This is a genomic window from Helicobacter ailurogastricus, from assembly GCF_001282945.1.
GTDB lineage: Bacteria > Campylobacterota > Campylobacteria > Campylobacterales > Helicobacteraceae > Helicobacter > Helicobacter ailurogastricus.
This window is the reverse complement of record NZ_CDMG01000004.1, coordinates 173,736-230,081: the sequence shown is the minus strand read 5'-3', so window position 1 is coordinate 230,081 and position 56,346 is coordinate 173,736. Positions and strand designations below refer to the sequence as shown.

Below are 56,346 nucleotides of genomic sequence, written 5' to 3'. Positions count from 1 at the left end.
AGATGATCAATGAGGGGCAAAACATCCCCATTGTTTGCTGGGCGATGAGTGCTAAGGTAGAAGAGGAAAAGCAATGGGATCTTTACGACTTGGCCGATCGCCTGCGTTTTAATGGCTGGCAAGTGCCCGCCTACCCTCTGCCCGCCAACTTTAAAGAGGTGTCGGTGATGCGTGTGGTCGTTAGAGCCGATCAGAGCATGGAACAAATGTCGCTCTTTTTAAAAGACTTAAAGCAGGCCATTAAAGAGCTAGACACAGCGCACATCGCACGCCCCAAGCGGTCAACACAAGGGGGTGCGGCTGTGCCGGTGGGGTATGTGCATTAGTGCTGGAGCGCCATCACAAGCAGGAGGTGGGCACTTTTGGGGGGTTGTTGCTAGGCGCGCGTTGCAATGCCAAACATTTAAAACACATCTCTTAAGAGGGCTTGCGCGGATCAAGAGGGCTTAAGCCCTTAAAGCCTACACCTCTAAAAGGCGCTTGATGATGTGCTCGTAGGTGTAGTCTTGAATAGTTTGGTGCAGCTCTTTTGCGGTGGCGTTGTAGTGGGCAGGATCGCCTAGCAGGGCATCGATTTTTTCTGCCATCTCTTGGGGGGTCTGCACGATCAATGGGGTGCACAAGTCTTGCACATTGCCCACATCGGTGCAAAGAAAAGGCACGCCACATTGCATGCTCTCTAAAATCACCATTGGGAAGCACTCTTCATGGCTGGCGTGTAAAAACAGCGTGGCGTTTTTAAACAGCTCCAACACACCAGCGCGCTCCACTTGGTAGAGAAAATGCACCTCTTTAGCCCCGTGTGTGCGCTCTAGCTGGTCTTTGAGTTGCTTTAAATCGCTGAGGGTGTTTTCCTGCTCTAAAGAGCCGACAAAGACGAGGGGGATGGTGGTTTGGCTCAAATAATAAGCCCTTAACACGAAGTCCTGCCCCTTTTCTTTGTAGTAGTTGGAGACATTGAGTAAGTAAGGAGAGCTTAAAAGACTAGCGATTGTGGATTGTGGATTTTAGCACGCTTTCAAGAGTTTTGGGCGGGCAAATGTCCTTTTCAAACACCCCATTGGGCAACATCGCGACCCGCTTGCAATAGGGTTTTAGGTAGTCGTGGGCGTGGCTGCGCTTGTGTAAGAAAAACACGCAATCGTAATATTTAAGGCTTTGTCTTAGCTTGGCTCTAAGCCATGGGATGTAAGTTGCTTTCTTGTAGCGCGCCGGGCTAAAGTACAAACGCCTGATCCAATCCTTGAGCGCAAAGATGGGCGACTTGGGGTAATTGTGCATCAGTGCCCGCTCGCCATGCGATCTTAAGACCTTCTTTTTGGCTTGGCATTGGGGAAGCAGGTCAAAAATATAATCGCTTGTCCAAGTTAAAATGGCTGAGGTGATGAACAAATCGCAATTAAAGTTTTTTACAAAGTCTTGATATTCTTGCACTTCACCCTGCCACACATAGTAGGGCTCGCCCGGGACAATCGCAAACTCGATGACAAAGAGATTCGAGGCGATTTCTAGGGCTGTGCGCTCTAGTGCTCCGCTTTTGACCTTGTGTGTCGCCCCGCTTCGATTGATGGGCTTGTTCGCATAAGTGTTGCTGGTGATGCAATAGACTTTATGCCCTGCTTTAGCTAAAGCGTAGGTGAGCCCATAATCTGCGGTGGCAAGCCCTGTTTGCAGAGGGTGGTATTGCTCGGTGCTGCATAGAATCAACATGCGTTGCCTTTGTGGTGGTTTCAAGCTGTATTGTAGGGCAAAATGGATAAAACAAATGATCGAAGGTCTGTTGCAGTAAGGAGTCTCTGCAAGAGTTACGCGATCCAAGCAAGAGGCGAGCCCACGCTTTAAAATTGGACATCAGGGGCCTTGCTTTTTTGCAGTGATCTTTCATACACGCCTTTTTAAGGCACACAGCAAGCCTCCACACTAAAGCCCCACGGCCTAGCATAGGGATAAGGGATAGGTCTGCAGGCTTCGTGTGCTAGCAGCTCTACCCATTAAAGGCAATCCTATTGCAGCGGCCCTCTATCTTGAGCACGTTTTAATTGTTTGCGATGCTCTCCACTCAAGAGATCGCCCATGCCACTTGAATGCTAGCTTCCGCCTTTAAGCCACCACCTTGCCCACCAACATCCCCTCTTGGCAGGTGGTACAAAGGGCTTTATAATGCCCCGGGGGGGTGTGCTCTAAAGAACTTTCATTGATTAAAATTTCTCCGTCAATTTCTAGGCCCCAGCGCTTGTCGCGCGCGCGCAAAAAGAGATTGTCCTCGCTTGCCCCTTCTACGATGACTTCTAAAGTCTGCCCCACTAAAGCCTGCATAGACATTTGCACTTGTTTTTGTACTAAGGCATTGATGCGATCGATGCGGGCATTGACAAGTTTAGGAGCAATTTGGGGCATGCCATAAGCCCTTGTGCCCTCCTCAGCACTAAAGGCAAAGAGATTTAAGCGGTCAAATGTAAAGCCCTCTAAAAACTCTTGCAACTCGTCTATATCCCTCTCTTGCTCGTGGGGGTGGCCTAAAAGCAAAGTGGAGCGCAAAAAGCTATTTGGCACAGCGCGCATGGCCTCTAAAAGTTCTAGGTGCTTTGCTTTTGTGGAGTTGCGGCGCATGGTTTTGAGCATGGAATCAGAGATGTGCTGGATGGGCATGTCAAAGTAATTGGCAAAAATGGGCGAGTTGGCGATGGCTTCAATGAGTTTTAAAGTGGTGCTTGTGGGGTAGAGATAAAAGATGCGCGCGCTCTTAATTGCGCCCTGTTTGTCAATGGCTTTAATGAGCTGGGTAAGCCCCTCTTTAACACCTTGATCTTGTAAGTAAGAGCTAGAATCTTGGGCGATAAAACTTATATCGACATAGCCCCTTTTGGCAAGCTCCTCCACTTCGCTTAAAATGCTTTCTATGCTCTTGCTTTGCAAACGCCCTTTAAAACTAGGAATCGCACAGAAACTACAATTTTGGTTACACCCCTCAGAGAGCTTGACATAGGCATGCACGGACGAGCCGATGATGGTGCGGGCATGTTGGCTGGCTAAAAAGACTTGTTTAGAAAACTGGCTTTGCTTCTTGGCTAAGAGCATGTCTATTTTGTCGTAATCGCCCACGCCCGTAAAAATGTCAATTTCGGGCAATTCTTTGGCCAGCTCCTCTTGATAACGGGCGCTCAAACACCCGCTTGCCACGACTAAAGCCCCCTTTTTGCGCCCTCCAATGGCTTCTAGCAAGACTCTAATGCTCTCCTCTTTGGCTGACTGGATAAACCCGCAAGTATTGACAATGATCGCATCGGCTGCACTCAAATCGCTAGTGAGCTCATAGTGTGCGAGTTTGCCAAGCATCACCTCGCTATCGACTAAGTTTTTAGAGCAACCCAAAGAGATTAAATGCAATTTAGGCAATGTAATCTCCCTGCGTATCCACCTCCCAAAAGAAGTCGATCCACGAAGTCGCCTCTTTTAGGGTGTAGTCTGCTTGAAAGTGTGCGCCCTTGTGGGCGAATAGAACCGCGCTTTTAAAGTGGGCGTTGGGGTAGCGTTGCTTTAAAATCTCCATCACGCCCAAAAAGCTACGGCCACTATCCACGATCTCATCCACCACTAAAATCTCTTTGTGTGCGGGTTTGAGTTGGGGGATATTCTCAATGTGTAACTCCCCTTGCTTGCGATCGGTGCTATAAGAGCTGGCGTTGATGGCATAAACCTCTTTCATGTCCCAATAAAGCCCTAAAAAATGCGCTAGGGTCATGCCTCCGCGCAGGATTGAAACAATCGCTTGGGGCTTGAAGTTGGCTTCAACCATTTTGGCCAAATCCACAACATCCTGTCTAAACTCGTTGTAGCCGTAGTAAAGCCGCATTAAATCTCCTTGTAGTGGTGTTGCATGAAAGCTTTTATTGCCACGCCCTCAAAGCTAGGGCGTAAGCCCAAATCCACAAGGCTTTGTTCTAGGGCATTTAGCACCCACGCGCTTTGATAGACCTCAATAAGCCCCATGTGGTTGATGCGCAAAAGATAATCTTTTAACGCGTCCTGCCCGCCTGCCACAAGCACGCCATATTTCGTATTTAAGTGCTTTCTAATGTCTTTAGCCCGCTCGTGGTGGATCACAGACATACACAGCGCGGGGGTTTTAGGGTAGATTGCAAGCCCTAGGGCCTCAAGGGCTTTATTTGTGCTCTCTGCGCGTTTTTTAGTGGCTAAGTAGAGGTTGTCTAGCCCGCCTAAATTTTGCACGCACTCAAAGTAAGTTTTTAGCCCCAAAATGTGCGATATGCCGGCAGTAAAGGCGGTGGTGTTCTTTTGTTGGTTTTTGAGCTCCAGCTTGAGGTTAAAGTAATAGCCCCGATCCTCTAATTGTGAGAGCGCAAAATCGCTTAAGCCCACAAAGCTTAAGCCCACGGGCAACATGAACGCCTTTTGGCTCCCCCCAATCAGCACATCCACATGGCTTGTTTGCAAAGGCTCGACCCCCAAGGCCGTGATGGCATCGATGATTGTAACGATCTTTGGATTGTGTTGTTTAGCTGTCTTGGTGATGTTTTCAAAGTCTAGGCGCAACCCTCCTGAAGAGTCGCACACTTGCAAGGCGATCGCCTGAATGCTCGGGTTTGCTTGCAAGGCCTCGAGCACTTGTTTAGGGCTAATGGGGGTGTCCCACGCGCTTTTGATCTCCACCACGCTTAGGCCGTGCGCTTGAGCGATTTTGCCAAAGCGTTCGCCAAACTTGCCATTATTTAGCACCAACAAAGCGGGCTCTGTGCTGGGGCGCACAAATTGCAACAGGGCCGCCTCCATCGCCCCCGTGCCGCTGCTAACTAAGGCCAAGACCTCGACCAAACCGATCATGTCCTTTAGTTGTTGGCGCACAGAGCCAAAAATCGCCTCAAACTCTGGCGTGCGGTGGTGGGGGATGGGCTGGCTTAGGGTGTTGGCAATAGCGGGGTGAAGGGGTGTGGGCCCGGGCGTGAAGAGCAAAGTTTGTGTGGATTTCACTAGTCCTCTTTTCATGGCGTGTAAGCCTTGAGTATAACATAAACCCGCGACTTTTGGTGTATAATTGATCTAAAGGATTTGTATGCGTTTGTGGTCCGCCTTGGCGTTTATCACTCTTTTTGTTCCCCCGCTCTTTGCCCACCAGTTCTCTTTGCAGGCAATCGATGACACCGTGCGCGAAATGGCAATTTACCAAGTGAGCGCGCGCGAGGACATCGCCCTCTTTAACGACAAACTCAACCACACCATTGCCCGCATGCAAAGCCGCACAGACCAAGCCGCAGAGGTTGCCCACGCAAGAGAGTTGCTCAAAGAAAGCACGGTGTTGTTCCAAATCCTGCAAGATTATTACACCAAAGAAACAACCTTATTTAGCTACTATTTAGAAAGCCTGTTTCAGGGCTATAGCACGATTTTACGAGGCGCGTTAAAAGACCCCCAGTTAGCCCCCCTAGTCCCTTTGTTACACGAGATTGTCGATCAACTCCAGACGATGGTAAAACTGGAGGAAAAAATCACTGCCCTAATCAACAATTAACCCCCTTGACATGCTCCCCATAGCTAAAGCTAGGGGCTTTACGGCGCGAGTGATAAAATCTAAAAAGTCGTTTTAATGCCTTTGGGGGGGTTGGTTTTGTTGCAACATTTGGAGCAAGTTTGCCACGCCTCCTTTGGAGCTTAATTTTTTGGCTAGCTGGCTGGCCTGATCGAATCGTTTTAAAATCCGATTGATCTCTGCCACTTCTAACCCCGAGCCCAAAGCGATGCGCTTTTTACGGCTGCCATTGAGCAAAGAGGGGTTGTCGCGCTCTTTGGCAGTCATGGAATTAACCATCGCCTTGATCCTTTTGATCTCGGCTGAGTTTTCTAAATCTGTGCCTTTAAGAGCTCCCGCCACGCCACTAAGCCCGGGGATCATCGACACCAAAGAGCTGATCGAGCCTAGTTTTTTCACTTTTTCTAACTGCTCCAAAAAGTCGGTGAAGCCAAATTGTCCCTTTTTGAGCTTTTTAGAAATGTTTTTTGCCTCTTTGGGGTCGATCACGCTGCTGGTTTTCTCCACCAAGCTTACAATGTCGCCCGCCCCCATGAGGCGATTAGCGATTCGCTCAGGCACGAAAATATCTAAATCGGGGATTTTCTCGCCATGCCCGATGAAGCGCAAGGGGATTTGTAGCTGGTGGGCGATGCCTAACGCCACGCCCCCCTTGCTGTCGCTGTCAAACTTGCTTAACACCACGCCGCTAATGCCTATCTCGGTGTGGAAGGTCTGCGCCGAGCGCACCCCGTCTTGTCCGCTTAGTGCGTCTGCCACATAAAAAGTTTCTAAGGGCTTTAGCAAGTCTTTTAGGGCTTTAAGCTCGTCCATTAAGGGCTTGTCGATCGCCAAACGCCCTGCACTATCCACAAGCACCACATCAAACTGCCCCTCTTTGGCACGCTCTAATGCCCCCTTGGCAATGTCTAGCACGCTCCCCGCTTTGTGAAAGACTTCTACCCCGATTTGCGCCCCCAAGACTTGTAATTGCTCGATCGCGGCTAACCTCTCCAAATCGCACGCCACCAACAACACCTTTTTATTGCGGGTTTTTAAATAATTTGCCAGCTTGGCACAGGTGGTGGTCTTGCCCCCCCCTTGCAAGCCACACATCAACACAATCGTGGGCGGGGTGGGGGCATAGACAAAACCACTAGCCGCCCCCGGCACGCTTAAAATCTCTAATAAACTCTCTTGCAAAGCGTCTAAGAATTGCTGTTTGCCGATCCCCTTAGCCTTGGTCTTTGCCTCGATGTTTTTAACTAATTCTCTGGCGACTTTATGGTGGACATCATTACGCAATAACGCCTTTTTCAGCTCATCTAGGGCTTTTTCAAGGGCTTTTAAATCGTCTTGAAAACGGATTTTGCCTAAAGCGTTTTTAAAAGATTGGGTTAGGGTGTCAAACATGTTTATCCTTCTAGCATTAAAAGTTCTTTTTGCACTTGGGCTTGTTTCTCTAATAAGGTCTTGTTGCGCTCTTGCAAGCTTTCTAGCAAAGCTTTGGGGGCTTTAGCCAAAAATTGCGGATTGTCTAAATTCAACTTCGTTTGCTCTTTTTGCAATTTCTCTAATTGCGCCTTGAGCCGTTTGACAAGCCCACTCACATCCACCCCCTCTAAGCTCACGTGCACCACGCCCAGCTCCCCTCGATCGCTAATGGCTTTAGGCGGTTTGCTTTGCGTTGTGGAAATGTTAGGGATTTTGCTAAGTTTAGAGATGCATTGCAAATCCTCCACCTCTAGGGGGGTGGGGCTTTCAATGGTGGCGGATTCAAGGGGGGCGTTTAGCAAGATTTTAAGCCGCCTTAAAGCCGTGATGCTCTCTTTCATTAGATTAAAGCGCGCTTCTAATGTGGCGTTTTGCGTGGTGTCTTTGGGGTAGGGGCTTAACATGATAGACGGGCTGTTTTCTAGCGCGCTTTTACCTAGGCTTTGGTGCAAATACTCGCTGATAAAGGGCATGAAGGGGTGCAAGAGTTTTAAACCCCCTTGAAACACAGAGGCAAGCTCGCCAAAGACTAGGGGGGCTTCTTGGCTGTTTTTGTAGGCCTTAGAAAACTCCAGCACCCAGTCGCAAAACTCCCCCCAAAAGAAGCGGTAAAGCGTGGTGGCCGCATCGTTGAAGCGGTAAAGCTCTAGGGCATGGCGGACTTCTTTAGTTGTGGCGTTTAGGCGGGATTTGGCATAAGCCCCTAAGCTCGTACTAAAGCCTGTGGTTTTTTGCGCTGTCTGTGCGCTTAAGAAAAGGGCGGCGTTGTAGAGTTTGTGGCTAAAGTGCTTGGCTTGCTCGAGCACTTTAGGGTTGAGGCACAAATCCCGCCCCTGCACGCACAACATCGCTAGCGCAAAACGCACCGAATCGCTCCCATAGGTTTTAATGAGCTCTAAGGGGTCGATCACATTGCCCTTAGATTTACTCATTTTTTCGCCCTTTTCATCCCGCACCAAAGCGTGTAGGTAAATGTGCTTAAAGGGCAACGCGCCTAGCAAACTCTCCCCACTCAAAAGCATGCGTGCCACCCAAAAAAACAGAATATCAAAGCCCGTAACCAGCACACTATTTGGGTAAAAATCTTTAAGATCGTTAGCCCCAAACTTCACGCCCTCAAAACCCTCTAGCCCCTCTTGCCCAAAGCCTAGCGTGCTAAACGCCCACAGCCCCGAGCTAAACCAAGTGTCGAGCACATCGGGGTCTTGCTCTAGGCTGGTGTCGCCACAAGTGGGGCAGTGCGTGGGTGCGTCTTGGGGCACGAATTGGTGTTTGTTAGCGCACGTGAAAACGGGGATTCTATGTCCCCACCAAAGTTGCCGACTGATGCACCACGGGCGCAACTCTTGCATCCACGCATTGTAGTTATTGCGCCAGTGCGGGGGGAAAAATTGTGCTAGCCCTTGCGCCATTTTCTCTATGGAGCCTTTGGCGACTTCTTGTTTGACAAACCACTGCTTAGAGATGTAGGGCTCAATGGGATTATGACAGCGGTAACACACGCCCACTTGGTGCGGGTGCTCTTTGATTTCTTGAATGTAGCCTCCCTCTTGCAGTGCCTTTACAATCTTGGGGCGGGCTTCTAGTCTGTCTAACCCCGCAAATTCCCCAGCATGGGTATTTAAGACCCCTTGTTCGTTAAAAATCACTAAGGGGGTTAGGTTATGCCTTTTTCCCACGCCATAGTCGTTGAGATCGTGCGCGGGGGTAACCTTCACGCACCCACTCCCAAAGCTCGGATCCACATAGCTATCGGCGATGATGGGGATAGGGCGCTGTGTCAAGGGCAATAAGGCGTTTTGCCCGATGAGGTGTTTATATCTTTCATCTTCAGGATGCACCATTAACGCCACATCGCCAAAGAAGGTCTCGGGGCGGGTGGTCGCCACCACCACCTCCCCGCCCGCCTCTAAAGGGTAGCGCAAATAATACAGCTTGCCTAACTCCTCCTCATACTCCACCTCAATGTCTGCTAAGGCCCCGTCCTTGCAACACCAATTGATCATATAGGTGTCTTGCACGATGAGCCCTTGATCAAACCACGCTTTAAAGGCGATTTTTACCGCTTTTTCTAGCCCAGCGTCCATGCTAAAGCGCAGGCGACTCCACGCGCAAGAGACTCCCAGCTCTTGCATTTGCTCTAAAATCTGCCCCCCGCAAGCCTCTTTCCACTCCCAAACTTTTTGGATAAACGCCTCTCTACCGATTTGCTCCTTTTTCACCCCCTGCGCTAAAAGTTGCTTTTCCACGACATTTTGCGTGGCAATGCCGGCGTGATCCAAGCCCGGTTGGTATAAAACCCGATACCCGTCCATGCGCTTAAAACGCACCAAAATGTCTTGTAAGCTGAGTGTGAGCGCGTGCCCCATGTGCAAGCGCCCCGTTACATTGGGCGGGGGCATCATGATCGAAAAAGGGGGCTTAGAATGGTCGCCATCCACTTCAAAATGACCCCGACTTTGCCAAATTTTATAATAATGCTTTTCTAGAGCGCTATCAAAGGGGGGGAAGTTCATGAAAATCCTTGGGAGTTTTTGGCTTTATTTTAGCTTGAAGTGGCTTAACATTGGGTCAGCAAACCCTTAGCGATGTTTTCATAACAAAAATCCTGCGCCCTTGTTCGCAAAGCCTTAGAAACCTCAGCGTAGTGCGTGGGGTCGTTTAGCAAGGTGTCGATTTTATCTGCCATCTCTTGGGGCGTGTGGGCGATTAAATGGGGAGCAATCTTTGCGACATTGCCTACATCGGTGCAAACAAAGGGCGTGGCAAATTGCAAGCATTCTAAAATCACCATAGGGAAGGCCTCAAAGTGGCTTGCATGCAAGAAAATACACGCCTCTTTAAAGGCTTGTAAAATCTGCTCTCTAGGGATTTTATAAAGAAACTCCACTTCTTTTTTGCCATGCTCTTTGTCTAGTTGCGCCTTTAAGGCCTTTAGCTTTTCTAGGGTCTGCCCCTCCTCCAGCGCACCGATCAACTTTAGGGGCAGGGAGGTCTGGCTCAAATAATAAGCCTTTAACACGAAGTCCTGCCCCTTGCTTACAAAGTAATTAGACACATTCAAAAGAAAAGTGGGTTTAAAATTTTTGGGCGGGCAGATGTCCTTAGCAAAAACCCCATTGGGTAAAATCCCCACTTGTGTGCAAAAGGGCTTTAAGGGGGCGTAGCCGTGCGTGTTTTCATGCAGAAAGAAAACCTTATCGTAGTGCTTTAAAGATCGTTGCAATTCTTGGTTGAGCCAGAGCATATAGGGTTTTTGCAGCCGCCCGGTGCACAATGACCTTAAAAGGTCTTTGAAGCGGCTTTTAAGGGAGTATTTAAAACCAATCAATTCTTTTTCCCCATGCGAGCGCAGGAATTTAACTTTGGCTTTGGCTTGGGGCAAGACTTGGTAGAGAAGATCGCAATTCCACTTGCCAATGATTCCTGAGTTTAGCAACAACGCGCAATCAAAATTTAACACAAACTCCACATAATCCTTGACCTCTGCGCCTATGGGCTGTTGGCTTTTAGACCAATCCCAGCCCACATCAAAACGCAAGACCCACAAACGCGGCGCAAGAAGTGCCGCCTCCTTACACACCCTCCCGCTCTCAAGGCGCACAATCTCCCCCTCTTGTGTGGCCTGTGGGTGTTGGCCCGTGCAGACAAAGACCTCGTGCCCGGCCTGTGCTAAAGCAAGGCTTAGGCCGTAATCGGCCAGCGCCACGCCCGTTTGGCACGGGGGATATTGCTCTGTGGTGTAAAGGATACGCACGCTAAACCTTTAAAAAATGGGCATTATAAAAGTTTTAAACTTAAGTTAGTTAGACTAGAGGCTCATCCCCCCTTAAGGCTTTTTAAGTGGAGCTAGACATCTACATTGTTTCGTTAAAAAATTCGGCAAGGCGTGGGCTGTGCGAGGCCATTGTCAATGATCCTCCGCCCGCTCCCAAGAATCTAAGCCCGCACTTTGCGATCTTTGATGCCATCGACAAACACAGCGCCTATTTTGCGACAGACCTACCCCACAGCACTTTAATCCAACACTCTTATGCTAAAGAGTGGCTAAACGAGAGCGATTGGTACCAAGACATTTGGGGGCGGGAGTTATTCCCTGAAGAGTTGGGCTGTTACGCTAGCCATTACATGCTTTGGCTCGAATGCATTAAACAAAACAAACCCCTAGTGGTGCTAGAAGACGACTTTGACTTGCAATCTAATTTTTATGAAAGCCTGCTTGATTGCCTAGAAAGCCCCTTTGACTTTGTGCGCCTGTATGGCAACTTTTGGAAAGCCCAGCCAGAAAAAGCCAAAATCGCCAACTTAGACGGGGCACAAATTGTCCCCACAAACCCCAAAACAGAAACCCTTCTTAAGGGGCATTTCATGCTCTCTAGCTACGAAGTTGATAGCACTTCTGCCTACTACCTCACCCCAAGGGCAGCTAAGGCCTTTGCCAGCTTTAGCCTGCACTTTGTCGAGCCTGTGGATCAATTCTTAAATCGAGTGCATTTGCACCAAATCCCTAGTCTCACTTACATCCCCCTGAGTGTGCGTTTTAACCCCCACCATTTAACCTCTAGCGTCTTCACTCCTGAAAACTCTAGCTTGCGAGAGAGCACCTATAAAAAAGCTAGGCTTAGACGCTTAAGCCGGCTATTTGTCAGCAAAGCCCACGATTGGCGTAGGCAACGCTATTACCGACACTTTTTAAAGCGTTTCCAAGCCCTAGACTCCCTATAAGGACATCTAAGACTCTAGCGTTCGATCACTTCGTATTTGAGCCCTTGTTTGGCCAATTCCTCTAAGAAAGGGTCTGGGTCGAGTTGTTCTAAATTAAACACACCCTTAGAGTTCTCCCCGCCCCAAATGCCCTTACAAATCATCATCGCCCCCACCACAGCGGGTACGCCAGTGGTGTAGCTGATGGCCTGCGCGCCGACTTCTTCATAGCATTTTTGGTGGTCGCAAACATTGTAGATGTAGAGCCGTTTTTCTTTCTTGTTTTTGGTCCCGTGGATGTAGCACCCAATGTTGGTCTTGCCTGTGGTCTTGCCCGCCAAAGAAGCAGGATCGGGCAAGAGTTGTTTTAAAATTTGAATCGGCACAACCTTACCCGTTTTGCCATCGGCCAAGGGTACTTGCACGGGCTCAATGCCTAGCATGCCCACATTAGCCAAACAGCGCATATGATTGAGGTAGTCGTCTGAAAAGGTCATAAAAAAGCGGATGCGCTTCAAGCCCTTGATGTTTTTAACCAAAGACTCCAACTCCTCGTGGTAGAGCAAGTAAGAAGCCCGCTCGCCAATCTCAGGGTACGCCCAAGTTTGCTTGATCTCTAAGGGGGCGGTTTCCACCCACGCCCCATTTTCGTAATAACGCCCCTTGGCGCTCACTTCTCTTAAGTTGATTTCTGGGTTAAAGTTGGTGGCAAAGGGGTAGGGGTGTGTACCTGCGTTGCAGTCTAAAATGTCAATGTTGTAGATTTCGTCAAAGTGGTGCTTTTGGGCGTAGGCGCAAAAGACATTGGTAACGCCCGGATCAAAGCCGCTGCCCAAGAGCGCAAAAATCTGCGCGTCTTTGTAGGCCTTATCAAACGCCCATTGCTCCTTGTATTCAAACTTTGCGAGGTTGGGGTGTTCGTAATTGGCGGTGTCTAAATAGTTGGTCTTGGTTTGCAAACAAGCTTGCATGATGGTCAAATCTTGGTAGGGCAGGGCAATGTTTAACACGACCTTGGGTTGGTGTTTTTCAATCAACGCCACCACTTCTTGTACACTGTCAGCATCCACCTGCTCGCAAACGATCTCGCCCAGCCCCCTAGCTTTGATGCTGTCGGCAATGGCTTGGCATTTAGATAGAGTGCGGCTAGCCAAAACTACCTTTTTAAACAAGTGGCGGTTTTGGGCGAGCTTGTGCGCCACCACTCTGCCCACTCCCCCGGCTCCAATTTGTAAGACTGCGGACATCCTACCCCTTTGTCAAATATTTTTAGGTTTGCGAATGTGCTATTATACAGGTTATATTTTACCCTTTAATTAAACCAAGTAGGAAGTGCAATGACCCGGACGGTTAGCCTAGACATTTATGCGACTTTAGTTTGTATGGTGGGGGTGCTGCTCTTGGGGCGGTTTGTGATCCGCCATGTGAAGTTTCTTAAAGACTACGATATCCCCGAACCTGTCGTGGGGGGCGTGATCGTGGCCTTTGCGATCATGATCGCTCATCATTTCTACAACTTCAAGCTCGTCCTAGACTCCAGCCTCAAAGAGCCCTTAATGCTGACTTTCTTCATCACCATAGGTTTGAGTGCCGACTTTGCATCCTTGAAAAAAGGGGGCAAAATGCTTGGGGTGTTTTTAATCGCCGTGGGGGCCTTTGTCATTTTGCAAGATTTAGTGGGCGTTGGTGTGGCTAGTTTAATTGGGGTGAATCCTTTAATGGGGCTGCTTGGGGGGTCCATTTCGCTCACAGGCGGGCATGGCACGAGTGCGGCGTGGTCTTCGACATTCTCGCAGGCCCCTTACAACTTCTCTCAAAGTTTAGAAGTCTCCATCGTGTGCGCCACCTTTGGGCTAGTGAGCGGGGGGATCATCGGCGGGCCTGTGGCGCATTATCTCATTAAAAAATACCACCTAGAGCCCAGCCACCAAGAAAAAGAACAAAGAGAGCATGGACCCATGCTTGTCTTTGAAACCCCTAAACAAGAACGCTTGATCACAGCAAATAGTTTTATTGAGAGTTTAGCATTAGTCAGCATCGCGCTTTTAGTGGGGACTTTCATCGCTAACCACGCTAGATCCGTGCATTTAGGCAGCTTTGCTTTGCCAACCTTGCCAACTTTTGTGTGGTGCTTGTTTGTGGGCGTGTTGTTAAGGAATGTCTTGACTTATGCCAGAATCCATAGGGTCTTTGATCGAGAAGTGGGTGTGATTGGCAATGTCAGCCTAAGTCTATTCTTGGCCTTTGCCTTGATGAGCATCAACTTAATGGAGCTTGTGAATTTGGCTTTACCCATCGCGATTATCCTCACCGTGCAAGTTGTGGTGATGATCCTTTATAGCGTGTTTGTTACTTTTAGGGTTTGTGGCAAGAGCTACGATGCAGCGGTGCTAAGTGCCGGACATTGTGGCTTTGGGCTAGGTGCAACCCCTACGGCGATGGTGAATATGCAAACCATCACCAACCACTATGGCCCTAGCCATGTCGCTTTCATTGTCGTGCCCTTAGTGGGGGCTTTCTTTGTGGATATCATCAACGCCCTGACCATTAAAGGGTTTTTGGCTCTCCCTTTCCATTATTGATGCTCTTTGAGATTTTAATGCGCTCTTGCATCCACCACGCGTGGCAGAGCCAAACCTTAGCCCTGCCTAACCCCAGCGTGGCGTGCATGGTCTTAAGCGGCAACAACGAAGTTTTAGCTTTGCAAGCGCACGCCAAAGCCCACACCCCGCACGCTGAAGTGCTCGCCTTAAGACAAGCCTTTAATGCCCTAAGCCCCACACCCTACCCTGCTCGCCTAGACCCCCTAGACAAAGAGGCTAACTACAACTTTTTAGCCAAAAACCACGCCGGGCTTTTTAAAGATTGCACCCTCTTAGTCACCCTTGAGCCGTGCAACCACTTTGGCAAGACCCCGCCTTGCGCCTCCCTTTTAGAGCAAGTGCGGCCTAAAAAGGTCATCATCGGGGCACTAGAGCCAAGCTTGAAAGCTAAGGGGGGATGCGATCGTTTAAAAAAAGCGGGCATAGAAGTTTTGAGCGGGGTTCTTGAAAAAGCTTGCAAGGATTTACTCATCCCCTTTACATGCCTAGAGAGCAAGGGGGTGTTTAACCTCTTTAAAATCGCCACGAGGCTAGATGGCTCTTATCAGGGCGCAATTTCAGGGCAAGAGAGTCAAATTTTTACCCACAACCAGCGCACCGTGGCTAAAAATCTCATCATCTCGGGCCAAAGTGTGCGCCTAGATCGCCCCACTTTAAACACCCGCTTTGCCACCCCGCCCTATGAGGGCTTGTGCAATGTCGTCATCTTAACAAGAAGTACTCACAGCTTTGATCGGACAATCCCCCTTTTCAACGCTAAGGGGCGCGAGGTGCGTATTTGCCATCAAGTGGAGCAATTGCCTCTAGATCAAGACTTTAATGTGATCGAGGGGGGGTGGGTGTTGTTAGAGAGCCTGCAAGAGCAAATAGACATGCTTTTAATCCACCGCAACAGCTCGCTTGGCGGGAGCGAAGCATTAAGCCTTGGCCCACGCCCCGCCCTCAATAGACGCTTCACGCCCCTACACACGCAACGACTGGGGCAAGACATTTTGGCGTGGTTTGCATGAGATTTTACCAACCCCTAAAAGGCTACGCCTACAACAGCGCAAGCTTGTTTTTAGCCCATTTTGCGATGCCCTTTATCAAAAAGGGCGATAGGCTCTTAGATGTGGGGGCGGGCTGTGGGGTGGTGGGGCTTTTATGCGCTAGGCAGTTTGCAAATCCGCTAGATTTGATAGAAATTGACAGCGAAATGGCGACTTTTGCTAAATTAAATTGCCAAAATGTCCCTAATGCTAGAGTGCATCACAGCGACTTTTTAACTTGCCCTCTAGAGCCTAATTTCTATGGTGTGGTGCTTTCAAACCCCCCCTACTACCCCAAAGACAGCCTAAAAAGCCCCCACACCCAAAAGGCACAAGCCACTAACCAAAGTTATTTGCCCTTGTTAGAATTTTGCGCCAAAGTTGCGCGGCTTTTAAAGCCACAGGGCTATTTTGTGCTCTGCTACCACGCCAGCCTAGCCGATAGCCTACTTACCGCCTTGCAAAGGGCAAAGTTAAAACCCACGCTTTTGCGCTTCGTGCATCCTTTTTACAGCCACAAGGCAAGCCTTGTTATATGCGCCGCCCGTAAAGCGAGCAAAAGCCCTCTAATGATAGCCCCGCCCTTAATCACCCACAACTCCAAGGACCAGCAAGACAACACCCCTGAAGTGGCCTTAATTTATGAGAAATTTAAAACCCACAGCATCAAGGCCTCCCTTGCCTAATTGCGCCCATTGCAAATTGCCCTGCAAGGGCGAAACCATCACCCTAGAGCAAGAAAACACCTCCCCGCTTGTCTTCTGTTGCGCGGGGTGCAAACAGGTTTATACGCTTTTGCACTCTCTACAACTAGAGAGCTTCTACGACAAGCTGGGCGCAAACCGCCTAGCACCCATTAGTCCCTTTAAACCACACGAACAAGAGCATTTCAGCTCCCCTGCCTTTTTAGACAAATTCACCACTCCCCTAGAAAATGGGCTGTTAGAAGTGGCCCTTTTGCTTGATGGTATCCATTGTGCGGCCTGTGTGTGGCTCATAGAGCATGTGCTTTTAAAACAAAAAGGGATTTATGGCGTGCAAACAAATTACACATCGCAGCGGGCGTTTGTGCGCTTTGACCCCAAAGAAACCAACATCGCTAAAATCTTAGATGCCATTGCCTGCATTGGCTACAAGGCCCAAATTTACGACCCAAGAGTGCAAGACAACCACGCCAAAAAGCAACAAGAAAAGGCATTTAGTGCCCTCGTGGTGGGGGTGTTTGCGAGCATGAATATCATGTTTATCGCCATTGCCGACTATGCGGGCTATTTTTCAGGCATGGACACTGCCATGGCGTTTAAATTACACATGGCTTCGTGGGTTTTAGCCACTTTGGCCCTTTTTATCACGGGAGCAATTTTCTTAAAAGGGGCGTTTTATGGCTTAAAACACGGGGTGGTGGGGATGGATTTGAGCGTGAGTGTGGGGGCTTGTGGGGTGTATCTTTACTCCATTTACGCCGCCTTTAGCGGGGCACGCCCCTATTTTGAGTCGGTGAGCATGCTAATAACTTTGGTCTATATCTCTAAGTTTTTAGAGCTTAAGGCCAAACACCGCGCTAACGCTTTGCTAGATGGCCTGCAAAGTGCCCTGCCCCTACAAGTGGCCGTGTTAGAGCCAGAAGGCAAAGAAGTGAAACGGGTGCTAAAAGACCCCAAAGATGTCAAAGTGGGCGCACTGATAGAGGTGTTGCCCGGGGAATGCGTGGCCTTAGATGGCGTGCTAGAGAGTGCCAGCGCCCAGGTGAGTACTCAGGCTTTTAATGGGGAGAATTTGCCCACCACTTTAGAAAAAGGGGCGGTGTTGCTCTCTGGCTGTGTGAATCTTGCGGGAGCCTTCACTTACAAAGTGCGCGCGCCCTTTAAGGCTTCTTTTTTAAGCCAAATGGTGGAGCTCGTGCAAAAAAGCTTTGTAGAAAAGCCCCAAATCCAAGAGAGGGCGGACAAACTGGCCCGTTATTTCAGCGTGTTTGTTTTGGCTTTAGCGGGGCTTGGCTTTGGCTTTTGGGCTCTTTTTGCGAGTGTCTCTCAAGGCTTTTTTGTGGCGATGAGCGTGGTGGTGGTCGCTTGCCCCTGCGCTTTTGCTTTGGCCACGCCCATTGCTTTAGTCTTAGGGAGCAATGTTGCTTTTAAAAAGGGGGTGTTGTTTAAAAAAAATAGCAGCCTTGAGAGCCTAGCCAAGGCGAGCACTTTATTTTTAGACAAAACGGGCACGCTCACAGACAGCCTTTTAAAGGTGCAAACCCACACCCCCCACGCCCCCTATCATTTATCGTGGCTTATGGGCCTGCTGTGGCACAACACACACCCCATTGCCAAAAGCCTTTGCGCGTTTTTGCAACAACAGACACCGCCTGCTATGCCCGCTGTGATCGAAGATTTGAAACAAGAAAATGGGGGGTTAGAAGCGCGCCATCAGGGGCATCTTTTGCACGGGGGGTCTGTGGCCTATTTAGCAAGTAAGGGCGTGGCGGTGGGGGATTTAAAAGCGGATTTTGCGTACAGCGTGGATCACCAATTGGCCGCGAGTTTCAACTTACAAGCCCGCTTAAAAGCACAAGCCCTAGAAGTGGTGCAGGGCTTAAAATCCATGGGGTTAAAGATCGCCATTTTAAGCGGGGATGGCTCGCCTAGCGTCTTTGCCATCGCTAAAGAGCTGGATTTGCCATGTTTTGCCCCTTTAAGCCCACAAGAAAAATTAGAGCACATCCAAAACGCCCTTGCACAAAAAGAAGTCGTGGTGATGGTGGGCGATGGGATGAATGATGCGGCGAGTTTGGCTAAAAGTCAGGTGTCCATGTGCATGCACGAGGGGCATGACTTGAGCCTGCTTTATAGCGATGTGATACTTTTAAACAACAGCCTAGAAGGGGTGTTAGATGCTTTTAAAATCGCCAAGCGCACCCACCAACTCATGAAACAAAATTTAGGCATCAGCGCGCTTTACAACGCCCTACTCATCCCCCTAGCCCTTTGTGGCCTTGTAACCCCCCTTTTAGCCGCGCTTGGCATGGGTCTTAGCTCGCTGTGCGTGGTCGCCAACAGCTTTAGATTGCGGGTTTAAATAAAAGTTAACCAATCTCCACATGAAGCCATTTAAATTCGCCGTAAGTCTCGCGGATGGCTTCCTCAAGTTTATCAAATCGCCCACAATCATTCTTAAAATTGCGTAATAAGCACCCCGCGCTGAATTTATGGCAATTCAACTCGGAATCATCTACGGGAAAATATGCGTAGTCTTTGCCTTTGGCTTGACTCTTTGCGCTTTCATATGCTGTTTTAGCGCGCTGGGCTACTTGTTCTGAGCCAAATGAATGACCATTTTTGTCAGAAGCGATATAAATTTTCCCGCTCTCTTTGAGCTTGCCCGCTCTTTCGTCCTCTAGGCGTGTTAAAAAGTGGCGGGGGTCGGCGCATCTGATCCACGCCTTGCCGTCTCTATCGGTGATCTCGACAATGAGATTACCCCCTATGTAGATACCCGAATGTTCCGCCAAAGACAAAAAGCCAATCTTGCAATACACAACAGATCCAGGTTTAGCATACCTCTCCAAGCTTGTAATTTTTGCCATAGAAAACTCCTTTAAGATACTTTTCCTCATCCATCATCATCTATCATCCACTAACGCCAATCCTCAAGCCTGTGGATTGTGGATTGTGGATTGTGGCATATTCTCCCCTAAAAAAATAATTTAAAATAAACCGCTTCTTTTGAACTCTCCAAAAATATCTAGCAAAGTTTGCGCTGTGTGTTTGGCTTGCTCTAAACTCATTTTTTGATGGCATGGCAAAGAGATTTCGGCTTGATAAAAACTCTGGGCTTTAGGGAGGCTTTGCACGCCTAGCAAGTTTTGGTAAAGCTTAAAGGTGTGTATGGGTTTGTAATGCACTTGCACGCCCATTTTGGCTTGCAAGAGCGCGTCTAAAATTTGCGTCTTATGCTCCCACAAAAAGGGCTTTAGCAAAATGGGGTATAAATGGTTGGTGCTTTTAATCGTTGAAGCCAAGCCGGCGTGCAAGCAAGTAAAATAGGGGTTGTTGGCGAACAGGCGATCATACAAGCAGGCGATCTCTTCTCTCTTGGCGATGAAGGCATCGACTTTTTTCAGTTGGCTTAAGCCCAGCGCGGCTTGTAATTCATTCATCCTAAAATTGTAGCCCAAAGTTTGCACCTGCGTGTCCCACCCACATTTTTCTACCCCGTGCGCCATCAGCAATTTAAGTCTTTGATAAAGCGCGTCATCATTTGTGGCGATCGCCCCTCCTTCGGCGGTGGTGATGGGTTTAATGGCGTGGAAGCTAAAAACGCTCGCATCGGCCAGTTTGCCAATTTTGCTCCCCTGATACTCCCCTCCAAAGGCGTGTGAGCTGTCGCTGATAAAAATGAGCCCATGTTGGGTACAAAAGGCTTTAATCGCTGCCACATCCACACTCGCCCCTCCATAATCCACGCTCACCACCGCTCTAACCCCCGCTTTTAGGCAATCTTTTAAAAGCGTGGGGTCAATGTTGCCATCATCCCCGATGTCGCAAAAAATAGGCGTGGCTTGTGTGGCTAGGAGCATGTTTGCGGTCGCCACAAAGCTTATAGGGGTGGTGATGACCTTAGAGTGGCCTAAATCCAAAGCCTGATAGAGCATAAAAAGCGCGCTCGTGGCATTCGTGCAAACCACAACATGCCTAACCCCTAAGTAATCTGCCAAAGCCCGCTCAAAATGCTCCACTAAAGGGCCTTGCGCTAAGTGCGCCCCTTGCAGGGCCTTTTGCACCGCCTCTATGTCGTCCTGCTCGATTAATTGCGTGCTGTAAGGGTTGATCTGCAAAAAAATCCTTTTTATCAGTGCTTAACAAGCCCAAATTATGCCACAAAAAGCGCACTTTTCACGGCCTTAAGCTGACCTTGGCACCCCGCCCTATACCTTGAATTAGTGCAAAATTTGATAAGCGCAAAAATTTGTGTGTTTATTGATGGATAATGTCAATGCCTGCTGGGGGAGTGAATTGGAAAAGGGCGGGCTCTAGGGCGATGTTGGCGCGCACACCGCTGAAGGTGATTTCGACATGGCTTTGCATCTTATCGGTGAAGTTGAGCTTGAAGGGCAGACCATCTTTTAAAGTGAGGTAGTAGATTGTGTGGTTGATTTTGGCTTTATAACGGCCATCTTTTTGCAATTTAGCTTTTTTGAGGATCGCGAAAAAATCTAGGGCCTTGTCTAACTTGGTGTAAGTGGCTTGCAATAATCTAGGCTCGTAGATGATCACTTGCTTGTCTTGCATATAGACCTCTTTGGGACTGGGCTTGGTGTAGCTCCACTTTGCAAAAAAAGGGGCTTTGGCTAAAATTTGCCCTTCATAGGTGGGGTTGATTGGCGAGGGAGTCGTGCCCAGCACCACTTGTTTAAAATGCGCACTAAAGCTATTAAAGTGCAGGGGGGCGGACACTAAAAACTGGAAACACAGGACAAGGGGCAGGATGAAAGGGCGCATGGGCTCTCCTTTTATTAGGAATTTTACAAAATTTTGTTAGAATCCGCTCTTATGCGAAAAGACATTTTATCCTTGGGATTATAAGGATGCTTAGAATGATTAAAGCCGTGCTGGGTAAGATTGTTGGCACAAGAAACCAAAGGGAGATCAAGCGCTACCAAAAACAGGTGGCCGTGATCAACGGCCTAGAAGCTGAGTTGCAAGCTTTGGGTGATGGGGAGTTGCAGGAGCGTTTTTTTGGCTTAAAAGAGGCGGTGCAAAGCGGACAAAAGGATTTAGCAGAGGTTTTGCCCTTAAGTTTTGCGATCACTAGGGAGGCTTCTAGGCGCATTTTAGGCATGCGCCATTTTGATGTGCAGCTCATCGGCGGGATGGTCTTGCACGAGGGCAAGATTGCCGAGATGAAAACAGGAGAGGGCAAAACCTTAGTGGCGACTTTAGCCGTGGCTTTGAATGCTTTGGGTGGGCGCAGCGTGCATGTTGTGACGGTGAATGACTACCTAGCCCAAAGGGACGCGACACAAATGCAACCCCTGTATAATTTCTTGGGTTACAGCGTGGGGGTGGTTACGGCTGGCGTGGATGATGAGGAACGCCTAGAGATTTACGCCAATAATGTTGTCTATGGCACCAACAACGAATTTGGCTTTGATTACCTTAGAGACAATATGAAGTTCTCTTTGGGGCAAAAGGTGCAAAAAGAACATGCCTTTGCGATCGTGGATGAGGTGGATTCGATTTTGATCGATGAAGCCCGTACCCCCCTTATTATCTCTGGCCCTGTGAATAAGCGCATGGAGAATTACGAGCGCGCCGACACGGTCGCTAAAAACATGCAAGCAGACATAGACTTCACCATTGACGAAAAAAATCGGGTGATTTTAATCACAGAGGAGGGCATTAAGAAGGCAGAGGAACTCTTTGGCGTGGATAACCTTTACAGCCTAGAAAACGCGATTTTATCCCACCACCTAGATCAAGCCCTCAAGGCGCACTATCTCTTTGCGCGGGATAAAGATTATGTCGTGGCAAATGGCGAAGTGGTGATTGTGGATGAATTTACGGGGCGCTTGAGCGAGGGGCGGCGCTTTAGCGAGGGCTTACACCAAGCTTTAGAGGCGAAAGAAAAGGTGGGCATTAAAGAGGAGAGCCAAACTTTAGCCGACATCACTTTTCAAAATTACTTTAGACTCTATGACAAACTCTCAGGCATGACAGGCACCGCCCAAACAGAGGCAACTGAGTTTTTGGAAATTTATAATTTAGAAGTCGTGTCTGTACCCACGAATCTACCCATCCAGCGCAAAGACCTAAACGACTTGATTTATAAAAGCGAGCGGGAGAAGTTTGAAGCGGTGGTGGCTAAGATTAAAGAGCTGCACGCCATAGGCCAACCCGTTTTAGTGGGCACGGCCAGCATCCAAAAGAGCGAGGCTTTGCACGCTCTGCTCCAAAAAGAGCGCATCCCCCACACGGTGCTCAACGCCAAACAGCACACCAAAGAAGCCGAGATCATCAAAGACGCGGGGCTCAAGGGGGCTGTAACCATCGCCACCAACATGGCCGGGCGGGGTGTGGATATTAAACTCAGCCAAGAGATCAAAGACTTGGGCGGGCTTTACATCATCGGCACAGAGCGCCACGAGAGTCGGCGCATCGACAACCAGCTAAGGGGGCGCTCTGGGCGGCAGGGCGATCCCGGGGTCAGTCAATTTTATTTGAGCCTTGAGGATGGCCTGCTTAGAATCTTTGGCAGCGACCGCATTAAGGGGGTGATGGAAAAATTAGGCCTGCAAGATGGCGAATACATCGAGTCTAAGCTAGTGACGCGCTCTGTGGAGAATGCCCAAAAGAAAGTCGAGGCCTTGCACTTTGAAAGCCGTAAGCATCTGCTGGAGTATGACGATGTCGCCAACGAACAGCGCAAAACCGTTTATAAATTCCGCAATGAATTATTAGACGACAACTACGACATCGGCGCGCGCATTGCTGAGAATCGCCAATACGCAGTGGCCCACATTTTAGAGCACAACCAAGCTTTTAAAGAGCAGGATTTTTCAAGCGAGGATTTAGAAAATGCCGCGCAAGTCTTGCAAGAGGAGTTTAACACCCATATCGACTTTACCTCTTTACAAGAGCGGGATTTTAATGCGGTGGAAAACTTCATTTTAAAGGCCCTAGAGGCGCAATACGCCGCCAAAATGGCGCATGTTGAGGATTTAAACAAAATCGAGCGGGTGGTGTATTTACAGATTTTAGACAACGCTTGGCGCGAACACCTTTACACGATGGATAACCTCAAAACAGGCATCGGGCTTAGGGGTTATAACCAAAAAGACCCCTTAGTGGAGTATAAAAAAGAAAGCTACAATCTCTTTTTAGAGCTCATTGACTCCATCAAGCTAGAGGCCATTAAAACTTTCCACAAACTCGAATTGGTCGCCAACACCCCCGAAGACACCGCGCGTTTTTTAAGCGGCTTAGAGGATGAACAATTAGAATTGAGTTTTAACAACCAAGAGATTGAAGCGGGTTTAAGCAGTTGGGGCGGGGATAAGGAACCCACCAAGACTCCTACACGCAACAGCCCTTGTTATTGTGGCAGCGGCAAAAAGTATAAAAATTGCCACGCTAAAAGCGGACCTAAAAAAGGAATTTTTGCGACCCAAAACAAATCCACAGATGCCTAAAGCTTCTTTGGTGGCGTTTTTAGTACGCCGCTATTTGCGTTTTGATAAAACCCAGCCTTTCATCAGCATCACCGCGATCTTGGCCTTTTTAGGAGTGGGGGTGGGGGTGATGGTCTTGATTGTGGCGATGGCGATCATGAATGGCATGAATGCCGAGTTTGAAAAAAAGCTCTTTGTGATGAATTACCCGCTCACCCTTTATGCCACGAGCTATTATGGCGTGGAGCAAAAGACCTTAGATGCCCTAGAAAAACGCTTCCCCAACTTGCGCTTTAGCCCCTATTTGCAAAGCCAAGTCGTGGCGCGCTTTAATGGCATGCTGAGTGGAGGGATGCTCTTTGGGGTGGATATACAAAAGGAAGTCCAGATCAACGACATTTTAAAAAAGGGCTTAAAGGGGGATGATTTGCAAGCTTTTAAGCGCACGCCCTTTAACTTAGTGGCGGGCAAGGGCTTTAAAGATTCTTTGCTTTTAGGCAACACCCACCAAATCGATCTCTTTTTCACCAAATTAGAACCCACAGGCTTTGTACTCTCCCCGACCATGAAACGCTTCCAGCTCAAAGGTTTTTTTGAATCCGGGCTTAAGGCTTACGATGGGAGCTATTTATACACGAATATAGAGGCTTTGCAGGCGATTAGGGATTTGCCCGCAGGGGTGTATGATGGCGTGCATGTCTATTCCAAAACCCCCATGCAAGACATGGAGAAGATCAAGAAAGCCTTAAAAGAAATCCCCAACAATGGGGTAGATATTGAGGGGTGGTGGCAACAAAATGGCAACTTTTTTTCCGCGATGGCTTTAGAAAAGCGCGCCCTTTTCATTGTTTTAATGTTGATCATTTTAATGGCAAGCTTGAATATCATCAGCTCTTTATTAATGGTGGTGATGAATCGCCGCAAAGAGATCGCCCTCTTACTCAGTTTAGGCACAACTACAAAAGAAATCCAAAAGAGTTTTTTTACTTTGGGCTCGGTCATCGGCGTGGGGGGGATTGTTTTAGGCGTGGTGTTGGCCTTTATCGTGCTGTGGGTGCTTTCCACCTTCCCCATCATTTCCCTGCCCGCTGATGTCTATGGCATCAATAAATTGCCCCTGGACTTGTCGGCTGTGGATTTTTTGAGTACGCTGATTGGTGCGCTTGTCATTGTCGCCCTGTCGTCTTACTACCCCGCGCGCAAAGCGGCAAGTGTGGATGCGCTCGCCATTTTACGCAACGAATAGTCATTTACCATTGTTAAGTTGCTTTATGCTACAATCAGCCCGTTCCTTGTTTATTTTGACAGGACTAAATCTAGTGGAGAGAAGCTTTGAAGAACATTTATGTAGGGAATTTGGTTTATAGCGCGTCAAATCAGGAAGTCGAAGAACTCTTTAGCCAATTTGGGGCTGTGAGCTCGGTGAAGTTGATTCAAGACCGCGAAACCAAAAGACCTAAAGGATTTGGGTTTGTGGAAATGGAGGATGAGGGCGCACAACAAGCCATCGCCAAGTTAGACAACACGGATTTTATGGGCAGGACGATCCGTGTTACAGAAGCAAACCCCCGCAAATAACCCCTAGCCCAAAAAAGCTTTGCGCTTTTTAAGCCTATGGTAGGCGAGCGCGAAGCGGTGCGCTTCATCTCTTAATTTTTGTAAAAATTGCAAACGAACATCTTGCGCCTCTAGGTGCCAAGTTTGTGAAGTGTTGTAGATCACATCCGCCACATCCCCGCCTCCCCGTTTAGCCCGCTTGTTGGCCTTTTCTTTTGCTAAAGCAATCACCGCTACACTTGCCCCAAAACTTTCTAAGATTTGCGTGGCTAAAAGGGCTTGGGCGCGCCCCCCATCAATGAGCCACAAGTCGGGAAATTTGCCTTGTTTTGCGCGCCGCTCTAGCATTTCTTGCATTTGGCTATATTCATCTTTGCCTTGAAGGGTGTAGCGTCTGTATGCATTTTTTACCCACTTGCCCCCAAGCCACACGACCATGCCCCCCACGCATGCGCTTTGGGCATGGTGGCTCACATCAAAAACTTCAATGCGCTTAGGGGGGTTTTTTAACTCTAAGAGCTCTTGCAAGGCTAAAATGATTTGCACTTCGGGCCGCTCTGTGCGTTTTAGCAAGGTTTGCACCGCTTGCAAATAATCCCTAAAAACCGCCGCTTCTTCAAAGCGCTCTTGCGTGGCCAAGACACGCATGCGCTCTTGCAAGCGCGCGCATAGTTTTTCTTTGTTGTTTAGCAAGTCTAGGGCTTCTTGCACAAGGGGGGCGTAATCTTGCGTGGAAATCTTGCCCGCACAGGGGGCAAAACAACGCCCCATTTGGTGAAAAATACAAGGCTTTTTGCCCCTTAAACAGCCCTTGCTTTGCACGAGGGGGATGAAGGCTTGCACGCTCTCTAAGAGCTCAAGCGAGGCCAGACTAAAAGGTCCAAAGCACTTATGCCCTTCTAGGGGTGCTCTTGTGCGCTCTAAGATGGGGTAGGGCTTGCTTAAATCGATGCAAATGTAGGGGTAGGTTTTGGAGTCTTTTAAAAGAATGTTGTACTTGGGTTGTTTGGTCTTAATGAGCTTATTTTCTAACAAAAGGGCTTCTTCTTCGCTGTTTGTGGTTTGCACCTGCAAATAGGCGATTTGGCTTGCCATGCGCTGGATACGGACACTATTTTTAGGATTAGGGGCAATTTGGCTATCTTGGATTTTAAAGTAACTCAAGATGCGCTTTTGTAAATTCTTAGCCTTGCCCACATAGAGCAAGCGATCTTTGGAGTCAAAATACAGATAAACCCCACTCGTGGCGGGGAGGTTTTCAAGAGCCTTGCGATCCATGGTGCTTTTTAATACAAGTGCGGATATTTTCTAAAATCTCCCTTAGCTCAGGGTCTTTAAAGAGGTTTTCAAAGTCGCCTTTAGCGCGCTCATCGTAGTAAAGCTTGGGCGTTTCCACTTTGAAGTCTTGCTGGATGCGTTTAGGCAAATAGCCTTGCACTTCGGTGGGCATTGTGGGGATGTCTAATTGTTTAGCGGCTTGCAAGAGCGTAGAGGTGAAATACGCCTTTTGTCCCTTAAAGTATGCGTATGCGCTTGGGTGTTTAAAGACAAGCAGGAGTTTAGAATTTTTCATTACAATAGAGCGCAAACCCACAAGCACACCGGCGGGTAGATACAATTTTAATTGCTCAAGTTGCAGGCGCACCCTCAAGGGGGTTAAAAAGGGCTGTTGCAAGAGCGAGGAGAAAATCTTTTGCGCATCTTTCATAGTTGCATTTTAGCATGTTTGATCTCAGGCTGTGGCTACAAAGCCCCGCCCTTTTACAAGACAGACAAAATCCCCGCCACAAAGGCGCAAAGCCCCACCACGCAACACACCATTCAAGAGGAATAGATTTTAAGGTATAATGGAGGTTTTAGCGGAGAGTTGTATGTTTGAGCCTTACCCTTTTGAGCGACTAAGAGAGTTGTTAAAAGATTGCAAACGCGGCAGCTTGCCTTTAGATTTGTCCATCGGCGAGCCACAATTTGAAACCCCTTTAAGCGTGCAAGAAACCTTGCAAGCACACACCCAAGAACTGCGCTTTTACCCCAAAAGTAGCGGCGAGGATTTTTTAAAAGAGGCGCAAATGGCGTTTATTAAAAAGCGTTTTGGCGTGGAGGTCACTAAAGCGCAAATCATCCCCACCTTTGGGTCTAAAGAGGTGCTTTTTAGCCTGCCTATTTTTTATCTGCACGATAAAGAAAACCCCACCATCGCCTTTGCTAACCCCTTTTATCAAGTCTATTTAGCTAGCGCGCGGGTGGCGCGCGCGCGGGTGGTTTTAATGGATTTGAGCCCAGAAAACGACTTCACGCCCACACTAGAAGAAGAGGCGCATTTAGTCATTTTAAACTCGCCCAATAACCCCACAGGGCGCACTTTGGATTTAGAAGAACTCAAAGAGTGGGTTTTGCGGGCATTAGACGAAGATTTTCTTTTAGTCAATGACGAGTGTTACAGCAATATTTACGCCAGCACCCCCCCCACCTCCATTTTGCAAGCCTGTATTGAGGTGGGCAACACAGATTTTAAAAATGTCCTTGCCATCAACTCGCTTTCTAAAACTTTGAGCGCGCCGGGCCTTAGAAGCGCGTACATCGCAGGGGACGCTGACATTTTAAAGCCCTATCAAGTCTTTAGAAGTTATAGCGGCTGCGCCCTCCCCTTGCCCTTGCAACATGCCAGCGCGGTCGGCTGGCTTGATTTAAAATCCCAAGAGCACATCCGCCACATCTACGCCAGAAATCTAAATCTTGCCCAAGAGATTTTAGGTGCGCCAATTTATCCCACAAGCTTTTATGTGTGGCTAGGCGTTGAGGATGGGCAGGCTTTTACCCGCCACCTTTACACCATAGAGGGGCTAAAAGTCTTGCCCGGGGATTTTCTAGGCTATGGCGACAGCCCACACACAAGAGACTTTGTACGGGTGGCTTTGGTCTATGCGCCAGACACTCTAGCCCCCGCCCTAACAGCCCTTAAAAACGCTCTAGATTCGTATTGATGCTAGATCGCCCCATCCACACCTATAAAATCCACTTCATCGGCATCGGGGGAATTGGCATCTCAGGTTTAGCCAAGTATTTAAAGGCACAGGGGGCGGTGGTGAGCGGATCAGACATCGCGCGAAGTTACATCACCGACTATTTAGAGGGGCTAGGCATCCCCATTACCATCCCGCATGACCCCAGCGCACTTATAGACCAAGAGGTGGTGATCCACTCGGCGATCATTAAGGTGGATAACGTGGAGATCGTGGCGGCGATGGAGAAAAATTGCGTGATTCTCTCGCGCAAGCGGGCACTAGAATACATTTTGGGAGATAAGCGCGTCTTTAGCGTGTGCGGAGCGCATGGCAAAAGTACGACCAGCGCCATGCTAGCCGCCCTGTTGCCTCACTTTGGCGCGATCATCGGGGCGGCTTCTAAAGCCTTTGGCTCTAACGTGCGCGAGAGCCAAAGCCCTAGCCTTGTCTTTGAGGCAGACGAGTCGGATCAGAGCTTTTTAAGCTCTAATCCTTATTGCGCCTTGGTTACCAACGCTGAAGTGGAGCATTTAGAGGGGTATAACTACGATTTAGAAGCGTTTTATCAGGCCTACATCGACTTTATCCAAATGGGGCAAAGGCGGGTGATTAATGTCGATGACCCCTTTTTAAAGGGCTTAAAACTAGAGGCTATCCGCCTAAACCCCGCCAAAGACATTAGCCAAATTGAATACTTTTTAAGAGAGGATGAGCCTTATACCCGTTTTAGGTTTAAAGATCATGGCGTGTTTGAGGTGTGGGGGCTGGGCGCGCACACGGCCAGCAACGCCAGTCTAGCGATTTTAGCCGCCCTAGAGGAATTGCCCCTAGAGCAACTAAGGAAAAACCTTTTAGACTTTAAGGGCATTAAAAAACGCTTTGACATCTTGCAAAAGGGGGAGTTTGTGCTCATAGACGACTACGCCCACCATCCCACAGAAATTGTCGCCACCTTGCAAGCCCTGCAAACCTACGCTGATTTAAAGGGCTTAAAAGAGGCGATCGTCTTTTGGCAACCCCATAAATACTCCCGCCTGTTTGACAATTTAAAGGGCTTTCAAGAGTGCTTTAACCACCCGATCGTCCGCCAGCTTTATATTTTGCCCGTGTGGCGGGCGGGCGAAAAGCCAAGAGAGGTGGATATGCAAGCCTTATTTGGGCATTTGCAACCGACTTTCATTGACCGCCTTTGGCGCACTAAAGAGGGGCTAGAGCTGTTTGTGCAGGGTGTCAAAATCCGCACGCTTAACAAGGGGCTAGCCATTGGCTTTGGGGCAGGCGACATCACCAACCAGCTCAGGGGCGAGCTGTGAGCGGGTGGATTGTTTTATGCCTTGTGCTGGTGCTGTTGTGGTTTTTGCTTAAAGACTTTTTTGGACGGGGGTTTAAGCAAAAAATCGCGGTGGTGGTGTTTTTAGGCGTGCTCGCTGCCAGCTTAGGGCTTTACACCTATAAGCAAGACAAAATCAATCAAGAACAAGTCGCCTTGCAGAGGGATTTTTTAAGAGGGTTGCTTTTAGATTGTGATGGGGTGAAGGTGAGCCAAAAGGATTTTAGCCTCGTGACAGGCACTTTAAGCTTTCTTGGCAAACAAAACACCCCCATGCAGGGCATTTTAGTAGATTTGCAAAGCTGTAAGCTGGCCAAATGATCGCTGTTAAGCTAGATTTAGCCCCCTTTTTAGAGCGGTTTGTAAGCTTTTTAGCCCGCCCCAAAGACATTGCCTTTAACTTCCCCGAGCAAACATGGGCGCATTTACAAGAATTAGAAAGTCTAGAGATCGCCACCCCCCCCTTAGTAGCCCCCTTAAACGAGTCGTTAAAAGCCTTTAAAAAAGGGGGGGTGTTGCACCTTGAGGCGTTGTTTGCCTTGATTCAAATCACCCGTTATTTTCTGTACCTAAAAAAGCAAGTCTCTCCCAAATCCCCCGCCTTTTACGCCTATTTGCAAAACTTAAACATCCCGCAAGAGTTGTTGCAATTAGAGGCACAAATGCAAGAGGAAGCGGGCTTTAAAAGCGGGTTTTACCCCGAGCTAGACGCACAACAAGAGAGCCTAAAGCGGCTTAAGAGCGCGCAACAAAAAATCTTTAGCCAAATTTTGGCGCAAAAGTCTTTAGAGCCCTACCTAGTCGATCGCCAAGTGCATTTGGTGCAAGGGGTGGAGACCTTGCTTTTAAAACCGGGGTTTTCTAGCGTGTTTAAGGGCATTGTGATTGCCCGCTCACACAGCGGACAATTCTACATAGAACCCCTAGAGGCAAAAACCCTAAACCATAAAATCCAAGAAACGCTCACCAAGATCGCCCATTGTTTGCAACAAATTTGCGCCCAGTGGAGCGTGAAACTGCGCCCACTCTTTCTCTTTTTACGCTTTTTTGACCGCCAATTTGACTACTTAGACCACCTACAAGGGCGCATCAATTTTGCCAAAAGCGGGGGGCTAAACTTTGTCAAACCCAACACCAGCGGGCAATTTGTGTTAAAAGACTTCGCCCACCCCAGCCTAAAAGAGCCCAAGCCCTTGAGCGTGGATTTTAACCACGCTTTACTGCTCGTTACGGGCGTAAATACGGGGGGCAAGACGATGCTTTTAAAGTCTTTGCTTGCCAGTGTGTGGTTGGCTAAACACTTTTTGCCCTTTAAAATCAACCCCCACCACTCCAAGATTCCTTACATTGAGAACATCCAAGCCATCATCAGCGACCCACAAAACAGCCAAAACGACATCTCCACCTTTGCAGGGCGCATGCTAGACTTCTCCCACGCCCTAAAAACCCCTAATCTTTTGCTCGGCGTGGATGAAATTGAGCTAGGCACAGACGCGGCCGAGGCCAGCTGTCTTTACAAAGCCCTTTTAGAAAAACTCATCAATCAGGGGGCTAAAGTCGTGGTAACCACCCACCACAAGCATTTAGCCCTGCTTTTAGCCCGAAACCGCGCTGTGCAACTTTTAGCCGCCAATTACGACCACCAAGCCCAAATGCCCACCTACACCTTCACCCCGGGGCTCATTGGCAAGAGTTACGCCTTTGAAACGGCTCTGCGCTATGGCGTGCCCGCTGATTTGATCGACGAGGCCAAAGAGCTTTACGGGGCAGATCAAGAGAATTTAAACGCCTTGATCGAGCGCACCAGCGCCCTAGAGCAGGAATTGCAAACCAAGCAACAAGAATTGCAAGAAATGCAAGAAGCCCAAGAGAGGGCTTATCAAGAAAAATTAACAAAAATCCACGAGGCGCACAGGCGCAAAGAGCAAGAACAACAAGCCCTAGAGCAAAGTTACAGCAAAGCCCTCAAACAAATGCAAGAGACGCTTAGGGAGTTTAACCGCACACAAAATCAAAGCCTAGCGCACCAGCAAATCCAAGCCATCCAAGCGGGCTTAAAACGCCCCAAAGAGCAGACTCCGCTTAAAGAAAACAAAACCCTAGAAGTGGGCGACTTTGTGGGCTATGGCAAGCTTAGTGGGGAGATCGTGGCAATCAGCGCAGGGCTTTACAGCGTGGCGTTGGAAAATGGGCTAAAAATTAAAACCAAAGCCGAGAGTCTAAAGCCTAAACAAAAACCCCAAGCCCCAAAAGCAGAGGTGCACATCAAGCACAAACCCCAAGCCAAGGGGCAAATGCGCCTAGATTTATGCGGACTAGACACCCAAGAAGCTCTAGAGCAAGCCCAAGACTTTTTAGCCAACGCTTTGCTAGCGGGCTTTGAAGAGGTGTTGATCGTGCATGGCAAGGGCAAGGGGATTTTAAGAAACGCGCTAAGAGAGTGGCTCAAAATTCACCCAAAGGTCCTAGAATTTAGCGATGCCCCCTACAATTTAGGCGGCTCTGGAGCGCAGGTTGTTAAAATATAGGTTTTAAAATCTAAAAAATTCAAACAAGAAAATTTAATGCAAGATTTAAAATGGTGGCCACGATTGGACTTGAACCAACGACCACTACCATGTCAAGGTAGTGCTCTACCAACTGAGCTACGCGACCGCAATCACAACGCGATTACTAAAAGAAACGCGCATTATACCCTACTTTGCTTGTTTTTTGCCTTAAAGCTCTTTAAAATGAGTAGCCCCACGCCCACATCAATCAACACATCGGCTAGGTTAAAGATCGCAAAGTCAAATTGGTAATGCCAATAGACATAATCGATCACATGCCCATGCACAAAGCGATCGAGCACATTAGAAGCTCCAGCCCCTAAAATCAACCCAAAGGGCAAAGCATTTTCTTTAAAAAACGCCTTTTGCAACCACAAAAACACCCCCAAACCAGCGAGCAACACCACTTGTAAATATTTCAGCCACGCCCCTAAAAAGTGCAGCATGGAGAACGCCACGCCCTCATTGTAGGCAAGCACAATAGAGATCACAGCACCTTCATAGCGCAAGCCGTTTAAAATAAATTGCTTCACAATCTGATCGGCAACAAGGGCTAGCCCAAAGGCAAGCCAAAAACTTAAGCCGCTTTTCAATCCAAATGCTCTTTAAAAAACGCCTGCAACTCTTGGGCGCGCTTTTCTAACAAGGTTTGTTGCTCCCCCTCTAGCAAAATGCGTAAAATATTTTCCGTGCCTGAGTAGCGGATCAAGTGGCGCAACCCCTCTTGCTCTAGGCTCTTAAGCAATTCTTCAAAGCCCGGGATGTCCTCTAGGGGCTTTTTGTGTTTGATGCGGACATTTTCTAAAATTTGGGGGTGCAACTCAAAGGGGTTGAGCACTTTACTGCTGGGTTTATCATTCTCGAGCACACAGGCGGCGACTTGCAACGCGCTCATGATCCCATCGCCCGTTTTGGCGTAATCGCCAAAGATGATGTGCCCGCTTTGTTCCCCCCCGAAGTTGATTTGGTGCTCTTGCATGCTTTGGCGCACCAGTTTATCGCCCACTCCACAGCGCACTAAAGCAATGCCCTGTTTTTCTAAATAGGCCTGCAGGGCTAAATTACTCATGGTGGTTACCACGATTTGGTTGTTGGCTAGTTTTGCTTTTTGTTGTTGGTAGGTGGCTAACACCCCGATGAGTTTATCCCCGTGCACAACTTCGCCCAAATTATCCACCACCACCAGCCGATCCGCGTCCCCATCTAAAGCGATGCCTAAATCCGCGCGGTAGCGCTTGACCTCTTGACTGAGCTCTAGCGGGTAGAGCGCGCCGCACTGCGCGTTGATGTTGCTTCCGCTGGGCTCATCGTTGATGACAATCACATCCGCTCCCAGCTCGCTAAAGACAATGGGGGCGACTTTATAGCCGGCCCCGTGCGCCGTGTCTATGACAATGCGCATGCCCTGCAGGCTTAAATGTTTGGGGAAAGAGTTTTTTAAATGCACGATGTAACGCCCGATCACATCGTCAATGCGCTTAGAGCTGCCAATCGCCACCCCGCACTGGCAACTGCTCTCTAGCCGCCCAGTGTCGTTAAAGATTTTTTCAATCTCTTCTTCGCTCTGTTTTTGGAGTTTGTCGCCAAAGCGGTCGAAAAACTTAATGCCATTGTCCTCAAAGGGGTTGTGGCTCGCGCTAATCATCACTCCCGCATCGCAGCGCATGTTCTCAGTTAAAAAGGCGATGGCAGGCGTGGGCATGGGCCCAATTTGCATCACATCATAGCCCACAGAAGTTAGAGCACTCACAAGGGCGTTTTCAATCATATACCCGCTCTTGCGCGTGTCCTTACCCACTAAAATTCTATTGCTCGTGGCTTGCCCTTTAAAATAAAGCCCGGCGGCAATGCCAAGCCGCATCACAAACATGGGCGTGATCTCCACCCCTGCCTTGCCCCGCACCCCATCTGTGCCAAACACCATGCCCTGCCCCATTTAATCAGTCTTTAATGCTTTTTTAGATAAAATCTTGCCATATTATTTTTGATAAAAGGATTAAATAGTGGCTAACCATAAATCCGCCGAAAAAAGGATTCGCCAAACCATTAAGCGCACTGAGCGCAACCGCTTTTATAAAACCCGCATTAAAAACGTCGTAAAAGCCGTGAGAGAGGCCATCGCCAGCCACGATGTGCCTAAAGCCCAAGACGCTTTAAAAGTGGCGAATAAAGAATTGCATAAATTCGTGAGCAAAGGGGTTTTAAAGAAAAACACCGCTTCTAGGAAAGTGTCCCGCCTCAACGCCAGCGTGAAAAAAATCGCCCTAGCCAACGCCTAAGCTGTGCTCTCTAGCAAACTCCAAGCCATCGTGGATCGTTACGATGCGCTCGCCCACTCTCTTACCCAACCTGAAGTTTTAGCCGACATCAAGCAGCTCACCGCCCTAAGCAAAGAGCAAGCGGGGCTGGAGGAGTTGGCCCAAGCCGCCAAAGCCTATTTACAGATTTTAGAAGGCATCCAAGAGAATAGGGCGCTCCTAGAAGATAAGGAATTGGGCGAACTGGCTAAGGAGGAGCTTAAGGCTCTAGAGGAGGAGAAAAACGCCCTAGAGGAGCGCATTAAAGTACTGCTTATCCCCAAAGACCCCAATGACAATAAAAACATTTACTTAGAGCTAAGAGCGGGCACAGGCGGCGATGAGGCGGGGATTTTCGTGGGCGACTTGTTTAAGGCCTATTGCCGTTACGCCGACTTGAAACGCTGGAAAGTGGAGATCGTAAGCTCGAGTGAAAACAGCGTGGGCGGGTATAAGGAGATGATCGCCTTGATCAAGGGGCAGGGGGTGTATTCAAGGCTCAAATTTGAAGCGGGCACGCACCGCGTGCAAAGGGTGCCTGAAACCGAGTCGCAAGGGCGTATCCACACCTCTGCCGTCACCGTGGCGATCATGCCCGAAGTGGACGATGTGGAGGTGAACATCAACCCCAGCGACTTGCGCATTGAGGTTTTTAGGGCAGGTGGGCATGGCGGGCAGTGTGTGAATACAACCGACTCGGCAGTGAGGATCACGCATGTGCCCACCGGAATCAGTGTGTCCATGCAAGATGAAAAATCCCAACACAAAAACCGCGACAAGGCGTTGAAGATTTTAAAAGCCCGCTTGTATGAAAAGCAGATCGAGGAGCAACAAGAGGCCAACTCCGCGAGTCGCAAAATGCAAGTGGGCAGTGGGGACCGAAGCGAGCGCATCCGCACTTACAACTACCCGCAAAACCGCCTAAGCGATCACCGCATTAATTTGACTTTATACAGCCTAGAAGAGTTGATGCTTTCGGGCAATTTAGACCCCGTGATCGAACCCTTGATCGCCCACGCGCAGGCGCAAGGCTTAGAGCAACAAGGAGAGTAACATGGTGGCACTTTTTGGCGGGCAAGGCTCACAAACGATCGGCATGGGGCAGGATTTATGCGCCAATTTTGGTTTGGCTAAACAGATGTGTGAGAGGGCGAGCGACCAACTACATACCGACATGGCTAAACTCCTTTGGAGCGAAAACCCCCTAATCAACCAAAGTGCCTACACCCAAAGCGCGATCTTTTTAGTGTCGCTCATGGCTTATGAAGTGTATAAACAAGAGGGGGGCAAAACCCCACAACTAGCCCTAGGCCACTCTTTGGGCGAGATCAGCGCCAATGGCGCGAGTGGGGCATTGGATTTAGAAAGTGGCTTAAAACTTGTCTTTGAGCGGGGGCGTTTGATGGAAGAGGTGTGCGCTAAAATGGGGCAAGAGATGGGCATGCTAGCGGTGCTTGGAGCGGACGTTGCCCTCTTAGAGTCCTTTTGTTTGCAAGCTAGAGAAGCCGGGCAGGTGCTCTATGCCGCTAATTTTAATGGATCTCAAATCGTGCTGGCCGGGGCGAAGGCGTATTTACAAAGCCTAGAGCCTAAAAGCTTTGGGGCAAAAAAGCTCGTGTTGTTGCCCATGAATGTCGTGAGCCATTGCCCCCTTTTAGAGCCGATGGTGCAACCTTTTAAAGTCCTACTAGAGCAACATTTAAAAGACAGCTACAACTTTGGCGTGGTGTCTAACACCACAACCCAAGTCTATAAGGACAAGGCAGAGGCACTGGAGTGCTTGGGCGTGCAACTCACCCAGCCCGTGCGCTACAAAGATTGCCTAGAGGTGTGCGAAAAAGAAGACTCTTTTTATGTGGAGTTTGGCACGAATGTTCTTAAAAACCTCAACAAACGCCTAAGCTCTAAGCCCACCTACACCATCACAAACACCGCCGAGCTCAAGGCTGCCTTGTTGGCTTAAGTTTGCCCTTCATTTGGGCTTTTTTGCTAGAATCCGCTAAATAAGATTTTGGAGAGAAAATGGCGGTGATTGGTAAATTGAGCTCTTTGCAGGGCTTGTTTTCTAAAACCCAAGAGTTAGAGGACCTTTACACTTACTTGAAGCAAGTGAGCGACCCTAAGCACCCCGCTTGCCAAGCCTTGTTGCAAAGGCAAGCCAGCTCAATGGTAAAAGAATTGACAGCGGGCATGCGCGCGATTGAGATTGTCTATACTCCTGAGCTGGGCGCACTTGAAACGCACAGGGCACACATAGATTTTTTACTAGTCGTGCTGGGTGAGGAGATTTTACACCTAGCCGACAAAACAGATTTAAGCGCACAAGAGCCTTATAACTTAGAAAAGGATCAAGAAACCTACCAACGCAACAGCCTATGTTATCAAGTGCCCTTGCACGCTGGATTGCTCGCGATTTTATTCCCCAACGATGCACACACCACAGAAGCCAAAAAACCCGGTCTTGTCTATAAAGTTGTGGTGAAAGTCCCTGTCAATCTCATTAAATTTAAGTTATAGAGTTTTTATGAAGTGTTTGTTTTTTGTGGTGAGCGTGAGCTTGCCCTTGTTGGCGGAAAATTTAGACGGCATTTACAAAACCCAAGCCTTTTTATACATGAAAAGCTCCTATGTGGAGTTCTTTAAATACGGGGATCGCTACTACGCCTATGGGATCGCCAATACAGACGGCTCGCCCGCTGGAAAAGACATTTACAACAAAGACCCCGCCCTAAGAAACAGAAGCGATAAGGGAGTGGTGTTTTTATATGGCCTCACCCGTGTGTGTGGCAACACCTACAAAGATGGCAAGGCCTACAACTTCTACGATGGGCGCACCTACTATGTGCAGATCCACCAAGACAAAAACGGGGATTTAAAGTTTTTGCCAAGTTTGGATCGGCGGGGTTTTTTTGGCAAAACCTTTATTTGGAAAAGAATCGATGAAGCTTACTTAAAAAAGCGGGGCATTAAAAAACCCGACTTTTCAGGAGTCTTGCAGACTCTTAAACAGCTCCCTAATGGGTCTTGATCCACTCTAGGGCGATTCTAACGGCGTTTGTCGCTGCACCCACCCTTAGCTGATCGGCAACACACCATAGATGCAAAATGTGCGGGTCAAAGAGATCGCCTCTTACCCTGCCCACGAAAGTTTGATCCGTGCTTGTGGCCGTGATGGGCATCGGGTAGAGCTTTTGCTCGGGCTCATCTACCAAAACGACATTGGGCGCGCCTCTTAGCACTTCTTGCGCTTCTTTGGCGCTTACGGGGGTTTTAAAGCAGATGCTAATGCTCTCGCTGTGGCTTCTTAGCACGGGCACGCGCACACAAGTGGCACTGATGGCAAAGCTAGCGTGCATGATTTTATGCGTTTCACGCACCATTTTTAGCTCTTCTTTGGTGTAGCCACTAGGCATAAAAACATCGATTTGGGGAATCACATTCAACGCTAAAGGGTGGGGGAACACCTGCGCGTATGTGCTGCCAGCCATTTGTGCCTGCAACTCCTCTAAGCCCCTTTTGCCCGCCCCGCTAGCGGCCTGATAGGTGCTGACATCGACTCGAACAATGCCAAAAGCTTGATGTAAAGGATTCAACACCTGCACCATTTGGATGGTGGAGCAATTTGGGTTAGAGACGATCCCCTTTGTGGCGGTGTCTAAATCTTGGGGATTGACCTCAGGCACCACTAGGGGCACGCCCTGCTCAAGGCGAAAAAAGCTCGTGTTGTCGATCACCACCGCCCCCGTCTTGACGGCCATGGGGGCTAACTGCTCACTCACCTTTGCCCCTGCGCTGAAAAAGGCAATGTCAATGCCCTGAAAGCTTTCTGGCGTGGCTTGCTCTAGAGTGTATTCTTGGCTGAAAGCGTGGATTTTTTGCCCCGCACTGCGCGCGCTCACAAGGGGTACAAACCGCCCAATAGGAAAATCCATTTCCTCTAAAATGCCAATGAGCTCTGCGCCCACAGCCCCGCTTGCGCCCACTAAAGCAATGTTATAAGTTTTCATTCGCTCACCATACTCAAGGCTCTTAAAAAGCTCAAATGGTTAAATTGCACGCCCGTTGTCATGTTTTTTAAAGTTAAACTCTCTTTTTTCACTTCTTCTTCTCCTAACACCACCACAAACTCATGCCCTCTATGGTTGGCGTAACTAAAGGGTTTTTTTAATTTTTCAATCTCGGGGTATAGCTCGGTGTTGATCTCGCTTTGGCGGAACTTCTGCGCGATTTGGCTCGCGTAGGCAAAGTACTCGGCCTGCATACACACCACTAAGACCCTTGCGCTCGTGGATTTATTCTCCACTAACTCCAACTCCTCCAGCGCCACCAACAAGCGATCTAACCCAATCGATGCCCCCACGCCGGGCAAATTCTGCGGGCTAAAACTGCGGGCTAAATTGTCGTAGCGCCCCCCCGAGCACACACTGCCTAAACTTGTGAGCTGGTTGAGCGTGGTTTCGTAAATGATGCCCGTGTAATAGCCAAGCCCCCTAGCGATGGAAAAATCCACCTTGAAGTGGTCGGGGTCGATCTCTAGGCTTAAGAGCAAGCTAAACAACGCTTCCAACTCCTCCAAGCCCTCTTTCACTAAGGGGTGCAGCTCTTTTAAATGCGCCACGCTTTTAAAGAACTCTGCGCTGTCCTCTTGTTGTTTGGTGTTTAAAATTTCTAAAAGGGGTTTGAAGTCTTGGTTAAAGTGCACCCCAAGCTCTAATAGCACGCCCTGTTGCCCGATTTTGCTCAGTTTATCCACAATGCGTAGGAAAGTGATCACCTCCTCATCAGAGTGCAAACCAAAGTGGGCACACAACCCATTTAAGATTTTGCGGTGGTTGATCCACACGCAAAACTCCTCCAAATCTAGGGCTTTTAAGCTAGAGATGATGACTTGAATCACCTCGCTATCGCACAACAGGCTATGGCTGCCGATGAAGTCAAAATCGCACTGGGTAAATTCCCGATAGCGCCCCCTTTGCGCCCGCTCCCCCCTAAAAACATTGCCAATGGCGTAGCGTTTAAAGGGCAAGCCCAAAGCGTGGTGGTGCTGGGCGATGAAGCGGGCTAGGGGGATGGTTTGGTCAAAGCGCAAACCCACCTCCCTTTTGCCATGGTCTTTGAATAAATAAATTTCTTTTTGGATGTCGCCCTCTTCTTGGGTCAAAATGTGGGCATATTCTAAGTGCGGGGTTTCAATGGGTACAAACCCAAAGCTTTTAAACACGCGGGCGAGCTTTTCAAGCACCGTTTGTTTAGCCATCGCCTCTTTAGGAAGCCTGTCTTTAAAGCCACTCAAGGTTTTGGGGGTGATCATGGAAGTCCTTTGTCAATTAGCCAGCTATTATAGCAATTATATAGCAATTAATTCGCAATAATGGCGTTTAGGGCAGCTTTGTTTGCAAAGTTTAGTTAAGATAGGCCATTTAATCCCTGATGAAAGTTGTCCATGCGCCTCATCTGCGTTTTAGACATTGAGAGTGTCCCAAATTTAGCCCTCATCGCCAAGCACTGCCCCGAGTGTGTGGCTGATGACCCCTTGCAGACTTGTGAAGCGTTTTTTAAGTGGTGTGAAGACAAGCATAAAAGCACTTTCCCGCCCCTATTTTTCCACCAAATTGTGAGCATCGCTAGTGTATTGGCAGAGCCGGGCGGGTCTTTTAAGCGCGTGGGCAACTTTGGCAAGGGGGGCAACACGGAAAGGAGTCTTGTGGCTGACTTTTTGGCCTTTTTTAACAAATACCAACCCCAACTCGTCACTTTTAATGGGCGGGTGTTTGACCTGCCCCTTTTAATGCTAAAGGCTTTGGCCTACAACCTAGATGCCCATGCCTTTTACGCCCAAGAGAGCAAATGGGAGAATTACCGCTACCGTTACAGCGAGGAATTCCACACCGACTTATTAGACAGCCTGACACACTTTGGCCCAGCCAAAGGGCTTAGTTTAGACGGGGTGTGTGGGGTGTGTGGCCTGCCGGGTAAATACGATGTGAGCGGGGATGAAGTCTATAAGCTTTACTACCAAGATCCGCCCCAACTCGAGCGCATCAATAGCTATTGCCAAAGCGACGTCTTAAACACCTATTGGCTCTATCTTAAGTACCTTTTAGCCCAGGGCAAACTCTCAGAAGAGCACTATTTAACCATTTTGCACGGCTTTAAAAGCAATCTGCCCGAGCAATCCTACACCTCTGTTTTTTCCCAAGCCGTTGAAGCCGAATTGTCCCAAGAAATCCAAAAGGAAGACCATGTTTAAAACTTTACTCGCCCTAAGTCTTGTGAGCGCACTTGGTGCCTCTAGTTTGCAGTTTAAAATCAGTTATAAACCCCGTGGGGGCAAGTTGATCGGCAACATGCTAGATCGCACGATTTTAACGATCATCTCCCTGAACGATGAAAAGGTGTTGATTAAAAAGGTGATCCCCAATCGGGGCGATTCTTGCAAAATCATGCACAAAGTGGGCGATGATTTTAAAGAAAAATTTAAGAAAGAACCGCTCTTTCACCACACCCTCAAATACGGCCAAAAAATCGTTTATAGCTTAAAATGCGACCCCTCCCAAGTCTTGGAAATGGAGATTGTCACCGACAAGGGCACTTACACCAAGAAATTTACAAATTAGTGCGAAAGGGGCTCTTGGCAAGGGATGGGGGGCCTTGTTGTTAAGCCGGGTGCGCTTTATGTTGCTTGTGCTATAATCGCCCTTTATGCCTTGCCAAAAATGCCAAGATAAAGACGAACATGCCCCTTTTTGTGGATTTACTCAACCAACTTTGCGCCAAAGAGGATTTACAAGAGGAACAGGTGCAGGCGTTTTTCCAAACCCTTTTGCAAGGGGGGTTTAGCGATGTCGAGCTGGGGGCATTGCTTGTTGCGCTCAAGTGCAAGGGCGAAAGCCCGCAAGAGATCGCCTCTAGTGTGCGGGCATGTTTGCAGGAGAGCCAAGCGTTACATTGCCCTTTTGTGGTGATCGACAATTGTGGGACAGGCGGGGATGGGTTGAAAAGTTTTAACATCAGCACCATCAGCGCGTTTGTGTGTGCGTGTTTAGGCGTGAAAATGGCAAAAGCGGGCAATTACAGCTCTAGCGGGAGTGGGAGTGCAGAGCTTTTAGAGTGCTTGGGTTTTAATATCCGCCTAAGCCCCAAACAGGTGAGCCAAAGCCTAGATTTAGGCAACTTTGCTTTTCTCTTTGCCCCGCTTTTTTACCCCAGTTTTGCCAAAGCCGCCCCCTTAAGAAAAGCCCTAAAAATCCGCACGCTTTTTAATTTGCTAGGCCCTTTGCTAAACCCCTTGCGCCCCAAGGCGCAACTTTTGGGCGTGTCTGATCCTAAGCTGTGTTATCTTCTTGCGTGCGCCTTGCAAGATTTGGGCTTAAAGCGGGCTTTAGTGGTGCATGGAGCGGGCAGCGATGAAATCGCCTTACACGGGAGCACTTGTGTTTGTGAGCTTAAAGAGGGGGAAATTAAACAATACGCCTTAAACCCCAGCGATTTTGGCTTAAAGAGTTACCCCCTAGAGGCTCTACAAGTAAAGAGCGTGCAAGAGAGTGCGCAAATTTGCTTAGACTTATTGCAAGGGGGGGGCACAGAGGCGCAAAAATCAAGCGTGATCGCAAACACGGCAGGGGTGTTGTTTGTTGCGGGGCGAGCGAGGGATTTTAAAGAGGGGGCAAGAGCGGCGAGGGAGTGTTTAGAGAGCAAACAAGCCTACACTCATTTACAAAGGATGATCCAACTAAGCCATGCATGACTTGCTAAAAACCATGTTAGAACACAAAAAACTAGAGGTGCAGGCCTTAAAAAATCGTTACAACCTGCCCGAAGTGCTTAAACCCAGCCAGCGGGATTTTAAAGAGGCGTTGCAAGAGCGGCGGACCAGCTTTATTTTAGAGTGCAAGCAGGCCTCCCCCTCTAAGGGTTTGATTAGAAGCCCCTTTAACTTGGTAAAGATCGCTAAGGTCTATGAAAAACACGCCACTTGCATCTCGGTGCTGACCGATGAGAAGTATTTTAAGGGTGCCTTTGAGAATTTGCGCACAGTTGCCGCCCACACCACAAAGCCTCTTTTGTGTAAGGATTTTGTGATAGACCCTTTTCAAGTGCGCCTTGCACGCTACATGGGAGCGGATGCAGTTTTATTGATGCTGAGTGTACTTGAGGATAAATCCTATACAGACCTAGCTAATTTGGCCCAGTCTTTAAACATGGCGGTGCTCACAGAAGTGAGTAACCCCGCTGAGGTGCAACGCGCCATCGCTTTAAACGCCCCAATCATCGGAATCAACAATCGGGATTTAAGGACCCTTAAAGTCGATACAAACACGACTTTAGAGCTCGCCCCTTTGATCCCTGAAAATAAAACCATCATTAGCGAATCGGGCATAAGCTCGCACGCTGTGGTGAAGCAACTGTGCCACAAAGTGCAGGGGTTTTTAGTGGGCAGTTTGCTCATGGCGCAAAAAAACCTAGACAAGGCTTGTAAAAAGCTCATCTTGGGAGAAAATAAAGTCTGTGGGCTCAAGCGAGTCAAAGACGCTAAGGCGGTGTATAAAAACGGCTTTATTTACGGCGGGCTCATCTTTGACCCCCAAAGCCCCCGTTACATCCCCCCAAAAAAGGCCGCTAAACTCATTAAAAAAGTGCCTAAGTTAGACTTTGTGGGGGTGTTTGTGCAAGCCGAACCTACGACCATCATTAAAAGGGCTTACCAACTAGGACTTAAGGCGGTGCAGCTACACGGACGCTACAACCCACAAGAGTTGGCTTTTTTGCAAAACGCCCTCACCTGCCCCGTGTGGGCTGTGGCGAGTGTGGATTTACGCGCCCGCAAACTCCCCTCCACGCCAAACACCCCCTTAATCCTTTTTGACAGCAAAGGGGCTAGGGCGGGGGGCAATGGCGTGGCGTTTTCATGGAGGCTTTTAGAGGGCTTTAAACGCCCCTTTATGCTGGCAGGGGGCTTGAATGCAAGCAATTTAGAAAAAGCGGTTGGCACGGGGGCTTTGGGCTTGGATTTAAATTCAGGCGTGGAGAGTGCGCCGGGTAAAAAGAGTGCGCAAAAAATCGCCCAAGTGGCGAAAATGTTACGGGAGTATTGATGGATCGCTACTTTGGAGAATTTGGAGGGGGCTTTGTGCCAGAGCTCTTGGTCCCCGCGCTAGCGCAGTTAGAACAGGCGTTTAAAAACTCTTTAACAGATACAGAGTTTCAAGCCACTTTTAGCGGGCTTTTAAAGGACTTTGTGGGGCGGCCCAGCCCCTTAACTTTAGTCAAAAACTTTTGCCCTAACCCAAAGGTTAAACTGTATTTAAAAAGGGAGGATTTGATCCACGGGGGGGCACACAAGACAAATCAGGCAATCGGGCAGGCGTTGTTGGCTAAACAAATGGGTAAAAGTCGGGTAATTGCTGAAACGGGGGCGGGGCAACACGGCGTGGCTACGGCGATCGCGTGTGCGCTTTTAAAGCTAGAGTGCGTGGTGTATATGGGGGCTAAGGACATAGAAAGACAAAAGCAGAATGTCTTTAGAATGCGCCTACTGGGGGCTAAGGTGCAACCCGTAGAGAGCGGGTCGGCCAGCTTAAAGGACGCGATTAACGAAGCCCTTAGAGATTGGGCAAGCTCTTACACAACCACGCACTATTTGCTAGGCACCGCTGCAGGCCCGCACCCCTACCCGCAGTTGGTCAAACACTTGCAGAGCGTGATCGGCACAGAGGCGAGGGCACAGATTCTGCAAAAAGAAGGCAGATTGCCCGATAGCGTGATCGCTTGTGTGGGCGGGGGGTCTAATGCGATTGGCATTTTTTCGGGCTTTTTAGACGATAAAGCCGTCTGTTTGGTGGGCGTGGAGCCGGGCGGGCTAGGGCTGGATACAAACAAACACGGGGCGACTTTATGCAAGGGGAGTGTGGGGATTTTGCACGGGTGCAAGACCTATATTTTGCAAGACAAAGAGGGGCAGATTTTAGAGAGTCATAGCATTTCAGCCGGGCTAGATTACCCGGGAGTGGGTCCTGAGCACAGCCACTTAAAGCAAAGCGGGCGGGCGCAGTATGTGGCTGTGAGCGATACAGAAGCCTTAGAGGCCTTTGTGCGCTTGAGTCAAAGCGAGGGCATTATCCCCGCCTTAGAGAGCGCGCACGCTTTAGCCCACGCCTACAAACTCGCCAAAGAGTGCACAAAAGAAAGCTTAATCCTTGTGAATTTAAGCGGTCGGGGGGATAAAGACCTAGCCACTGTGCAAAATGTTTTGGGGGCGGGTGCGTAGCGCCCGCTTCAAGGCGTGTAGCGCCCGCTTTGTGCATAGCATCCGCTTTAAGGCACGTAGCGCCCACCCTATTAACACCCGCTTTTTAGACGGTGTAATGCAAGAAGTGTTGTGCTTAACCCGCTTAAGGTGTGTCAGAATTTTATGTTGGTCTGCTAAAAAGTTTAAAAAACTTGCTTAAAAAATGTGGCTTTTAGCCGATTTAGAGGCCTATTTTAATTTTTAAGGAGTTTTTTGTGCGTAGCCGTTCTTTGTTAGTTAAATGGGGGGGGGGGGCGATAGCCGTCCTCTTGCTTGCGGGCTGTACCACTAAGATTGCAGAGATTAAACCCAACCAACCTGTAACGGGGGAGATGCGTAGTGTCTATGGGTATGCGTGTGATTACTTCACTTGGCCCTATGGCAGTGCCGATGACTTGAAACAGCAAGCCCTGCAACAAGCCCAAAGTCAGGCGAATAATTGGGCACAAGCAGCTCACTCTGAGGCTACCGCAGATGCGATAGCAGCCAATGGGTATAGGCGTGGTGTGAGAGTCGCCAAACAAGAATGGGAGTTGGTCAATACGGTGGTCAAAAAAGAAATTTGGCCTTGGTTTTATGGGCTCTTAGGGATGAAATGTGTGAAAGTTCAAGGTTCTGCCCGCCCCAAAGCTGACTAAGAGGTTACATAATCAACAATGAAAGGGGCTTTGGACCCCATCGCTTGAGGGCTTTGATCGAAAGGCGAGCCCTTAAAGGTGCTTTGTATTTGCCTTGCAGGCTTTAAGCGTGGGGTTTCAAGCTAGATTATTTGCTAGGTTGCGTGTTTTTCTGCGGTTTGCTAAGGAAGACACCCGTACATGCGCTTGAAACACCCTAAAATCTTGTTTTCATGTTATGATAGGCGGGTCAAAATTAAAGGAGAGACAATGAAAAAATTAGCATTAGGTGTGTTTTTAGCTTATGGATTGGTACAGGCGGCAAGCTTAGACACGAGTAAGGCGAGCATGGAATTTATAGCGTTTAAAACCGCGCATAAAGCGGGGGTGAAGGGGACTTTTGACCATGTGCTCTATCGCTTTGGCAAGGACACTTCTACCATTGCCCACACTTTAGACAAGGCGAGCGCAACCATCAGTGTCGATCAGTTAAACCTGCACGATGCGACCAAAACTAAAAATGTCAAAGAAGCGTTTTTTGATCTCTTTAAAAACAAAAACCTCAAGGTCATTTTTAGAAATGTCGTGGAGGGCGACAAACAAGGTACGATTTTGGCAAGCGTCATCATGAATGGCAAAAGCGTGAAAGTGCCTATGAGCTATAAAATCGAAAACAACGAATTGGTCGCCACTGGCGTGCTCGACATCTTAGAATTTGGTTTGCAACACGAGTTTGCCAAACTTGCGGAAAAATGCAGCGTGCAACATGAAAAGCTCACTTGGTCGCAGGTAGAAATCAGCTTTAAAGCCCCTGTTAAAGAATAAACCCCGATGAAAAAAGAGTTGGAGCATCCGCTCTTACACAGCATCAACGATTTTAACGAAGCCAAGCAGGTGATCGCGGGGGGGGTAAATTCCCCCGTGCGGGCGTTTAAAAATGTCGGGGGCGTGCCCCCTTTCATCTTTAAGGGGCGAGGGTTCTCGCTCTTTGATGTGGATGGCAACACTTATGTAGATTTTGTGCAAAGTTGGGGGCCCTTGCTCTTTGGGCACGCCGACTCTGAGATTGAAGAGAGGGTCATTAGCACTTTGCAAAGGGGCTTGAGCTTTGGTGCGCCCACAGAGCTAGAAACCACTTTAGCCAAAAAGCTAGTGATCAGCTATGAGGGCGTGGAGAAGGTGCGCTTGGTGAGCAGCGGGACGGAAGCAACCATGAGCGCTATTCGCCTTGCTCGGGCGTTTAGCGGCAAGGACGACATTTTAAAATTTGAGGGCTGTTACCACGGGCACAGCGACAGCTTGTTGGTGAGTGCTGGCAGCGGATGCGCCACTTTCGGACACCCCTCTTCTTTGGGGGTGCCCAGAGATTTTAGCAAACACACTTTAGTTGCCCGCTACAACGATTTAGATTCTGTGCGCGCGTGTTTTAAAGAAGGCAATATTGGTGGTGTCATCATCGAGCCCATTGCGGGCAATATGGGGCTTGTGCCCGCCAAATTAGAGTTTTTGCAAGGCTTGCAAAAGATTTGCCAACAAAATGGGGCGGTTTTGATCTTTGATGAAGTGATGAGCGGGTTTAGGGCGAGTGCGCGCGGGTCGCAGGGCTTGCACTATTTAGTGCCCGACTTGGTAACCTTTGGCAAGGTGATCGGGGGCGGGTTGCCCTTAGCCTGCTTTGGCGGGCGGGCAGAGATCATGGCCATGCTCGCCCCCGTGGGCGGAGTTTATCAGGCCGGGACACTAAGTGGTAACCCCGTGGCTGTGGCAGCGGGCATTGTGGCTTTAGAAAAAATCAAAAGAGACCCTAAGTTGTTTGAGCGCTTAGAGGTTTTGGCGCACCAGTTTTGCGAGGGGCTAAAACAAGCGGCCAATTCTTGTGGTTTTGCGTTGCAAACTTGCGTGAGGGGGAGCATGTTTGGCTTTTTCTTCACGGATAAAGAAGTGCAAAATTTTGAGGACGCTAGACAATCTGACACCGCCCTTTACGCCACTTTCCACCAAAAAATGTTACAAAAAGGCGTGTATTTGCCCGCCTCCGCCTTTGAAACGAGCTTCATTTGCACCCCTATGGACGCGTCCATCATCGAGGCGTGCGTAGGCAAGGCGCAAGAAAGTTTTTATGAAATCCAAAACCAAATCTGACCCTAAATTTAAACCCATCGTTGAGGGGGCTAACGCCTTGAGTTTGGGCATTTCTATCGTTGTTGCGCTCTTGTTGGGCGTGGGCATTGGCTATGGTTTGGTGAAATTAACTGGGCTGGCTTGGCTTTTTTGGCTAGGCGTTTTTTGGGGCGTGGGGGGAGCGCTCTTAAATGTCTATAAGGCCTACAAACAGACAAAAAAAGAGTTAGACGATTTGGCTAACGATCCCAAATACAGACCCCTTTAATGTGTTCTTATCTGTGCGCCTTGCTTTTGTTTGGCTTTAATCTCCTGTGCGCTTTGGGGGTGTTATGGCGCTGGGGGGGGCTTGGCGTGCTGAGTTTTGAGGTGGCTTTTTTAAGTTTTTTATTGATTTTGTTGGCCGGCTATAAACAACTCAAGCGCAAATTACAAGAGATCAAAGAGCCTACACCCTCTAAGTTTTTTGCCTTTGGGTTAGGCGTGCAAACCTCTTTAGGGTGGCTTAAGATCGGGGCTTATGCGGTGTTTTTGGGCGGGCTTTTTGGCTTGTTAAACTCCAAGCTGTTAATGCCACTGCCCTACTTTGTGGGGCTTGGGGCGTGTTTAGTGGGGGTTTTAGCCCTGCAAGCCCTCAAGCGTGCCAAATCTTAGGGCGGTAGTGCGAGAGTCCCCGACACACGACCCCAACAAAGTTTAATTGGACGCGCTGCTGTTTTGCCCGTCTAAGCAAAGCTAATTTATGTCTAGGGGGCGCGCTCAATAAGAGCTCATACTCCTCCCCGCTTAAATAGGCCTTATTGTAAGGCTTGTCTAATTTGCAAGCCAACTTGTTTAGGCGCGACAAGCGGTTACACTCGGCCAAAAGCCCATCAGAGATGTCAAGCCCTGCACGCACAAAGGGGCGTACGCTCAAAATGAATTTTAACAAGTTTTGTAGTTTGGGGCAGACAAATTTAGATTTAGGCGACACTCTGCCTCCTCTTAAAAGAGCCCTTAAGTCTTTGTAACTCTGCCCGAGCTTGCCCGTATGCACCAATAAATCTTTGGGGCATATTTTTGTGCGCTCTAGGGGTTTGGGGCTTTTTGCAATGAGCGTAACGCTTAAACTTAAGGCCTTGCCTAGCGTGGTGTCCCCTCCCACAATTTTAATTTTAAATTCTTGGCATGCCTTAGCGATCCCTGCCACTAATTGCCTGATCTCTGCTAAATTGCACCCTCTAGGAAGTTGCAGGCCTAGCAAGGCGTATTTAGGGCAAGCTGCCATCGCGATGGCATCCGAAACATTCACGCACACCGCCTTATAGCCGATTTGTGCGCAATTTAACCACCCCCGCTTAAAATGCACCCCCTCGCTGAATAAGTCCAACATATACACGCATTGATGGGTGTCTAAGCGCACCCCATCATCGCCCAAGCCCCACACCACCCCGCTGCTCTCAAGGGTTTTTAAAAAGGCTTGCTCTAAATCCATTAAATTTTAAAACTAAAATCCACCCACACGGCTTGGTGGATGAGAGCCCCACTGCTGATCGCATCCACCCCACTTTGAGCGTAGGCCTGCACGCTTTCTTCTGTGATGTTCCCGCTGGCCTCTAGCAGCACTAAGGGGTGGTGCTTGTTGCGCTCGGCCACAACCTCTTTAATGCTCGCAATGTCCATGTTGTCGCACATGATAATGTCCGCCCCCGCCTGCATGACCTTGAGCGCCATTTCTACACTATTGCACTCGATTTCGATTTTAGAAGTCCATGGGATTTCTTGGCGCGCCTTTTGCACGAAGGCTTTAAGATCGCCAATGTGGGCTAAGTGCGTGTCTTTCACCATTAAAGCATCGTCTAGGCCTAATCTGTGGTTTTTTGCCCCACCATTGCGCACCGAATACTTTTCAAACACCCTTAAAAGCGGACGGGTTTTTCTCGTGTCTAATAGACTAATGGGCAGCCCTTGAATGAGGCGCACAAAGGCGGCGGTTTTTGTAGCAATCCCGCTACTGTGTTGCAAGATGTTTAAAAGCACCCTCTCTAATTGCAAGAGCAAACGCCAATCTGCCACCACTTCTAATAAAACTTGCTTGGGGCTAAAGTGCTCTTTGTCGTTAATTTTCCACGCATATTTCACCCCCATCATTTCTAAAAGCTCTGTGGCATAAACCTGCCCTGAAAACACCCCACTATCTTTGGAGAGCACCACCGCTTGCACTTCTTTAGACTCCACCAAGCGGGCAAACAAATCCCCTGCTCCCAAATCCTCGGCCAAACAATCTTGTAAAAATGCCCGTATTTGTAAATCTTTCATGAAAGCTCCATCATTTTATCTAACGCCACTTTCGCCCACTTCGCCACTTCAGCTTCTACGCTGATGCAATTATAGGGGCTGTGGTTTTTATAGGCTTTGAGCACCGAAAACAAGTCGTCTAGGTCGGTTTCGTTCATGGTGGGGCACTCGGGTACACTGCTGGAGAGCACATAGGTGTTTTTGGGCCGTAGGCGTTTGATCAAGTTAATTTCCGTGCCTACGGCGACTTTTTGCTCTAAGGGCAAGTTTTGCACGAAGTTTATAATTTGGCTGGTTGAGCCCACAAAGTCGGCAAGCTGCACCACTTCAGGGGCGCACTCGGGATGCACGGCGATTAAAATATCGGGGTATTTTTGGCGGAAAAACTCTATGTCGCTGGGCTTAAAAAGCTGATGCACGGCGCAAAAGCCATTGTAACAAATGACCTCAGCCTCTTTAATTGTTTCAGGGCCATCTAGCCCTAGAATTGCGCTTTTAAGCCCGTGCATGCGGGCTAAATTCACCCCCAAACAGCGATCGGGCAAGAAAAAGATTTTTTGTTGAGATTTTTGCGCGTGTGCAAAAATCTTAGACGCATTGGCGCTCGTGCAAACAAAACCCCCCGCCTTGCCGACCTTCGCTTTAATGCGTGCGCTGGAGTTAATGTAAGTGATGGGCAAGAGATCTTCAATGCCTAAGCTTCTAAGTTGCTCTAGGCTTGTATCAAAATCCGCCCCTTCAAGCATTTTTGCCATAGAGCAACACGCCAGCTTGGGCATGATGACCTCTTTTTGCGGGGCTAGGATTTTTAAGCTCTCGCCCATAAAGCCCACTCCACAAAAGACCACAAGATTTTTAGGGCTAGCGCTCGCCTTTTGGGCCAATTGCAAGCTGTCGCCCACAATGTCGGCCAAAGCGACGATGCGATCCTTTTGGTAAAAATGCGCCACCAAGAGCGCGTCTAAATCCTTTAAAAGCTGTTTAATCTGTGTGCCACGCATCAAAGCCCCTTTAAAAGACCTATGGGTGCCGAGAAAAGCACTTGTTGCTCCACGCTTGTGTTTAACGCCGCATTGGACACAAACAACACAATGGTCGAGCCCATCTCAAAGCGCCCCAACTCCGCGCCCTTTTTTAAAGCGATGGGGGGGGTGTAGGTGTAAATTTGGGGGTTTGGCTTGATTTTAGCGTTGGTGCGTATGCTTGAATCGAAGTTAAGCACAATTTGCCCCACATTGAGCGCCCCCACCGCCACAAAATATAAAATCTCTCCCCGATGATCTTGCGCCACCACCACGACCCGCTCGTTGCGGATAAACAGCTTTTGGTGTTTTTTTAAAGCGGGGGCATTCACGGGCAGCAGCTCCCCACAAAAGTGGCGCACCTCTGTAACCTGCAAATCACAGGGGGCGTGGAAGCGGTGGTAATCTCTGGGCGATAGGTAAAAATTAAAATAGCTGTAATTTTCTAAGTTTTCGTTTTGCCCCAGCAACTCACCCACTCGATAACTCATGCCCTTGATTTGTAGGGCCAAATTATGCTCTATGGCCCCGCACGCGCGCACCAAGCCATCACAGGGGGAGATTAAACTAGCGGGGTTGGAATCAATGGGGCGGGGGGTTTTAAGCTCCCTTGTAAAGAGAGCGTTTAGGGTGGAGTAGCTTTTTAGGGGGGCAAAGCCGTTTAAATTAATGCCAAAAATGCGGACATAAACGGCGTTGATCAACCTTTGCACGGGAGGGATAAAGGCGTGTTTAGCGAATTTGCCAAAAAGCCGTGATAGGGTGTTGCTCTGCGCCACTATTGTAAATCCGCCAACTTCAACACAAATTCAATCTGCCCCTTGCTGATTCGCAATTCCTTGGCAATGGAGTCGATGCTGTGTCCATCTCGAAAAAGCTGAATCACGCGCTTTTCATCGATGTCGTCACTGCCCGGCGTGAAGTGCCCCAATTCTTTAAATTTATTCTCTAAGACGATGATTTTTTCCTCCAAATAGTCTCTGTCTTTGTGCATGGTGTCTTGGATTTCTTGCAAGTGGTTGTAGAGATTGCTTAAATTGGTGTTTAAACTTGTATTGACCTCGTTTTTGACATTTGTACTGATATTCGAGGCGTTGAACTCGGCTTGCATTTCGTTTTCTTGGATCCACTTGCGGATTTTGTAAATCTCTTGGTTGATGGTGTCTAGGGCTTTTTCTAGTTGTTTCGTTTTGCTCGCAAACTCTTTATCCTTTAAATGGCTGTAAGCCACTAGGCAGATAAACACCAAAACGACCCCTCCCCCTACAATCCACATCACTTCATTAAAATTCAAGTCCATGCATAGCCTTTCTATCATTTAAACTTTCTAACTCTCTTTGGGCGATGTGGTTGTCCCAATCTTTAATGTCTGCGGAATGCATGCGCTCCACACTCAGCAACATGGGGGTGAAGGCTTTAGCGATGAAGCCTAGCCTTCTGTAAGGGGTTTGGGGGAGTCTAGTGCGCATGTAATAAAGCTTTCCTAAGCTAAACTCCCCATCAGCCACGCCTAAAACCCCATGCCCTAAAGCCCCCACGACCCCCGCCCCCTCTAAGGGCAAATAGGCGGTGTCTTTCTCGTGCAAGTACCGCTCAATGTGGATGAGTTTCTTATAAATGTCTGCGAGGGCTTTAAAAATGATGTCCTCCCGATCTTTGCCGTAAAAGACCTCCCAAGGGGCATTGAAACCGCCATCGGCCCGCCCTAATTGCAAATACTCGTTTTCATGCGCGGCTTGCAAAGGGGCAAACTCTAGGGGCAAGGACACCGCCACAAGGCGGGTAAAATGCCCATGCTCTTGGCAAAGTTGCCTGCACACGTTTAAATCCAAGCCAAGCCCCGATCCATGACAACAAAGCCCAAAAACACGACCCCCAAATACCCATTCGTCACAAAAAAGGCTTTGGGGATGTTTTTAAAGTCTTTCAGCACCAGCCACTGCTCGTAAATTAAAATCCCCAAACACACCCCCACGCCCAGCCACGCCACGCCTCCTAAATGTGCGCTATGCACAAAGCTTGCCCAAAGAAGCACGGCCAAAGCATGGCATGTCCTAGACACCCAAAGCGTAACCTGCTCTCCAAAGACGGCCGGTACAGAATAAAGCCCCTCTTTGCGATCAAACTCTACATCTTGCAAGGAATAGAGCAAGTCAAAGCCAGCGACCCAAAACGCCACGCCAAAGGCAAGCCACACACTCCAAAGCGGGATGGTGCCAAGCACCGCCACCACGCCCGCAATGGGGGCTAGCCCCAAACACACGCCCAGCACCAAGTGCGCCAAGTAGCTAAAGCGTTTCATGTAAGAGTAGCCGGCCAAGATTGCCAAAAAGGGCAACGAGAGTTTAAAAGCCAAAGCGTTGATCGCATAGCTCACGCCCACAAAGCACAGCGCATTAGCCACGCAAAACACCCGCAATGTCGTTAAATTTATGCGCCCATCCACACTGGGGCGGTTTTGGGTGCGTTTATTTTTTATATCAAATTTGCGATCGACTAGGCGGTTAAAGCCCATCGCAAAATTGCGCGCAAAGAGCAAGGCTAGGGCGCAAAGCAAGAGAGTTTGTAGGCCCGCTACAACCCCCAAGTGTACTTGCAGGCCAGCCACCACAAGGGCGATTAAAATAAACATGCCTGAAAAAACGGTGTGCTCGATGGCGACCAAGTTACCCAAAAGCTTGAGCTTTTCCAACATCAAAACCTCTTTGAAAATCCCTATTTTAACATAAAATTAGAAAATCAACAGATAGAGCAACAGCCCCACACCAGCCACACCCAAAGCCACATACGCCCACATAAAACGCACGCTCAAAAGCGATAAAAATAAATAGGGGAGCAAAAACCAAGAGGGGGTGAAAAAGGACTTTAAATGCAAGGACAAATGCGCTAGGGGGAGCAAGTAAGGATCTAAAAGCCCGCCCAAGTGCAGCGCATGCAAACTAAGCACTAAGGGGAAAAAGACCACAAAGACAAAGGAGAGCACAATGCCGCTAAGTTGTGCCACCCCAAAGGGGGCAAAGAAGGCATGCACCAAGGGCAACATTTGGATAAAAATCAAGCTGTTAAACAACAAAGCGTAGAGCCAAACGGGCATTTTAGGCATGTGCTTGATGAATAAAAAGATGTAAAACACTCCACCGATAGAGAGCCAAAAGCCTGCATGGCGCACAAAAGACGGCTCAAAGGCTAAACACGCCAATCCACTCAAACCCAAAAGCTCGAAACGCACCAAAGCCACCCCGCCATAAACCAAGATAAAGCCCACTAAGGCCATGACAAATGCCCTTAAAAAAGCGGGCTGGAAGTGGAGCAAAATGAGATAGCCCAATAAAAGCACCAGCACCCCCGCCATTAAGTCAAAATAGCGGTTTCTATAAGGAAAGTAGCGTTGTTGTAAAAATTGATAAGGCGGGCTCAAGAGGTAAAAGAAAAACGCGCTCAAAACCCCTAGGTGAAACCCGCTGATGGCGATTAAATGGCTCACCCCAAAACCCACCACCACTTGCCTTAAGTTTTTATCTAGGGGGTCGGCCAAAAATAAAGTCCTATAAAAATTTGCCATCAGCGGGCTTGTGTGTTGGGCGTTTATAAAATTGCGCCACAAGATGGTGGGGTCGTCCTTTGGGCTTAGGGACAACCTAAAGGTGTAAAAATAGCAAGCTTTTAAGAATTGCCAAAAGGAACAAGGGCGCATTTTGCCCCACGCTTTTACAAAGCTGTGGGTCAAATCCTTGATGTCTTCTTTGCTTGTGGTGTAAAAATTATTGCCATGCGCGTCTTTGAGTTTTAACACAAAATAGTCGTTTTTTGGGTATTGCAACACTACCTGAGCGTGCAATTCTAGGGGTTTCTTGCTTGAAAGTGTGCGGTATTCTTGGTATTTCAAGGCAAAAGAAAAGGCACACAGGGCGAGCAAAAAGGCCAAGGCGCACACCTTTTCTTTGGGGCTTTGTAGTAGAAGAATGGAGTTGTTAGAAGGGGATACCATCAATGATGGGCATGGCCATGTTTGTGGGCGTTTGATCCCCCTGCTCATCTGCCTTTTTAGACAGGTCTTGAAAACGGGTAAAGGATTTATTAAAGCCTATTTTTATGGTGCCAATGTCGCCGTTACGATTCTTAGCCAAAATGATTTCTGCGCCCTCCACGCCCTGATTGGCCTCATAGTGGGCTTGTTTTTCCTCGTAAAATTGTTTCTCTAACTTCTTAGCTTCCTCATCCTTGCCTTCTTTGCGCAACTTGGCTAGGCGGTCGTTTTGGTCGCGTTTTTTATAAACCTCATCGCGGTAGAGAAACAGCACTTGGTCGGCATCTTGCTCGATAGCTCCGCTCTCTTTCAAGTCGGATAAAATCGGTCGTCTATCCTCTCGACTCTCTAAGGCGCGGTTGAGTTGGGATAAGGCGATGATGGTGACATTTAGCTCTCTGGCTAGGGTTTTAAGCCCCCGACTGATTTGGGCAATTTGTTCGTTGCGCTTTAAATCCCCCTTCTCGCCGCTCATCAGTTGCAAATAATCGATGATGGCTAGGGCGACTTCGGGGTGTTTGTTTTTTAATTGGCGCAATTTAGAGCGGATGTGCTGTATCGTCAGCAAGCTCACATCGTCAATAAAAAGCGGTTTGTGATTCATGGCCTCTGCGTGGAAAGCCAGTTTCTCCCAATCCTCATCGTTACAATTGCCTATTTTGAGATCGTGTAAATGTAAAGAAGTGTTGCTAGAGAGCATGCGCATCATGAGCTGCTCTGCTCCCATTTCCATGCTAAAAATTGCCACGCCTTGTCTATGGTTAAGGGTTGTTTGGGCTAAATTAAGCACCAAACTTGTTTTGCCCATGCTCGGCCGCGCCCCAATCACCACCAAATCGCCGGGTTGAAACCCCCCCGTTTTTTCGTTTAATTCGTAAAAACCGGTGTCTAGCCCTGTGAGCTTTTGGTTGCCTTTCTCTTTGGCCTCTTTGATTAAAGTGAGCGTGTCTTTCACCACCCGCCTCACATCTTTAAACCCCCCGGGGCTATTTTCCAAAGACATTTGATAAAGTGTAGCTTCGATGTTGTCTAAAATGCCTTCTGTCGCCTTGTCTTGGTAGCATTGTGTGCGGATGTCTAAAGAGAGTTGCAACAGATGCCGCCGCAAAGTAGCGTCTTTAATGGCGCGGATGTAGGCTTGCAAATCCGCAAGGGGGCTTGTCCCTAAAATGATGCTTAAAGCCTCTAAAGCTTGTTCATTGTTGCGCATTTGGATTTTTTGCTTTAAAAAACGCGCATCTACGGGTTTTTGCTCCAAGTACAATTCTTGGCAAAATTCAAAAAGAAGCTGGTGGATGGGGTAGTAAAAATCAGAAGGGTGCAACTGGGTTGCAAAGGCTTCATAGTCTTGCTTGTCTAAGAGCGCAGAGAGCACCGCCCTCTCCATTGAGATCAAGCCCTCATCCACATTCATCGCTAAATCCATAAACACCCCTCCAAAGGAAATAAAAATTGGGTCTTAAAATGTGCTAACATCCTTGGATTTTAGCATGTTATGCACTGATGCCTACAACGCTTTTTGATTTAGGGGGTGGGTTTGTTGCGCTTGAATAAAGCTTTTAAGTTTTTGGGGTTACACAGAGCCAACAACGCCCGCCCAAAATGGTAAAAACCCCGACACACACACCAAACAAAGCGCAAGGATTTTAGCATAAGATTACCCGTATGCACCCCTTAGTGGCTAAAAATCCTAGCAAAGCCCTTTTGCACCGACTGTGCCCGGGTAATTGTTATGGATGTGCTTT

At 48.7% G+C, this 56,346-nt stretch carries 58 protein-coding genes and 1 tRNA gene (1 of these 59 cut by a window edge); 30 read left to right on the top strand and 29 right to left on the bottom strand.

The annotated features are described in order from the left end of the window. Window positions 1–326: the 3' portion of a glutamate decarboxylase gene (gad, locus tag HAL07_RS04165; RefSeq protein WP_053945215.1), read on the top strand. 1,123 nt of this gene lie to the left of the window's left edge; the window shows 326 of its 1,449 coding nt (coding positions 1,124–1,449); the start codon falls outside the window, past its left edge; it ends in the stop codon at window positions 324–326. A 135-nt stretch (window positions 327–461) separates the two neighbouring features. On the opposite strand, the gene HAL07_RS04160 is transcribed toward gad, so the two are convergent. The 5 genes from HAL07_RS04160 to HAL07_RS04140 form a co-directional block, all read right to left on the bottom strand. After that, the gene (locus HAL07_RS04160; protein ID WP_231624651.1) at window positions 462–920 is read right to left on the bottom strand and encodes a glycosyltransferase family 4 protein; all 459 of its coding nucleotides are present in this window, start codon (window positions 918–920) and stop codon (window positions 462–464) included. A gap of 64 nt (window positions 921–984) precedes the next feature. Then, window positions 985–1,710, bottom strand: a complete 726-nt coding sequence (locus tag HAL07_RS04155; RefSeq protein WP_053945214.1) for a glycosyltransferase family protein — start codon at window positions 1,708–1,710, stop codon at window positions 985–987. Window positions 1,711–2,100: 390 nt separating this feature from the next. Continuing rightward, window positions 2,101–3,396: a 30S ribosomal protein S12 methylthiotransferase RimO gene (rimO, locus tag HAL07_RS04150; RefSeq protein WP_053945213.1), complete on the bottom strand. Its 1,296-nt coding sequence runs from the start codon at window positions 3,394–3,396 to the stop codon at window positions 2,101–2,103. Then, on the bottom strand, window positions 3,389–3,853 hold the full coding sequence (locus tag HAL07_RS04145) for a phosphoribosyltransferase (RefSeq protein WP_053945212.1): 465 nt from the start codon (window positions 3,851–3,853) through the stop codon (window positions 3,389–3,391). The genes rimO and HAL07_RS04145 overlap by 8 nt, the downstream gene beginning before the upstream one ends. Beyond that, window positions 3,853–5,004, bottom strand: coding sequence for a pyridoxal-phosphate-dependent aminotransferase family protein (locus tag HAL07_RS04140; RefSeq protein ID WP_053945211.1), 1,152 nt, complete (start codon window positions 5,002–5,004; stop codon window positions 3,853–3,855). The genes HAL07_RS04145 and HAL07_RS04140 overlap by 1 nt, the downstream gene beginning before the upstream one ends. Window positions 5,005–5,071: 67 nt before the next feature. On the opposite strand from HAL07_RS04140, the gene HAL07_RS04135 reads away from it, so the two are divergent. Further along, complete coding sequence (locus tag HAL07_RS04135) at window positions 5,072–5,527, top strand: hypothetical protein (RefSeq protein ID WP_053945210.1); 456 nt, start codon at window positions 5,072–5,074, stop codon at window positions 5,525–5,527. Window positions 5,528–5,599: 72 nt separating this feature from the next. Here HAL07_RS04135 and ffh read toward each other — a convergent pair whose 3' ends face one another. From ffh to HAL07_RS08195, 3 genes are read right to left on the bottom strand one after another with little or no spacing between them, the layout of a single operon-like run. Beyond that, window positions 5,600–6,937: a signal recognition particle protein gene (gene ffh, locus HAL07_RS04130; RefSeq protein WP_053945209.1), complete on the bottom strand. Its 1,338-nt coding sequence runs from the start codon at window positions 6,935–6,937 to the stop codon at window positions 5,600–5,602. 2 nt (window positions 6,938–6,939) lie between these two features. Further along, window positions 6,940–9,534, bottom strand: a complete 2,595-nt coding sequence (locus tag HAL07_RS04125) for a valine--tRNA ligase (RefSeq protein WP_053945208.1) — start codon at window positions 9,532–9,534, stop codon at window positions 6,940–6,942. Between the two features lie 44 nt (window positions 9,535–9,578). Continuing rightward, window positions 9,579–10,775, bottom strand: coding sequence for a glycosyltransferase family 4 protein (locus tag HAL07_RS08195; protein WP_053945207.1), 1,197 nt, complete (start codon window positions 10,773–10,775; stop codon window positions 9,579–9,581). Between the two features lie 86 nt (window positions 10,776–10,861). Between HAL07_RS08195 and HAL07_RS04115 the strand changes: the two genes are divergently transcribed. Beyond that, window positions 10,862–11,743, top strand: a complete 882-nt coding sequence (locus HAL07_RS04115) for a glycosyltransferase family 25 protein (RefSeq protein WP_053945206.1) — start codon at window positions 10,862–10,864, stop codon at window positions 11,741–11,743. 14 nt (window positions 11,744–11,757) lie between these two features. Here HAL07_RS04115 and HAL07_RS04110 read toward each other — a convergent pair whose 3' ends face one another. Then, window positions 11,758–12,969 carry a saccharopine dehydrogenase family protein gene (locus tag HAL07_RS04110; protein ID WP_053945205.1) on the bottom strand — a complete coding sequence of 404 codons (1,212 nt, stop codon included), beginning with the start codon at window positions 12,967–12,969 and terminating at the stop codon, window positions 11,758–11,760. Window positions 12,970–13,059: 90 nt separating this feature from the next. On the opposite strand from HAL07_RS04110, the gene gltS reads away from it, so the two are divergent. The 4 genes from gltS to HAL07_RS04090 are packed head-to-tail and all read left to right on the top strand — an operon-like array spanning window position 13,060 to window position 18,419. Further along, window positions 13,060–14,304: a sodium/glutamate symporter gene (gene gltS, locus HAL07_RS04105; RefSeq protein ID WP_053945204.1), complete on the top strand. Its 1,245-nt coding sequence runs from the start codon at window positions 13,060–13,062 to the stop codon at window positions 14,302–14,304. Between the two features lie 17 nt (window positions 14,305–14,321). Beyond that, a complete protein-coding gene (gene ribD, locus HAL07_RS04100) occupies window positions 14,322–15,335 on the top strand; it encodes a bifunctional diaminohydroxyphosphoribosylaminopyrimidine deaminase/5-amino-6-(5-phosphoribosylamino)uracil reductase RibD (RefSeq protein WP_238374483.1) in 1,014 nt (337 codons plus the stop codon). Next, on the top strand, window positions 15,332–16,039 hold the full coding sequence (locus HAL07_RS04095) for a tRNA1(Val) (adenine(37)-N6)-methyltransferase (RefSeq protein WP_053940917.1): 708 nt from the start codon (window positions 15,332–15,334) through the stop codon (window positions 16,037–16,039). The genes ribD and HAL07_RS04095 overlap by 4 nt, the downstream gene beginning before the upstream one ends. After that, window positions 15,996–18,419, top strand: a complete 2,424-nt coding sequence (locus tag HAL07_RS04090) for a heavy metal translocating P-type ATPase (RefSeq protein WP_053945202.1) — start codon at window positions 15,996–15,998, stop codon at window positions 18,417–18,419. Before HAL07_RS04095 ends, HAL07_RS04090 begins: the two co-directional genes overlap by 44 nt. Window positions 18,420–18,426: 7 nt before the next feature. Here HAL07_RS04090 and HAL07_RS04085 read toward each other — a convergent pair whose 3' ends face one another. From HAL07_RS04085 to lolA, 3 genes are all read right to left on the bottom strand, one after another. Next, complete coding sequence (locus HAL07_RS04085; protein WP_053945201.1) at window positions 18,427–18,927, bottom strand: hypothetical protein; 501 nt, start codon at window positions 18,925–18,927, stop codon at window positions 18,427–18,429. Between the two features lie 120 nt (window positions 18,928–19,047). Then, a complete protein-coding gene (pseC, locus tag HAL07_RS04080) occupies window positions 19,048–20,172 on the bottom strand; it encodes a UDP-4-amino-4,6-dideoxy-N-acetyl-beta-L-altrosamine transaminase (RefSeq protein ID WP_053945295.1) in 1,125 nt (374 codons plus the stop codon). A 145-nt stretch (window positions 20,173–20,317) separates the two neighbouring features. Beyond that, window positions 20,318–20,842 (bottom strand): LolA-like outer membrane lipoprotein chaperone, encoded by a 525-nt coding sequence (lolA, locus tag HAL07_RS04075; protein ID WP_053945200.1) that lies wholly within the window; start codon window positions 20,840–20,842, stop codon window positions 20,318–20,320. Between the two features lie 95 nt (window positions 20,843–20,937). Here lolA and secA point away from each other — a divergent pair, with 95 nt between their 5' ends. The 3 genes from secA to rbp all read left to right on the top strand — a co-directional run bounded on the left by secA (window position 20,938) and on the right by rbp (window position 25,089). Next, window positions 20,938–23,532 (top strand): preprotein translocase subunit SecA, encoded by a 2,595-nt coding sequence (gene secA / locus HAL07_RS04070; protein WP_053945199.1) that lies wholly within the window; start codon window positions 20,938–20,940, stop codon window positions 23,530–23,532. Then, on the top strand, window positions 23,525–24,757 hold the full coding sequence (locus HAL07_RS04065; protein WP_053945198.1) for an FtsX-like permease family protein: 1,233 nt from the start codon (window positions 23,525–23,527) through the stop codon (window positions 24,755–24,757). The genes secA and HAL07_RS04065 overlap by 8 nt, the downstream gene beginning before the upstream one ends. A gap of 86 nt (window positions 24,758–24,843) precedes the next feature. Then, window positions 24,844–25,089, top strand: coding sequence for an RNA-binding regulator (gene rbp, locus HAL07_RS04060; protein ID WP_053945197.1), 246 nt, complete (start codon window positions 24,844–24,846; stop codon window positions 25,087–25,089). A 3-nt stretch (window positions 25,090–25,092) separates the two neighbouring features. Here rbp and HAL07_RS04055 read toward each other — a convergent pair whose 3' ends face one another. Next, window positions 25,093–26,346: a GIY-YIG nuclease family protein gene (locus HAL07_RS04055; protein WP_053945196.1), complete on the bottom strand. Its 1,254-nt coding sequence runs from the start codon at window positions 26,344–26,346 to the stop codon at window positions 25,093–25,095. Further along, complete coding sequence (locus HAL07_RS04050; RefSeq protein ID WP_053945195.1) at window positions 26,327–26,776, bottom strand: hypothetical protein; 450 nt, start codon at window positions 26,774–26,776, stop codon at window positions 26,327–26,329. The genes HAL07_RS04055 and HAL07_RS04050 overlap by 20 nt, the downstream gene beginning before the upstream one ends. Between HAL07_RS04050 and HAL07_RS08070 the strand changes: the two genes are divergently transcribed. From HAL07_RS08070 to HAL07_RS04030, 5 genes are read left to right on the top strand one after another with little or no spacing between them, the layout of a single operon-like run. Continuing rightward, window positions 26,762–26,902 carry a hypothetical protein gene (locus tag HAL07_RS08070; RefSeq protein ID WP_197271564.1) on the top strand — a complete coding sequence of 47 codons (141 nt, stop codon included), beginning with the start codon at window positions 26,762–26,764 and terminating at the stop codon, window positions 26,900–26,902. The two genes, HAL07_RS04050 and HAL07_RS08070, sit on opposite strands and share 15 nt — an antisense overlap. Before the next feature lie 13 nt (window positions 26,903–26,915). Then, a complete protein-coding gene (locus HAL07_RS04045; protein ID WP_231630007.1) occupies window positions 26,916–28,052 on the top strand; it encodes a succinyldiaminopimelate transaminase in 1,137 nt (378 codons plus the stop codon). Next, a complete protein-coding gene (gene murC / locus HAL07_RS04040; RefSeq protein ID WP_053940943.1) occupies window positions 28,052–29,386 on the top strand; it encodes a UDP-N-acetylmuramate--L-alanine ligase in 1,335 nt (444 codons plus the stop codon). The genes HAL07_RS04045 and murC overlap by 1 nt, the downstream gene beginning before the upstream one ends. Beyond that, on the top strand, window positions 29,383–29,724 hold the full coding sequence (locus HAL07_RS04035) for a hypothetical protein (protein ID WP_053940927.1): 342 nt from the start codon (window positions 29,383–29,385) through the stop codon (window positions 29,722–29,724). The genes murC and HAL07_RS04035 overlap by 4 nt, the downstream gene beginning before the upstream one ends. Beyond that, window positions 29,721–31,931 (top strand): endonuclease MutS2, encoded by a 2,211-nt coding sequence (locus tag HAL07_RS04030; protein WP_053945194.1) that lies wholly within the window; start codon window positions 29,721–29,723, stop codon window positions 31,929–31,931. The genes HAL07_RS04035 and HAL07_RS04030 overlap by 4 nt, the downstream gene beginning before the upstream one ends. Before the next feature lie 51 nt (window positions 31,932–31,982). Here the strand turns inward: HAL07_RS04030 and HAL07_RS04025 are convergent. From HAL07_RS04025 to glmM, 3 genes are all read right to left on the bottom strand, one after another. Continuing rightward, window positions 31,983–32,058: transfer RNA gene (locus tag HAL07_RS04025), tRNA-Val, on the bottom strand. Window positions 32,059–32,092: 34 nt separating this feature from the next. Then, window positions 32,093–32,545: a signal peptidase II gene (lspA, locus tag HAL07_RS04020; protein WP_053940929.1), complete on the bottom strand. Its 453-nt coding sequence runs from the start codon at window positions 32,543–32,545 to the stop codon at window positions 32,093–32,095. After that, a complete protein-coding gene (glmM, locus tag HAL07_RS04015) occupies window positions 32,542–33,876 on the bottom strand; it encodes a phosphoglucosamine mutase (protein WP_199767024.1) in 1,335 nt (444 codons plus the stop codon). The genes lspA and glmM overlap by 4 nt, the downstream gene beginning before the upstream one ends. A gap of 79 nt (window positions 33,877–33,955) precedes the next feature. Between glmM and rpsT the strand changes: the two genes are divergently transcribed. From rpsT to HAL07_RS03990, 5 genes are read left to right on the top strand one after another with little or no spacing between them, the layout of a single operon-like run. Then, window positions 33,956–34,231 (top strand): 30S ribosomal protein S20, encoded by a 276-nt coding sequence (rpsT, locus tag HAL07_RS04010; protein ID WP_015106084.1) that lies wholly within the window; start codon window positions 33,956–33,958, stop codon window positions 34,229–34,231. A gap of 3 nt (window positions 34,232–34,234) precedes the next feature. After that, a complete protein-coding gene (gene prfA / locus HAL07_RS04005; RefSeq protein ID WP_015106083.1) occupies window positions 34,235–35,302 on the top strand; it encodes a peptide chain release factor 1 in 1,068 nt (355 codons plus the stop codon). 1 nt (window position 35,303) lies between these two features. Further along, window positions 35,304–36,212 (top strand): ACP S-malonyltransferase, encoded by a 909-nt coding sequence (locus HAL07_RS04000; protein ID WP_053945192.1) that lies wholly within the window; start codon window positions 35,304–35,306, stop codon window positions 36,210–36,212. A gap of 59 nt (window positions 36,213–36,271) precedes the next feature. Beyond that, window positions 36,272–36,766 carry a YhcH/YjgK/YiaL family protein gene (locus HAL07_RS03995; RefSeq protein ID WP_053945191.1) on the top strand — a complete coding sequence of 165 codons (495 nt, stop codon included), beginning with the start codon at window positions 36,272–36,274 and terminating at the stop codon, window positions 36,764–36,766. 7 nt (window positions 36,767–36,773) lie between these two features. Beyond that, on the top strand, window positions 36,774–37,277 hold the full coding sequence (locus tag HAL07_RS03990; RefSeq protein WP_053945190.1) for a DUF2147 domain-containing protein: 504 nt from the start codon (window positions 36,774–36,776) through the stop codon (window positions 37,275–37,277). On the opposite strand, the gene HAL07_RS03985 is transcribed toward HAL07_RS03990, so the two are convergent. Continuing rightward, window positions 37,264–38,256: an aspartate-semialdehyde dehydrogenase gene (locus HAL07_RS03985; protein ID WP_053945189.1), complete on the bottom strand. Its 993-nt coding sequence runs from the start codon at window positions 38,254–38,256 to the stop codon at window positions 37,264–37,266. The two genes, HAL07_RS03990 and HAL07_RS03985, sit on opposite strands and share 14 nt — an antisense overlap. Beyond that, window positions 38,253–39,560 (bottom strand): histidine--tRNA ligase, encoded by a 1,308-nt coding sequence (hisS, locus tag HAL07_RS03980; protein ID WP_053945188.1) that lies wholly within the window; start codon window positions 39,558–39,560, stop codon window positions 38,253–38,255. The genes HAL07_RS03985 and hisS overlap by 4 nt, the downstream gene beginning before the upstream one ends. A 132-nt stretch (window positions 39,561–39,692) precedes the next feature. Here hisS and HAL07_RS03975 point away from each other — a divergent pair, with 132 nt between their 5' ends. From HAL07_RS03975 to HAL07_RS03925, 10 genes are all read left to right on the top strand, one after another. Further along, on the top strand, window positions 39,693–40,499 hold the full coding sequence (locus HAL07_RS03975; protein WP_053940937.1) for a 3'-5' exonuclease: 807 nt from the start codon (window positions 39,693–39,695) through the stop codon (window positions 40,497–40,499). Beyond that, entirely contained in the window at window positions 40,492–40,866 is a 375-nt protein-coding gene (locus HAL07_RS03970) for a hypothetical protein (RefSeq protein ID WP_053940938.1), read from the top strand. Before HAL07_RS03975 ends, HAL07_RS03970 begins: the two co-directional genes overlap by 8 nt. A gap of 119 nt (window positions 40,867–40,985) precedes the next feature. Further along, a complete protein-coding gene (trpD, locus tag HAL07_RS03965) occupies window positions 40,986–41,996 on the top strand; it encodes an anthranilate phosphoribosyltransferase (protein WP_053945187.1) in 1,011 nt (336 codons plus the stop codon). Beyond that, on the top strand, window positions 41,989–43,344 hold the full coding sequence (gene trpCF, locus HAL07_RS03960) for a bifunctional indole-3-glycerol-phosphate synthase TrpC/phosphoribosylanthranilate isomerase TrpF (RefSeq protein ID WP_053945186.1): 1,356 nt from the start codon (window positions 41,989–41,991) through the stop codon (window positions 43,342–43,344). The genes trpD and trpCF overlap by 8 nt, the downstream gene beginning before the upstream one ends. After that, window positions 43,344–44,516, top strand: coding sequence for a tryptophan synthase subunit beta (gene trpB / locus HAL07_RS03955; RefSeq protein WP_053945185.1), 1,173 nt, complete (start codon window positions 43,344–43,346; stop codon window positions 44,514–44,516). The genes trpCF and trpB overlap by 1 nt, the downstream gene beginning before the upstream one ends. Before the next feature lie 236 nt (window positions 44,517–44,752). Continuing rightward, complete coding sequence (locus HAL07_RS03945; RefSeq protein WP_053945183.1) at window positions 44,753–45,175, top strand: hypothetical protein; 423 nt, start codon at window positions 44,753–44,755, stop codon at window positions 45,173–45,175. A 249-nt stretch (window positions 45,176–45,424) separates the two neighbouring features. Continuing rightward, window positions 45,425–45,979, top strand: coding sequence for a YceI family protein (locus HAL07_RS03940; RefSeq protein WP_053940585.1), 555 nt, complete (start codon window positions 45,425–45,427; stop codon window positions 45,977–45,979). A gap of 6 nt (window positions 45,980–45,985) precedes the next feature. Next, a complete protein-coding gene (gene hemL / locus HAL07_RS03935) occupies window positions 45,986–47,296 on the top strand; it encodes a glutamate-1-semialdehyde 2,1-aminomutase (RefSeq protein WP_053945182.1) in 1,311 nt (436 codons plus the stop codon). Further along, window positions 47,274–47,543: an AtpZ/AtpI family protein gene (locus HAL07_RS03930; protein WP_053940587.1), complete on the top strand. Its 270-nt coding sequence runs from the start codon at window positions 47,274–47,276 to the stop codon at window positions 47,541–47,543. Before hemL ends, HAL07_RS03930 begins: the two co-directional genes overlap by 23 nt. Next, window positions 47,543–47,929: a hypothetical protein gene (locus HAL07_RS03925; RefSeq protein WP_053940588.1), complete on the top strand. Its 387-nt coding sequence runs from the start codon at window positions 47,543–47,545 to the stop codon at window positions 47,927–47,929. The genes HAL07_RS03930 and HAL07_RS03925 overlap by 1 nt, the downstream gene beginning before the upstream one ends. Here HAL07_RS03925 and HAL07_RS03920 read toward each other — a convergent pair. The 10 genes from HAL07_RS03920 to HAL07_RS08295 form a co-directional block, all read right to left on the bottom strand. After that, entirely contained in the window at window positions 47,910–48,749 is an 840-nt protein-coding gene (locus tag HAL07_RS03920) for a thiamine-phosphate kinase (protein ID WP_053945181.1), read from the bottom strand. The two genes, HAL07_RS03925 and HAL07_RS03920, sit on opposite strands and share 20 nt — an antisense overlap. Continuing rightward, complete coding sequence (gene nadC / locus HAL07_RS03915; RefSeq protein WP_053940590.1) at window positions 48,749–49,573, bottom strand: carboxylating nicotinate-nucleotide diphosphorylase; 825 nt, start codon at window positions 49,571–49,573, stop codon at window positions 48,749–48,751. Before nadC ends, HAL07_RS03920 begins: the two co-directional genes overlap by 1 nt. Continuing rightward, entirely contained in the window at window positions 49,570–50,553 is a 984-nt protein-coding gene (gene nadA / locus HAL07_RS03910; RefSeq protein WP_053945180.1) for a quinolinate synthase NadA, read from the bottom strand. The genes nadC and nadA overlap by 4 nt, the downstream gene beginning before the upstream one ends. Next, window positions 50,553–51,353: a phosphatidylserine decarboxylase gene (locus tag HAL07_RS03905; RefSeq protein ID WP_053945179.1), complete on the bottom strand. Its 801-nt coding sequence runs from the start codon at window positions 51,351–51,353 to the stop codon at window positions 50,553–50,555. Before HAL07_RS03905 ends, nadA begins: the two co-directional genes overlap by 1 nt. After that, on the bottom strand, window positions 51,353–51,874 hold the full coding sequence (locus HAL07_RS03900) for a helix-turn-helix domain-containing protein (RefSeq protein WP_053940593.1): 522 nt from the start codon (window positions 51,872–51,874) through the stop codon (window positions 51,353–51,355). The genes HAL07_RS03905 and HAL07_RS03900 overlap by 1 nt, the downstream gene beginning before the upstream one ends. Further along, on the bottom strand, window positions 51,858–52,406 hold the full coding sequence (locus tag HAL07_RS03895) for a hypothetical protein (RefSeq protein WP_104707805.1): 549 nt from the start codon (window positions 52,404–52,406) through the stop codon (window positions 51,858–51,860). Before HAL07_RS03895 ends, HAL07_RS03900 begins: the two co-directional genes overlap by 17 nt. After that, window positions 52,397–53,269, bottom strand: a complete 873-nt coding sequence (mqnP, locus tag HAL07_RS03890; protein ID WP_053940630.1) for a menaquinone biosynthesis prenyltransferase MqnP — start codon at window positions 53,267–53,269, stop codon at window positions 52,397–52,399. The genes HAL07_RS03895 and mqnP overlap by 10 nt, the downstream gene beginning before the upstream one ends. Window positions 53,270–53,305: 36 nt before the next feature. Then, window positions 53,306–54,508, bottom strand: a complete 1,203-nt coding sequence (locus HAL07_RS03885) for a ComEC/Rec2 family competence protein (protein WP_238374486.1) — start codon at window positions 54,506–54,508, stop codon at window positions 53,306–53,308. Window positions 54,509–54,545: 37 nt separating this feature from the next. Then, on the bottom strand, window positions 54,546–56,027 hold the full coding sequence (gene dnaB, locus HAL07_RS03880) for a replicative DNA helicase (protein ID WP_053945178.1): 1,482 nt from the start codon (window positions 56,025–56,027) through the stop codon (window positions 54,546–54,548). A 98-nt stretch (window positions 56,028–56,125) separates the two neighbouring features. Further along, the gene (locus HAL07_RS08295; protein ID WP_264828398.1) at window positions 56,126–56,254 is read right to left on the bottom strand and encodes a hypothetical protein; all 129 of its coding nucleotides are present in this window, start codon (window positions 56,252–56,254) and stop codon (window positions 56,126–56,128) included. Between the last annotated feature and the right edge of the window lie 92 nt (window positions 56,255–56,346).

Bases quoted from the DNA above. Each gene is read 5' to 3' on its own strand.
- HAL07_RS04155 (WP_053945214.1), bottom strand. From the start codon at position 1,710: ATGTTGATTCTATGCAGCACCGAGCAATACCACCCTCTGCAAACAGGG.
- HAL07_RS04145 (WP_053945212.1), bottom strand. From the start codon at position 3,853: ATGCGGCTTTACTACGGCTACAACGAGTTTAGACAGGATGTTGTGGAT.
- HAL07_RS04140 (WP_053945211.1), bottom strand. From the start codon at position 5,004: ATGAAAAGAGGACTAGTGAAATCCACACAAACTTTGCTCTTCACGCCC.
- HAL07_RS04135 (WP_053945210.1), top strand. From the start codon at position 5,072: ATGCGTTTGTGGTCCGCCTTGGCGTTTATCACTCTTTTTGTTCCCCCG.
- ffh (WP_053945209.1), bottom strand. From the start codon at position 6,937: ATGTTTGACACCCTAACCCAATCTTTTAAAAACGCTTTAGGCAAAATC.
- HAL07_RS04125 (WP_053945208.1), bottom strand. From the start codon at position 9,534: ATGAACTTCCCCCCCTTTGATAGCGCTCTAGAAAAGCATTATTATAAA.
- HAL07_RS04110 (WP_053945205.1), bottom strand. From the start codon at position 12,969: ATGTCCGCAGTCTTACAAATTGGAGCCGGGGGAGTGGGCAGAGTGGTG.
- gltS (WP_053945204.1), top strand. From the start codon at position 13,060: ATGACCCGGACGGTTAGCCTAGACATTTATGCGACTTTAGTTTGTATG.
- ribD (WP_238374483.1), top strand. From the start codon at position 14,322: ATGCGCTCTTGCATCCACCACGCGTGGCAGAGCCAAACCTTAGCCCTG.
- HAL07_RS04095 (WP_053940917.1), top strand. From the start codon at position 15,332: ATGAGATTTTACCAACCCCTAAAAGGCTACGCCTACAACAGCGCAAGC.
- HAL07_RS04090 (WP_053945202.1), top strand. From the start codon at position 15,996: ATGAGAAATTTAAAACCCACAGCATCAAGGCCTCCCTTGCCTAATTGC.
- HAL07_RS04085 (WP_053945201.1), bottom strand. From the start codon at position 18,927: ATGGCAAAAATTACAAGCTTGGAGAGGTATGCTAAACCTGGATCTGTT.
- lolA (WP_053945200.1), bottom strand. From the start codon at position 20,842: ATGCGCCCTTTCATCCTGCCCCTTGTCCTGTGTTTCCAGTTTTTAGTG.
- secA (WP_053945199.1), top strand. From the start codon at position 20,938: ATGATTAAAGCCGTGCTGGGTAAGATTGTTGGCACAAGAAACCAAAGG.
- HAL07_RS04065 (WP_053945198.1), top strand. From the start codon at position 23,525: ATGCCTAAAGCTTCTTTGGTGGCGTTTTTAGTACGCCGCTATTTGCGT.
- HAL07_RS04055 (WP_053945196.1), bottom strand. From the start codon at position 26,346: ATGGATCGCAAGGCTCTTGAAAACCTCCCCGCCACGAGTGGGGTTTAT.
- HAL07_RS04050 (WP_053945195.1), bottom strand. From the start codon at position 26,776: ATGAAAGATGCGCAAAAGATTTTCTCCTCGCTCTTGCAACAGCCCTTT.
- HAL07_RS04045 (WP_231630007.1), top strand. From the start codon at position 26,916: ATGGAGGTTTTAGCGGAGAGTTGTATGTTTGAGCCTTACCCTTTTGAG.
- murC (WP_053940943.1), top strand. From the start codon at position 28,052: ATGCTAGATCGCCCCATCCACACCTATAAAATCCACTTCATCGGCATC.
- HAL07_RS04030 (WP_053945194.1), top strand. From the start codon at position 29,721: ATGATCGCTGTTAAGCTAGATTTAGCCCCCTTTTTAGAGCGGTTTGTA.
- glmM (WP_199767024.1), bottom strand. From the start codon at position 33,876: ATGGTGTTTGGCACAGATGGGGTGCGGGGCAAGGCAGGGGTGGAGATC.
- HAL07_RS04000 (WP_053945192.1), top strand. From the start codon at position 35,304: ATGGTGGCACTTTTTGGCGGGCAAGGCTCACAAACGATCGGCATGGGG.
- HAL07_RS03995 (WP_053945191.1), top strand. From the start codon at position 36,272: ATGGCGGTGATTGGTAAATTGAGCTCTTTGCAGGGCTTGTTTTCTAAA.
- HAL07_RS03990 (WP_053945190.1), top strand. From the start codon at position 36,774: ATGAAGTGTTTGTTTTTTGTGGTGAGCGTGAGCTTGCCCTTGTTGGCG.
- HAL07_RS03985 (WP_053945189.1), bottom strand. From the start codon at position 38,256: ATGAAAACTTATAACATTGCTTTAGTGGGCGCAAGCGGGGCTGTGGGC.
- hisS (WP_053945188.1), bottom strand. From the start codon at position 39,560: ATGATCACCCCCAAAACCTTGAGTGGCTTTAAAGACAGGCTTCCTAAA.
- HAL07_RS03975 (WP_053940937.1), top strand. From the start codon at position 39,693: ATGCGCCTCATCTGCGTTTTAGACATTGAGAGTGTCCCAAATTTAGCC.
- HAL07_RS03970 (WP_053940938.1), top strand. From the start codon at position 40,492: ATGTTTAAAACTTTACTCGCCCTAAGTCTTGTGAGCGCACTTGGTGCC.
- trpD (WP_053945187.1), top strand. From the start codon at position 40,986: ATGCCCCTTTTTGTGGATTTACTCAACCAACTTTGCGCCAAAGAGGAT.
- trpCF (WP_053945186.1), top strand. From the start codon at position 41,989: ATGCATGACTTGCTAAAAACCATGTTAGAACACAAAAAACTAGAGGTG.
- trpB (WP_053945185.1), top strand. From the start codon at position 43,344: ATGGATCGCTACTTTGGAGAATTTGGAGGGGGCTTTGTGCCAGAGCTC.
- HAL07_RS03940 (WP_053940585.1), top strand. From the start codon at position 45,425: ATGAAAAAATTAGCATTAGGTGTGTTTTTAGCTTATGGATTGGTACAG.
- hemL (WP_053945182.1), top strand. From the start codon at position 45,986: ATGAAAAAAGAGTTGGAGCATCCGCTCTTACACAGCATCAACGATTTT.
- HAL07_RS03930 (WP_053940587.1), top strand. From the start codon at position 47,274: ATGAAATCCAAAACCAAATCTGACCCTAAATTTAAACCCATCGTTGAG.
- HAL07_RS03925 (WP_053940588.1), top strand. From the start codon at position 47,543: ATGTGTTCTTATCTGTGCGCCTTGCTTTTGTTTGGCTTTAATCTCCTG.
- HAL07_RS03920 (WP_053945181.1), bottom strand. From the start codon at position 48,749: ATGGATTTAGAGCAAGCCTTTTTAAAAACCCTTGAGAGCAGCGGGGTG.
- nadC (WP_053940590.1), bottom strand. From the start codon at position 49,573: ATGAAAGATTTACAAATACGGGCATTTTTACAAGATTGTTTGGCCGAG.
- nadA (WP_053945180.1), bottom strand. From the start codon at position 50,553: ATGCGTGGCACACAGATTAAACAGCTTTTAAAGGATTTAGACGCGCTC.
- HAL07_RS03900 (WP_053940593.1), bottom strand. From the start codon at position 51,874: ATGGACTTGAATTTTAATGAAGTGATGTGGATTGTAGGGGGAGGGGTC.
- mqnP (WP_053940630.1), bottom strand. From the start codon at position 53,269: ATGTTGGAAAAGCTCAAGCTTTTGGGTAACTTGGTCGCCATCGAGCAC.
- dnaB (WP_053945178.1), bottom strand. From the start codon at position 56,027: ATGGATTTAGCGATGAATGTGGATGAGGGCTTGATCTCAATGGAGAGG.
- HAL07_RS08295 (WP_264828398.1), bottom strand. From the start codon at position 56,254: ATGCTAAAATCCTTGCGCTTTGTTTGGTGTGTGTGTCGGGGTTTTTAC.